At 54.1% G+C, this 56,437-nt stretch carries 55 protein-coding genes, 1 tRNA gene and 1 riboswitch (2 of these 57 only partly in view); of the genes, 34 read left to right on the top strand and 22 right to left on the bottom strand.

Annotation, left to right across the window (positions count from 1 at the left end; genetic code table 11):
- The 19 genes from ABGT88_RS12755 to ABGT88_RS12665 all read left to right on the top strand — a co-directional run.
- Positions 1–966, top strand: partial view of a tetratricopeptide repeat protein gene (locus ABGT88_RS12755; protein WP_300131258.1) — the 3' portion only. The gene continues 705 nt to the left of window position 1, outside the view; only the last 966 of its 1,671 coding nucleotides appear in the window; the start codon falls outside the window, past its left edge; it ends in the stop codon at positions 964–966.
- Between the two features lie 477 nt (positions 967–1,443).
- Positions 1,444–1,794: an NADH-quinone oxidoreductase subunit A gene (locus tag ABGT88_RS12750; RefSeq protein WP_087408875.1), complete on the top strand. Its 351-nt coding sequence runs from the start codon at positions 1,444–1,446 to the stop codon at positions 1,792–1,794.
- Complete coding sequence (locus ABGT88_RS12745) at positions 1,785–2,369, top strand: NADH-quinone oxidoreductase subunit B (RefSeq protein WP_087408874.1); 585 nt, start codon at positions 1,785–1,787, stop codon at positions 2,367–2,369. Before ABGT88_RS12750 ends, ABGT88_RS12745 begins: the two co-directional genes overlap by 10 nt.
- Positions 2,370–2,383: 14 nt before the next feature.
- Complete coding sequence (locus ABGT88_RS12740) at positions 2,384–4,006, top strand: NADH-quinone oxidoreductase subunit C (RefSeq protein ID WP_258327519.1); 1,623 nt, start codon at positions 2,384–2,386, stop codon at positions 4,004–4,006.
- A 32-nt stretch (positions 4,007–4,038) separates the two neighbouring features.
- On the top strand, positions 4,039–5,115 hold the full coding sequence (gene nuoH / locus ABGT88_RS12735; RefSeq protein WP_087408872.1) for an NADH-quinone oxidoreductase subunit NuoH: 1,077 nt from the start codon (positions 4,039–4,041) through the stop codon (positions 5,113–5,115).
- A gap of 36 nt (positions 5,116–5,151) precedes the next feature.
- On the top strand, positions 5,152–6,663 hold the full coding sequence (gene atpD, locus ABGT88_RS12730; protein WP_346702472.1) for a F0F1 ATP synthase subunit beta: 1,512 nt from the start codon (positions 5,152–5,154) through the stop codon (positions 6,661–6,663).
- A gap of 15 nt (positions 6,664–6,678) precedes the next feature.
- Positions 6,679–6,912: an ATP synthase F1 subunit epsilon gene (gene atpC, locus ABGT88_RS12725; protein ID WP_087408870.1), complete on the top strand. Its 234-nt coding sequence runs from the start codon at positions 6,679–6,681 to the stop codon at positions 6,910–6,912.
- Positions 6,913–6,930: 18 nt separating this feature from the next.
- Complete coding sequence (gene atpB, locus ABGT88_RS12720; RefSeq protein ID WP_087408869.1) at positions 6,931–8,013, top strand: F0F1 ATP synthase subunit A; 1,083 nt, start codon at positions 6,931–6,933, stop codon at positions 8,011–8,013.
- Between the two features lie 32 nt (positions 8,014–8,045).
- The gene (atpE, locus tag ABGT88_RS12715) at positions 8,046–8,300 is read left to right on the top strand and encodes an ATP synthase F0 subunit C (RefSeq protein WP_087408868.1); all 255 of its coding nucleotides are present in this window, start codon (positions 8,046–8,048) and stop codon (positions 8,298–8,300) included.
- Between the two features lie 9 nt (positions 8,301–8,309).
- Positions 8,310–8,807 (top strand): F0F1 ATP synthase subunit B, encoded by a 498-nt coding sequence (atpF, locus tag ABGT88_RS12710; protein ID WP_346702469.1) that lies wholly within the window; start codon positions 8,310–8,312, stop codon positions 8,805–8,807.
- Positions 8,808–8,813: 6 nt separating this feature from the next.
- A complete protein-coding gene (locus tag ABGT88_RS12705) occupies positions 8,814–9,356 on the top strand; it encodes a F0F1 ATP synthase subunit delta (RefSeq protein WP_087408866.1) in 543 nt (180 codons plus the stop codon).
- Position 9,357: 1 nt separating this feature from the next.
- On the top strand, positions 9,358–10,935 hold the full coding sequence (gene atpA, locus ABGT88_RS12700) for a F0F1 ATP synthase subunit alpha (RefSeq protein ID WP_087408865.1): 1,578 nt from the start codon (positions 9,358–9,360) through the stop codon (positions 10,933–10,935).
- A 3-nt stretch (positions 10,936–10,938) separates the two neighbouring features.
- The gene (atpG, locus tag ABGT88_RS12695; protein ID WP_241147836.1) at positions 10,939–11,826 is read left to right on the top strand and encodes an ATP synthase F1 subunit gamma; all 888 of its coding nucleotides are present in this window, start codon (positions 10,939–10,941) and stop codon (positions 11,824–11,826) included.
- Between the two features lie 97 nt (positions 11,827–11,923).
- On the top strand, positions 11,924–12,388 hold the full coding sequence (locus ABGT88_RS12690) for an NADH-quinone oxidoreductase subunit I (protein WP_087408863.1): 465 nt from the start codon (positions 11,924–11,926) through the stop codon (positions 12,386–12,388).
- Between the two features lie 12 nt (positions 12,389–12,400).
- The gene (locus ABGT88_RS12685) at positions 12,401–12,919 is read left to right on the top strand and encodes an NADH-quinone oxidoreductase subunit J (RefSeq protein WP_258327521.1); all 519 of its coding nucleotides are present in this window, start codon (positions 12,401–12,403) and stop codon (positions 12,917–12,919) included.
- A gap of 5 nt (positions 12,920–12,924) precedes the next feature.
- Positions 12,925–13,236 carry an NADH-quinone oxidoreductase subunit NuoK gene (gene nuoK, locus ABGT88_RS12680; protein WP_241147835.1) on the top strand — a complete coding sequence of 104 codons (312 nt, stop codon included), beginning with the start codon at positions 12,925–12,927 and terminating at the stop codon, positions 13,234–13,236.
- Between the two features lie 5 nt (positions 13,237–13,241).
- Positions 13,242–15,149 (top strand): NADH-quinone oxidoreductase subunit L, encoded by a 1,908-nt coding sequence (nuoL, locus tag ABGT88_RS12675; protein WP_087408947.1) that lies wholly within the window; start codon positions 13,242–13,244, stop codon positions 15,147–15,149.
- A 34-nt stretch (positions 15,150–15,183) separates the two neighbouring features.
- Positions 15,184–16,674: a NuoM family protein gene (locus ABGT88_RS12670; protein ID WP_087408860.1), complete on the top strand. Its 1,491-nt coding sequence runs from the start codon at positions 15,184–15,186 to the stop codon at positions 16,672–16,674.
- A gap of 11 nt (positions 16,675–16,685) precedes the next feature.
- Positions 16,686–18,119, top strand: coding sequence for an NADH-quinone oxidoreductase subunit N (locus ABGT88_RS12665; protein WP_087408859.1), 1,434 nt, complete (start codon positions 16,686–16,688; stop codon positions 18,117–18,119).
- Between the two features lie 92 nt (positions 18,120–18,211).
- On the opposite strand, the gene ccsA is transcribed toward ABGT88_RS12665, so the two are convergent.
- From ccsA to ABGT88_RS12640, 5 genes are all read right to left on the bottom strand, one after another.
- Positions 18,212–20,395, bottom strand: coding sequence for a cytochrome c biogenesis protein CcsA (gene ccsA, locus ABGT88_RS12660; protein ID WP_346702464.1), 2,184 nt, complete (start codon positions 20,393–20,395; stop codon positions 18,212–18,214).
- Positions 20,396–20,488: 93 nt separating this feature from the next.
- A complete protein-coding gene (locus tag ABGT88_RS12655) occupies positions 20,489–22,111 on the bottom strand; it encodes a di-heme oxidoredictase family protein (RefSeq protein WP_346702462.1) in 1,623 nt (540 codons plus the stop codon).
- A 22-nt stretch (positions 22,112–22,133) separates the two neighbouring features.
- Complete coding sequence (locus tag ABGT88_RS12650) at positions 22,134–23,357, bottom strand: imelysin family protein (protein ID WP_346702460.1); 1,224 nt, start codon at positions 23,355–23,357, stop codon at positions 22,134–22,136.
- 39 nt (positions 23,358–23,396) lie between these two features.
- The gene (locus tag ABGT88_RS12645) at positions 23,397–24,851 is read right to left on the bottom strand and encodes an autotransporter outer membrane beta-barrel domain-containing protein (RefSeq protein ID WP_346702458.1); all 1,455 of its coding nucleotides are present in this window, start codon (positions 24,849–24,851) and stop codon (positions 23,397–23,399) included.
- Positions 24,852–25,057: 206 nt separating this feature from the next.
- Entirely contained in the window at positions 25,058–25,984 is a 927-nt protein-coding gene (locus ABGT88_RS12640) for a helix-turn-helix domain-containing protein (protein WP_346702456.1), read from the bottom strand.
- Between the two features lie 175 nt (positions 25,985–26,159).
- Here ABGT88_RS12640 and ABGT88_RS12635 point away from each other — a divergent pair, with 175 nt between their 5' ends.
- From ABGT88_RS12635 to ABGT88_RS12625, 3 genes are read left to right on the top strand one after another with little or no spacing between them, the layout of a single operon-like run.
- On the top strand, positions 26,160–27,218 hold the full coding sequence (locus tag ABGT88_RS12635; RefSeq protein ID WP_346702454.1) for an efflux RND transporter periplasmic adaptor subunit: 1,059 nt from the start codon (positions 26,160–26,162) through the stop codon (positions 27,216–27,218).
- Positions 27,218–30,367 (top strand): efflux RND transporter permease subunit, encoded by a 3,150-nt coding sequence (locus ABGT88_RS12630; RefSeq protein WP_346702881.1) that lies wholly within the window; start codon positions 27,218–27,220, stop codon positions 30,365–30,367. Before ABGT88_RS12635 ends, ABGT88_RS12630 begins: the two co-directional genes overlap by 1 nt.
- A gap of 13 nt (positions 30,368–30,380) precedes the next feature.
- Entirely contained in the window at positions 30,381–31,697 is a 1,317-nt protein-coding gene (locus ABGT88_RS12625) for a TolC family protein (protein WP_087408853.1), read from the top strand.
- Between the two features lie 157 nt (positions 31,698–31,854).
- Here ABGT88_RS12625 and ABGT88_RS12620 read toward each other — a convergent pair whose 3' ends face one another.
- Positions 31,855–33,063 (bottom strand): acetate/propionate family kinase, encoded by a 1,209-nt coding sequence (locus ABGT88_RS12620; protein ID WP_087408852.1) that lies wholly within the window; start codon positions 33,061–33,063, stop codon positions 31,855–31,857.
- An 18-nt stretch (positions 33,064–33,081) separates the two neighbouring features.
- On the bottom strand, positions 33,082–34,089 hold the full coding sequence (gene pta / locus ABGT88_RS12615) for a phosphate acetyltransferase (RefSeq protein ID WP_087408851.1): 1,008 nt from the start codon (positions 34,087–34,089) through the stop codon (positions 33,082–33,084).
- A 231-nt stretch (positions 34,090–34,320) separates the two neighbouring features.
- Here pta and ABGT88_RS12610 point away from each other — a divergent pair, with 231 nt between their 5' ends.
- The 3 genes from ABGT88_RS12610 (at position 34,321) to ABGT88_RS12600 (ending at position 37,988) form a co-directional block, all read left to right on the top strand.
- Positions 34,321–34,704, top strand: a complete 384-nt coding sequence (locus ABGT88_RS12610; protein WP_087408850.1) for an START-like domain-containing protein — start codon at positions 34,321–34,323, stop codon at positions 34,702–34,704.
- Between the two features lie 112 nt (positions 34,705–34,816).
- Positions 34,817–36,763, top strand: coding sequence for an LptF/LptG family permease (locus ABGT88_RS12605; protein ID WP_258327526.1), 1,947 nt, complete (start codon positions 34,817–34,819; stop codon positions 36,761–36,763).
- Positions 36,764–36,767: 4 nt separating this feature from the next.
- Positions 36,768–37,988, top strand: a complete 1,221-nt coding sequence (locus ABGT88_RS12600) for a bifunctional 3,4-dihydroxy-2-butanone-4-phosphate synthase/GTP cyclohydrolase II (protein ID WP_087408848.1) — start codon at positions 36,768–36,770, stop codon at positions 37,986–37,988.
- Positions 37,989–38,148: 160 nt separating this feature from the next.
- On the opposite strand, the gene ABGT88_RS12595 is transcribed toward ABGT88_RS12600, so the two are convergent.
- The 5 genes from ABGT88_RS12595 to dacB form a co-directional block, all read right to left on the bottom strand.
- Positions 38,149–38,793 (bottom strand): hypothetical protein, encoded by a 645-nt coding sequence (locus ABGT88_RS12595; protein WP_298663143.1) that lies wholly within the window; start codon positions 38,791–38,793, stop codon positions 38,149–38,151.
- 97 nt (positions 38,794–38,890) lie between these two features.
- Complete coding sequence (locus ABGT88_RS12590; protein WP_087408846.1) at positions 38,891–39,766, bottom strand: hypothetical protein; 876 nt, start codon at positions 39,764–39,766, stop codon at positions 38,891–38,893.
- Between the two features lie 18 nt (positions 39,767–39,784).
- Entirely contained in the window at positions 39,785–40,510 is a 726-nt protein-coding gene (gene rsmI / locus ABGT88_RS12585; RefSeq protein WP_298663144.1) for a 16S rRNA (cytidine(1402)-2'-O)-methyltransferase, read from the bottom strand.
- 9 nt (positions 40,511–40,519) lie between these two features.
- Positions 40,520–41,503, bottom strand: coding sequence for a hypothetical protein (locus ABGT88_RS12580; protein WP_346702449.1), 984 nt, complete (start codon positions 41,501–41,503; stop codon positions 40,520–40,522).
- Positions 41,504–41,666: 163 nt separating this feature from the next.
- Positions 41,667–43,073, bottom strand: a complete 1,407-nt coding sequence (dacB, locus tag ABGT88_RS12575; protein ID WP_346702447.1) for a D-alanyl-D-alanine carboxypeptidase/D-alanyl-D-alanine-endopeptidase — start codon at positions 43,071–43,073, stop codon at positions 41,667–41,669.
- 175 nt (positions 43,074–43,248) lie between these two features.
- Between dacB and ABGT88_RS12570 the strand changes: the two genes are divergently transcribed.
- The 3 genes from ABGT88_RS12570 to ABGT88_RS12560 all read left to right on the top strand — a co-directional run bounded on the left by ABGT88_RS12570 (position 43,249) and on the right by ABGT88_RS12560 (position 45,226).
- Positions 43,249–43,851 carry a thymidine kinase gene (locus tag ABGT88_RS12570; protein WP_087408842.1) on the top strand — a complete coding sequence of 201 codons (603 nt, stop codon included), beginning with the start codon at positions 43,249–43,251 and terminating at the stop codon, positions 43,849–43,851.
- Between the two features lie 58 nt (positions 43,852–43,909).
- Complete coding sequence (locus ABGT88_RS12565) at positions 43,910–45,055, top strand: AI-2E family transporter (RefSeq protein WP_346702445.1); 1,146 nt, start codon at positions 43,910–43,912, stop codon at positions 45,053–45,055.
- Positions 45,056–45,153: 98 nt separating this feature from the next.
- Positions 45,154–45,226: transfer RNA gene (locus ABGT88_RS12560), tRNA-Lys, on the top strand.
- A 280-nt stretch (positions 45,227–45,506) separates the two neighbouring features.
- On the opposite strand, the gene ABGT88_RS12555 is transcribed toward ABGT88_RS12560, so the two are convergent.
- Together ABGT88_RS12555 and ABGT88_RS12550 are read right to left on the bottom strand one after the other, a co-directional pair.
- Positions 45,507–46,046, bottom strand: coding sequence for a flavodoxin family protein (locus tag ABGT88_RS12555; protein WP_087408840.1), 540 nt, complete (start codon positions 46,044–46,046; stop codon positions 45,507–45,509).
- 18 nt (positions 46,047–46,064) lie between these two features.
- Complete coding sequence (locus tag ABGT88_RS12550) at positions 46,065–46,448, bottom strand: nuclear transport factor 2 family protein (RefSeq protein WP_087408839.1); 384 nt, start codon at positions 46,446–46,448, stop codon at positions 46,065–46,067.
- A gap of 156 nt (positions 46,449–46,604) precedes the next feature.
- Between ABGT88_RS12550 and ABGT88_RS12545 the strand changes: the two genes are divergently transcribed.
- The 3 genes from ABGT88_RS12545 (at position 46,605) to ABGT88_RS12535 (ending at position 47,905) form a co-directional block, all read left to right on the top strand.
- On the top strand, positions 46,605–46,952 hold the full coding sequence (locus tag ABGT88_RS12545; RefSeq protein ID WP_346702443.1) for a helix-turn-helix domain-containing protein: 348 nt from the start codon (positions 46,605–46,607) through the stop codon (positions 46,950–46,952).
- 126 nt (positions 46,953–47,078) lie between these two features.
- Positions 47,079–47,141, top strand: a riboswitch (Fluoride riboswitch).
- A 22-nt stretch (positions 47,142–47,163) separates the two neighbouring features.
- Positions 47,164–47,541 (top strand): fluoride efflux transporter CrcB, encoded by a 378-nt coding sequence (crcB, locus tag ABGT88_RS12540; RefSeq protein WP_300131209.1) that lies wholly within the window; start codon positions 47,164–47,166, stop codon positions 47,539–47,541.
- A gap of 1 nt (position 47,542) precedes the next feature.
- Positions 47,543–47,905, top strand: coding sequence for a DUF190 domain-containing protein (locus ABGT88_RS12535; protein ID WP_087408836.1), 363 nt, complete (start codon positions 47,543–47,545; stop codon positions 47,903–47,905).
- A gap of 121 nt (positions 47,906–48,026) precedes the next feature.
- Here the strand turns inward: ABGT88_RS12535 and ABGT88_RS12530 are convergent, their stop codons facing one another.
- From ABGT88_RS12530 to ABGT88_RS12505, 6 genes are all read right to left on the bottom strand, one after another.
- On the bottom strand, positions 48,027–48,995 hold the full coding sequence (locus ABGT88_RS12530; RefSeq protein WP_300131207.1) for a permease: 969 nt from the start codon (positions 48,993–48,995) through the stop codon (positions 48,027–48,029).
- Positions 48,996–49,046: 51 nt separating this feature from the next.
- Positions 49,047–49,496 (bottom strand): arsenate reductase ArsC, encoded by a 450-nt coding sequence (locus ABGT88_RS12525; protein ID WP_346702440.1) that lies wholly within the window; start codon positions 49,494–49,496, stop codon positions 49,047–49,049.
- A complete protein-coding gene (locus ABGT88_RS12520; RefSeq protein ID WP_258327977.1) occupies positions 49,493–50,206 on the bottom strand; it encodes an aromatic aminobenezylarsenical efflux permease ArsG family transporter in 714 nt (237 codons plus the stop codon). Before ABGT88_RS12520 ends, ABGT88_RS12525 begins: the two co-directional genes overlap by 4 nt.
- Before the next feature lie 10 nt (positions 50,207–50,216).
- On the bottom strand, positions 50,217–50,621 hold the full coding sequence (locus ABGT88_RS12515; protein WP_298663151.1) for a nitrophenyl compound nitroreductase subunit ArsF family protein: 405 nt from the start codon (positions 50,619–50,621) through the stop codon (positions 50,217–50,219).
- Between the two features lie 11 nt (positions 50,622–50,632).
- Complete coding sequence (locus ABGT88_RS12510) at positions 50,633–50,863, bottom strand: thioredoxin family protein (protein ID WP_087408833.1); 231 nt, start codon at positions 50,861–50,863, stop codon at positions 50,633–50,635.
- A 78-nt stretch (positions 50,864–50,941) separates the two neighbouring features.
- On the bottom strand, positions 50,942–51,271 hold the full coding sequence (locus ABGT88_RS12505) for a helix-turn-helix transcriptional regulator (RefSeq protein ID WP_300131202.1): 330 nt from the start codon (positions 51,269–51,271) through the stop codon (positions 50,942–50,944).
- A 404-nt stretch (positions 51,272–51,675) separates the two neighbouring features.
- Between ABGT88_RS12505 and ABGT88_RS12500 the strand changes: the two genes are divergently transcribed.
- The 3 genes from ABGT88_RS12500 to ABGT88_RS12490 all read left to right on the top strand — a co-directional run bounded on the left by ABGT88_RS12500 (position 51,676) and on the right by ABGT88_RS12490 (position 53,121).
- Positions 51,676–52,188, top strand: a complete 513-nt coding sequence (locus ABGT88_RS12500) for an NAD(P)H-dependent oxidoreductase (RefSeq protein ID WP_298663153.1) — start codon at positions 51,676–51,678, stop codon at positions 52,186–52,188.
- Positions 52,176–52,814 (top strand): hypothetical protein, encoded by a 639-nt coding sequence (locus tag ABGT88_RS12495; RefSeq protein WP_087409583.1) that lies wholly within the window; start codon positions 52,176–52,178, stop codon positions 52,812–52,814. Before ABGT88_RS12500 ends, ABGT88_RS12495 begins: the two co-directional genes overlap by 13 nt.
- Positions 52,815–52,941: 127 nt before the next feature.
- Positions 52,942–53,121: a DUF4250 domain-containing protein gene (locus ABGT88_RS12490; protein ID WP_025279088.1), complete on the top strand. Its 180-nt coding sequence runs from the start codon at positions 52,942–52,944 to the stop codon at positions 53,119–53,121.
- Positions 53,122–53,232: 111 nt separating this feature from the next.
- Here the strand turns inward: ABGT88_RS12490 and ABGT88_RS12485 are convergent, their stop codons facing one another.
- Positions 53,233–55,542, bottom strand: a complete 2,310-nt coding sequence (locus ABGT88_RS12485; protein WP_346702436.1) for a TonB-dependent receptor — start codon at positions 55,540–55,542, stop codon at positions 53,233–53,235.
- Between the two features lie 121 nt (positions 55,543–55,663).
- Positions 55,664–56,437, bottom strand: partial view of a FecR domain-containing protein gene (locus tag ABGT88_RS12480; protein ID WP_346702434.1) — the 3' portion only. The gene runs 192 nt beyond the window's last position; only the last 774 of its 966 coding nucleotides appear in the window; its start codon lies beyond the right edge, outside the window; its stop codon occupies positions 55,664–55,666.

Here is a 56,437-nt window from a genome sequence, read left to right as displayed (position 1 = left end):
GCCGAAGCCTATTACAAAAACTCGCAATACACCAAGGCCGCTGCCGCTTATGAGAAGTATATGCAGAATCCCAACCACTTCCAGACCGACCGTCCCCGTCTGGCTACGCTGCTCTTCTACGGCAAGCGCTATGACGAGTCGCTGGAGCTGGCCAAAGAGATTTTGGCTCACGACCCCGAGAACTTCGTAATCCGCCGTATCGTCATGTACGACAACTACGAGTTGGGCAACATGGAGGCTGCCGAGCAGGCTGCCATCGAGTTCCTGGGCATGAACCCCGGCGACAACGTATTCACCGCTCGTGATTACCTGACCTATGGCGACATCCTCTCGAAAGAGAAAAAATATGCCGAGGCTATCGTCCAATACGAGAAAGCCTACGAACTGGACAACACCCGTACCGACATTCTCAAAGTGTTGAGCGATACCTACGAGCGCAACAAAGACTATGTAAATGCCATCAGCGTATACGAGCAATACATGGCTGCCGACACCGTAAACAACCAACGCGTGATGGACTACTATCTGCTGGGTCAGATCTGTTACAGCGCCGGACAGGCTGCCATGGACAGCATCCCCTTGCGCGACATGTATCTGATTAAAGCCGACTCAATGTTCCAGGTGGTTGTAGAGCGTTCTCCGACGGACTACCGCGGTTATCTGTGGCGTGCCCGTGCCGCCGCCGTGCGTGACCCCGAACTGAAAGAGGGCTTGGCCAAACCGCTCTATGAAGAGACGCTGGGTATCCTCGACCAGGATGCTACCAACAAAGAGAAGGCCGCTACGAAACGTGTTTACATCGAGGCTTACAAATACCTGGGTTACTACAACTATCTGCAGACAACCAATCCCGCCAAGAAGAACGAGGCCATCGCTGCTACCAAAGACTATTGGAACAAGATGCTCGAACTGGATCCGCAGAATACCGAGATTATCGAGGCCCTCAAGACTCTCGATACCTTGTAATCGAATCGACTCGCTCGATATATGCCCGAGCGGCAGCCATAAGGCTGTCGCTCGGCTTTTTTATGGGACTGTCCCAAATCCCGGATAATTCGGCTCCAAATGCAGATAAAAATAAAAAAGAACAAACCCTTGGCCTTTTGTTGAAAATAAAATTTGTATATTTGTGCGACAAAAATTTTCGAGGGATAATTTGCAGTAAAACGAAGGATTTCTGGACGGACAACGCTGCTCGGGAATATCTGAAATTGCGGCATTAACCCCTTGAATAGAAATAAAATAGAATTTATATGCAAGTCTCGGAATGGAATAAGGCGATATGGAACTGCACGAAGGGTTGTATGGCAGGGCCGTGTCGTATCTCTTTTTCGGGATTCGTGTATAACAATTATCAACCGGGCCTTGTATTGCATTCGTGACAATACGGGGCTTTGTTATTTGGAAAGGAAAATAAAAAATAAATACAAACTAAATTAACGTATGAATTCTGCACTATTTGTAGTTGTATTGATTACCGGATTGGCGCTGGTAGGAGCGGCTCTGTTGATAGCCGGCCTCATTTCGCCACGCTCGTTCAATCCGCAAAAGGGAGAGCCCTATGAGTGTGGTATCCCCTCGCGAGGAGAATCGTGGATGCAGTTCAAGGTAGGCTATTATCTGTTTGCCATTCTGTATCTGATGTTCGACGTTGAAACGGTATTCTTGTTCCCCTGGGCGGTTATATTGAAAGATTTAGGTGTAGCCGGATTATTTAATATTTTATTTTTCATGGTAGTACTTATCCTGGGATTGGTATATGCCTGGAAGAAAGGAGCACTCGAATGGAAGTGAAAATCAAATCGATGAAGTATGAAGACTTCAAAGACAATGAATATATTGAACAGCTTATCAATGAACTCAAAGCGTCCAATACCAATGTGGTGGTGGGATGCCTTGACGAGGTTATCAACTGGGGCCGCTCCAACTCGCTGTGGCCTCTTACCTTTGCGACAAGTTGCTGCGGTATCGAGTTTATGTCGCTCGGCGCAGCGCGGTACGACATGGCCCGTTTCGGGTTTGAAGTAGCTCGTGCCAGTCCGCGTCAGGCCGACTTTGTGATGGTAGCCGGTACCATCGTACACCGCATGGCGCCTGTATTGCGCCGGTTGTACGACCAGCTGGCCGAGCCCAAGTATGTGGTAGCCGTGGGTGGTTGTGCCGTATCGGGCGGGCCGTTCAGAAAATCGTATCACGTATTGAAAGGAGTTGACGAAATTCTTCCGGTCGATGTCTATATCCCGGGGTGTCCTCCGAGACCCGAAGCCATGTTCTACGGCTTGATGCAGTTGCAACGTAAGGTGAAAGTGGAGAAATTCTTCGGTGGCGTAAATCGTCAGGAAAAACGAGAGAAAGTATTAGGAAAATAATATAAGTTACCTATATGGCAAACATACAGCAAGAAATAAGCAGTTTTCTGCCGGAGGCTACCTTTGTAGAAGGAACCATTCTGGAAGTGTCGGTTCCCGATGCCAAGTGGCACGATTTGGCGCTCTATTTGCACGACAAACTGCACTTCGACTATTTGGTTTCTATCGTAGGCATGGACTGGGGCGAGACCTTGGGTTGTGTCTATTATTTCACATGCACGGCCGACAATTCTCAAGTTTCGGTAAAAGTCGAAACGGCCGACCGCGAAAACCCGTTGCTCCATTCGGTTACCGACCTTTGGAAATCGGCCTATCTGTACGAGCGTGAGGTCTACGACTTCTTCGGCATCCGCTTCATCAACCACCCCGACATGCGCCGGTTGTTCCTGCGCAACGACTGGGTGGGATACCCCCTGCGCAAAGACTACGATGCCAGCCCCGAGGTTAACCCCATTCGGCTTGAGCACGAGGCTGTCGACGATGTAACGCACGCTATTGTCGAGACTCCCGACGGTAAACTCGAGGAGCGCACCAACACGATATTCGCACCCGAAGAGTTCGTCGTGAACATCGGTCCCCAACACCCCGCTACGCACGGTGTATTGCGTCTGCGCACCTCGCTCGAGGGTGAGATTGTCAAGAAAATCGATGTCTATTGCGGTTATGTACACCGCGGAATCGAGAAGTTGTGCGAATCGCTCACCTATCCGCAGACACTCCACTTTGCCGACCGTCTCGACTATCTGTCGGCTCAGCAAAACCGTCACGCCGTGTGCCTCTGTATCGAGGATGCCCTTCAACTCGAAATCCCGGCCCGTGCACAATATGTGCGCACCATCATGGATGAGTTGATGCGTATCTCGTCGCACTTGCTCTTCTATGCAACCTTTTGCATGGACTTGGGTGCAACGACGGCTTTCTTCTACGGTTTCCGCGATCGTGAGAAAATACTCGACATCTTTGAAGAGACTTGCGGTGCCCGCATGACCTTCAACTACTATACGATTGGCGGTCTTATGGCCGACATTCATCCCGACTTCCAACGCAAGGTGAAAGAGTTTTGCGCCTACTTGCCCGGCATGCTGAAAGACTATCACACCCTCTTTACGGGCAACGTGATTGCACAGCAACGTATGAAAGGCGTAGGTCTGCTCTCTCGCGAGGATGCTATCTCGTACGGCATTGCCGGCCCGTCGGGCCGTGCTTCGGGCTGGGCCTGCGACGTGCGCAAGAACCACCCCTATGCCATGTACGACAAGGTAGAGTTCAAAGAGATTGTCCGCACCGAGGGCGATGTATTTGCCCGCTACATGGTGCGTATGGATGAAATACTGGAGTCGATCCACATCATCGAACAACTCATCGACAATATCCCCGAGGGCGATTATGCACTGAAGATGAAACCTATTATCAAACTGCCCGAAGGCCGTTACTTCCGTCAGGTCGAGGCCAGTCGTGGCCCGATAGGTATCTTTATCGAGAGTCATGGGGATAAGAATCCGTATCGGTTGAAAATCAACTCGGCCTGCTTGCCGCTGGTCGGCGGGCTCGACCCGATGTGTCGTGGTGGTAAAATTGCCGACCTCATTGCCATCGGCGGTTCGCTCGACTATGTAATCCCCGATATGGACAGATAATTAGTAATCAAAAATAAATTAAAGAATAAGTTATGTTCGACTTTTCGATAGTTACCCACTGGATAGATAATTTGTTGAGGAGTGTAATGCCCGGCTGGGGAGCTTTGCTGATTGAATTTGTACTGGTAGGCGTGGCGCTGCTGCTGTTGTATGCGGTGTTGGCCCTGTTCTACATCTATTTCGAGCGTAAGGTGTGCGCCTTCTTCCAATGCCGTCTGGGTCCCAATCGAGTAGGCCCCTACGGTATATTCCAGAGCGTGGCCGATATGTTCAAGATTCTGATCAAAGAGTTGATCTCGTTGAACCACATCGATAAGTTCCTGTTCAATCTGGCTCCTTATCTGGTTATTGTGGCCTCGATGTTGGCCTTCGGCTGCTTGCCTTTCGGTAAAGGGTTGCAGGTGATCGATTTCAACATCGGTATCTTCTTCCTGATAGCCGTATCGTCGATTGGCGTGCTGGGTATCCTGCTGGCCGGTTGGTCGAGCCACAACAAATACACCCTGATCGGTGCCATCCGAAGCGGTGCTCAAATGGTGAGCTATGAGCTCTCCATCGGGTTGTCGGTGTTGACGATGGTAGTCTTTGCCGGTACGATGTCGATTACCGGTATCGTCGAGGCACAGAACAACGGCTGGTTCATCTTCACGGGTCATATCCCCGCCATCGTGGCTTTCCTCATTTACCTGGTTGCCGGTACGGCCGAGACCAACCGTGGCCCGTTCGACTTGCCCGAGGCCGAGAGTGAGTTGACGGCAGGTTATCACACCGAGTATTCGGGTATCCACTTCGGTTTCTTCTATCTGGCCGAGTATTTGAACCTGTTCATTGTTTCGGGTGTAGCCTCGCTGCTCTTCCTGGGAGGTTGGATGCCGTTGCATATTCCCGGATGGGAGAGCTTCAACCACGTTATGGACTATATCCCGTCGGTGGTTTGGTTCTTTGGTAAAGCCATTGTGATTTCGTTTATAATCATTTGGTTCAAGTGGACTTTCCCTCGTTTGAGAATCGACCAGCTGTTGCGTCTCGAGTGGAAATACTTGTTACCGCTGAACTTGATAAATCTCTTTGTAATGGTGCTCATCGTGATTTACGGGCTGCACTTTTAATGGATAAAATATAATACTGATAATAGAGGTAAAGCTATGGCAGATAAATTTGGATATATCACGCAGGTCATCGGGCCGGTTGTCGATGTCACCTTCGAAGGCGAAGGTAACGACGTGCCGCCTATTTATGCTGCACTGAAAATCGAGCGTGAAAACGGCTCCGACCTGATTGTCGAAGTGGAGCAACATATCGGTGAAAATACGGTACGCTGCGTCGCAATGGATTCTACCGACGGTCTTGTACGCGGTATGAAAGCAATCGACTTGCAACGGCCCTTGTCAATGCCTACGGGCTCACAGTTAAAAGGGCGTTTGATGAATGTGTTGGGCGAGACGATCGACCACCTTCCTGCTCTGGATTATACCGAATTGAAATCGATACACCAGGAGGCTCCGGCTTTTGACGACCTCTCTATCAGTACCGAGATGCTTTATACGGGAATCAAGGTAATCGATTTGCTCGAACCCTATTCGAAGGGTGGTAAAATCGGTTTGTTCGGTGGTGCCGGTGTAGGTAAGACCGTGCTGATTAAGGAACTTATCAACAACATTGCCAAGGGACACAACGGATTCTCGGTATTCACCGGTGTAGGTGAGCGTACTCGTGAAGGTAATGACCTCTTGCGCGAGATGATCGAATCGGGTATCATGTCGTATGGCAAGAAGTTCGAGGAGGGTATGGCTCGTGGCGAATGGAATCTGCAGGATGTCGATATGGGTCAGGTGAACCAGTCGCAGGCCACCTTGGTGTTCGGCCAGATGAACGAACCGCCGGGAGCCCGTTTGCGTGTGGCTCTGGCCGGTTTGACGGTTGCCGAGCAATTCCGCGACTCCGATGGCGGTGGTAAAGAGATTCTGCTCTTTATCGACAACATCTTCCGTTTCACTCAGGCCGGATCCGAGGTGTCGGCGCTTTTGGGCCGTATGCCTTCGGCCGTAGGTTATCAGCCGACGCTGGCCTCCGAGATGGGTAAATTGCAAGAGCGTATCACCTCGACCAAGCAGGGATCTATCACTTCGGTTCAGGCCATTTATGTGCCGGCCGACGACTTGACCGACCCCGCACCGGCCACGACCTTCAACTTCCTGGATGCAACTACGGTGTTGAGCCGTAAAATATCGGAGCTGGGTATCTACCCGGCCGTAGACCCGCTGGAGTCGACCTCGCGTATTCTCGACCCCCATATCGTGGGCGAGGAGCACTATCAGGTGGCTCAGGCCGTGAAACAGTTGTTGCAGCACTACAACGAGTTGCAGGATATTATCGCTATCCTGGGTGTCGACGAGTTGTCTGACGAGGACAAGCTGGTGGTAAACCGGGCTCGTCGAGCACAACGGTTCCTCTCGCAACCCTTCCATGTAGCCGAACAGTTTACCGGCGTGCCCGGTGTGATGGTTCCGCTCGAGGAGACGATTCGCGGTTTCAAGATGATTCTCAGCGGCGAGATGGACGAGTATCCCGAGCAAGCCTTCTTGAACGTAGGTACGATCGACGAGGCTATTGCCAAGGGTAAGAAATTGTTGGAGCAGGCCCAAGCGGCTCACTAAAAAGAGGAATGAATTATGGTACTTGAAATTATATCTTCGGAACAAATCCTTTTCCAGGGAGAGGTCGAATCGGTCACCTTGCCGGGTGCCCAAGGTTCGTTTACCGTTCTTGAAAATCATGCATCGCTGATTTCGACGCTCGATGCCGGTACCATTGAATATGTGACGGCAGGCGAACGCCATTCGGTACCTGTCGGTGGCGGGTTTGTCGATGTGGATAACAACCGTGTGGCTGTGTGCATACGGTAATTGCTGGAGTAAAAAGAGATGAGAAAACAAATCGCATACATAGTAGCTTTTTTGTTGATGGCCTTTTCGTTCAACCTGTCGGCTCAAGAGACGAGCGGCACGGAAGAGGAGAAAGCCTTTAACCCGAAAGAGACGATTTTTAAGCACCTGCTCGATGAATATAGCTGGGAGTTGCCTTTCTCGCACGAGCACAAGATCTCGCTTCCGGTTATTGTGAGAGACTATAAGGGCGACTGGAACATCTTCTGGTCGAGCCGTCTCGAACACGGGCAGCAGTACGAGGGTTTCTATATTGCTCAAGACGGCCCCAACAAGGGCAAGGTCGAGAGTGTCGACGACCAGGGCAACCGTTACCGGCCGCTCGATTTGTCGATTACGAAAAACGTGTTGGCCCTGATTATCGCCGCTCTGTTGTGCCTCTGGTGTGTGCTCTCGGTAGCTCGCTGGTACAAGAAGAAGCACTACAAGGCACCTCGTAAGGGGGTAGGAGCCATCGAGTTCCTCATCGAGTTTATCTATACGGGAGTCATCAAGAGCACGCTGGGCGACAAGGCCCCCCGTTTTGCCCCCTACCTGCTTACGATATTCTTCTTCATCTTGTTGATGAACCTGCTGGGGCTGATAGTCATCTTCCCCGGTGGAGCCAACCTGACAGGCAATATCGCCGTCACCATGGTGTTGGCCTTGTGTACCTTTATCGTGGTGAATGTGAAAGGAACCAAGGAGTACTGGAAAGAGACCTTCTGGCCCGATGTGCCTCTGTGGTTGAAGTTCCCGCTTCCCATCATGCCGCTCATCGAGGTGTTTGGTATCTTCACCAAACCGGCGGCCCTCATGGTCCGTCTCTTTGCCAACATGATGGGTGGTCACATGATTATCCTGTCGCTCATCTCGCTCATCTTTATCTTCGGCGCTTTTGGTGCCGTGGTCGTAGGCGGCATAACCGTCATATCGGTGCTCTTCTCGCTCTTCATGCTGATGATAGACACCCTGGTATCGTTTATCCAGGCCTATGTATTTACGATGCTTTCGACGCTGTTCATTTCGTTGGCACAGGTCGAGGGGCATCATGAAGGAAAAACAGAAAAAGTAGAAAAATAAAATAAGTGTATAATCTCTAAACAACAAACATTATGTTAGGAATGATTTTATTACAAGCAGCAGCCGGCGCAAGTCTGGCTAAATTGGGAGCATGTATTGGTGCTGGTATCGCAGCTATCGGAGCCGGTGTAGGTATCGGTAAGATCGGTTCGTCGGCAATGGATGCTATTGCCCGTCAGCCCGAAGCCAGTGGCGATATTCGAAGCAACATGATTGTGATTGCAGCCCTTGTCGAAGGTGTTGCCCTGTTTGCTGTAATCGTTTGCGTGCTGTCCTTGTTCATCTAATCATAAGATATGGAACTGTTCACGCCCGAAATAGGGTTGGTATTCTGGATGTTCGTTGTCTTCGTCATCCTGTTTGTCATACTCGCCAAGTTTGGCTGGCCGTACATCTTGCGCAGCCTCGACGAACGAGCCGAGTTCATTGACAAAGGGGTCGAGTATGCCCAAGAGGCAAAATCGCACCTGGACAACGCACAGGCCGAAGCCAAAGCTCTTTTGGTCGAAGCGCAGAAACAACAAATGGAGATTCTGCACGAAGCAGCCCAGATGAAGACTCAGATTATAGAAGAAGCTCGTCAGGCTGCCTCGGTAGAAGCTAAAAAAGTGATGGACGCTGCGGCCGTGTCGATCGAGCAGGCTCGCAAAGAGTCGGAACTCCAGTTCCGTCGCGAGGTGAGCCAGTTTGCCCTGCAAATTGCCGAGAAGATGGTGCGTAAGCAACTCTCCGATGACAAGACCCAGGTCGAAATGGTCGACAAACTGTTGAATGAAATTGAGAATCATAACTAATAGAACATGAACGAGGGGTTAATACCGAATAGATATGCGAAGGCTCTTTATAAATATGCCCGGGAACATGGTGTAGCCGAGGCAATTTATGAAGAGATGAAACGCTTTGATGATGCCTTCAAGACACATCCAGAGTTTTCCAAGATATTGGGTAACCCGGCTCTATCTCCATCGGACAAGGTACGGGTGTTGTCATCGGCTTTCGGTGAAAAGCCCGACGACTACCTGCTCCGTTTTGTTCAGTTAGTTATCAAGAACCGTCGCGAAACGTTTGTAAGGTCTATCGGGTTGGCCTATCAGGATATCTACCGTCGGGCCAATCACATTGCCCGGGTGACGATAACCACGGCTACCGCTTTGCCTAAAGAGGTGCTGGGCCGTATCGGTGACCTTATGAAAAAGCAAACGGACAAGACGCTGGAATTTGTTTATGAAATAGATCCCACCCTTATCGGCGGATTTATTTTGCGCGTAGATTCGATGCAATTAGATGCTTCGGTCAATAGTGAATTAAAAAAATTGCGTTTGAAATTGCTAAACAGCAAGTGATATGATAAAACCCAGTGAAATATCGGATATATTGAAAAAACAACTCGACGAGGTCGATTCCAAAATCAATTTCGAAGAAGTAGGTACTGTTCTCGAAGTCGGTGATGGTGTGGCCCATGTGTACGGGCTCGACAATGTGCGCTCCAACGAACTGATCGAGTTTGAAAACGGCGTGCACGGCGTGGCCATGAACCTGGAGGAGAGTAATGTGGGTGTCATTTTGCTCGATAATGTCGATAAGGTTACCGAGAATATGACGGCTCGCCGTACCGGCGAAATTGCTTCTCTGCCCGTAGGCGAAGGTTTGCTTGGTCGAGTTATCAACACGTTGGGTGAACCTATCGACGGTGCAGGGCCTATCCAGGGCGATCTCATCCGATTGCCCCTCGAGCGCAAGGCTCCGGGTGTAATCTTCCGTCAGCCTGTGAACCAGCCTTTGCAGACCGGCATCAAGGCCATCGACTCGATGGTGCCCATAGGCCGCGGACAGCGTGAGTTGATTATCGGTGACCGCCAGATCGGTAAAACGGCTATCGCCATCGATACGATTATCAACCAACGAGAAAATTACAAAAACGGCGACCCCTTGTACTGTATCTATGTAGCTATCGGACAGAAAGCCTCGTCGGTAGCTGCCTTGGTCAATACGTTGCGGGAGCATGGCGCGCTCGACTATACGGTTGTGTTGGCGGCCAACGCCTCCGACTCGGCTGCGATGCGCTACTATGCACCGTTTGCCGGAGCCGCTATCGGCGAATACTTCAGAGACCGTGGCTGTCACGCTCTGGTCATCTACGACGACCTCTCGAAACAGGCTGTGGCCTATCGTGAAATTTCGCTGATTCTTCGCCGTCCGTCGGGTCGTGAAGCCTATCCGGGCGATATTTTCTATCTGCACTCCCGTCTGCTCGAGCGTGCAGCCAAGATTATCGACAACGACGAGGTTGCCGCTTCGATGAACGACCTGCCCGAGGTTTTGAAACCGATGGTAAAAGGTGGCGGTTCGCTCACGGCATTGCCTATCATCGAGACTCAAGCCGGCGACGTATCGGCCTATATTCCTACCAACGTAATTTCGATTACCGACGGTCAGATATTCCTGGAGACCGCCCTCTTCAACCAGGGTGTGCGCCCTGCCATCAACGTAGGTATATCGGTATCGCGTGTAGGTGGCGATGCTCAGGTGAAGGCCATGAAGAAGATTGCCGGTACCCTGAAGATCGACCAGGCCCAGTTCCGCGAGCTCGAGTCGTTCACCAAGTTTGGTGGCGATGTAGACCCCGTAACGGCCATGACTATCGACAAGGGTCGCAAGAACGAGCGAATCCTCATTCAGCCCCAATACTCGCCGATACCTGTCGAGGAGGAGATTGCCATCATCTATTGCGGTACGCAAGGCCTGTTGCACAATGTACCCCTCGAGAAGGTAGCCGAATTTGAGAAATTGTATTTGCAGATATTGAAATCAAAATATAGCCACGAGGTCCTGGACGAACTGCGTATAGGACATCTCGACGACAAGATTGCCGCCCTGATGACCGAAGTCGCTACCGAGGTGGCTAACCGATTTAAGGCATAAACTATGGCATCAATGCGCGACTTGAAAGGAAGAATCGGCTCGGTCGCTTCTTCCGAAAAAATAACCGGTGCGATGAAGATGATTTCGTCGGCCAAGATGCACAAAGCCGATATGGCTTTGCGCCGTGTTCGGCCGTTCCGGGATCAGATTCAGCGTACTATCAATCATCTTATTTCTGCCGATGCAGAATACAGTTCTCCGCTCACCGAGGCACGTCCCGTGAAGCGGAGGGCCGTAGTCTTGCTCAGTTCGGACGAGGGATTGTGTGGCGCATTCAACATGAATCTGTTTAAACGCACACTCGAGCTGATAAACCGGGGGCGTGAAGAGGCCGGTAATTCCGTGATGTTTGTTGTTTATCCGGTAGGAAAGAAAGCCTCTCAATTTGCCCGTAAACTGGTGGGCAAGGGTGTGGAGATTGCCGTAGTCGATTACATGACGGCCAAGAGTTCGGGCGAAGAGATTGCCCGTTTCACGAGCGAACTTACCCGCGACTTCCTGGCAGGCAAAATCGACGAAATAGAGGTCGTATATACCCATTACAAGAGTGCCAGTAAACAACTGTTGGCTACGCGCAAGCTATTGCCTATCTCGGCCGGCGATTTGGTTACCGGCGAGAAGGTCGAGCGCAATAAGCCCTACTTGTTCGAGCCCGATGTGAATACCATCTATAATGAGGTACTGCCGCTTTATGTCTTGGCAAATATGCAGGAAGCTATCAGTTCGAACCGGGTTTCGGAACAGGCGGCACGGGTGATGGCCATGCAGTCGGCAAACGATAATGCAAAAGAATTGTTGGACGATTTGCAGCTGGAATACAACAAGTTGCGTCAGCAAAGCATTACTTCCGAGTTGTTGGATATTGCAGGAGGACAAGGCGCACAAGATTGATATATCGAGATTGGGAGCTTGGTGTGCCAGGCTCTTTTTGACGAACGAAATAAACCATAGTGTTAACTAATAAAATAAGAGTTCTATAAAGAAATTTATGGGAAGTTTAAAAAATTACATGACATCTTTCTGGAAAGGATTGCTGAGCCTTCTTCAAGGAATGGGGGTTACCGGTAAATACTTCTTGAGCCGGAAAGTTACCGAACAGTATCCCGAAAACCGGGCGACCTTGAAAATCCCCGAGCGTTTCAGAGGTACGTTGACCTTGATTTACGATGAAAACGGGCAGCACAAATGTGTGGCTTGCGGTATTTGTCAGATGAATTGCCCCAACGGGACGATTAAGATCGAGGCGTCGAAGATTACCACCGAAGATGGTAAGACCAAGCGAGTGTTAGATAAATATGTGTATGACTTGGGCAGTTGCACCTTCTGTCAGATGTGTGTGACTACATGTCCTCACCATGCCATCAAGTTCACCAACGAATTTGAACACGCCGTATTCCGGCGCGAGAAACTGGTGAAGATTCTCAATCATACCGATAACCCAACCGAAAAATAATAGATTAACATTATGGAACAAATAGCAAATCAAGTTATTTTTGGCTTGCTGGCATTGGTCATCGTGGTGTGCTCGATCTTGACAGTCACCACGCGACGCATTTTGCGGGCAGCCACGTACCTCCTGTTCGTTCTGTTTGCGACAGCCGGTATTTACTTTCAGCTTGACTTCACCTTCTTGGGAGCAGTACAGTTAGCCGTCTATGCCGGTGGTATTGTAGTGCTGTTTGTCTTCTCGATCTTGTTGACGAGTCATCCCGGCGACAAGGCGCAGTTGCTTACCCCGAAGAAACGCGTGGTCGGGCTCATAGCTTCGATATTCGGTGCAATCGTGTGCGGCTATACGCTGCTCACCTATCCGTTCTTCACCAAACCGCTCACCAGTGTCATCACCGGCGAGGTAGACATGAAGGTGATAGGACATGCTCTCATGGGAATGGACAAGTTCCAGTACCTGTTGCCCTTCGAAGCGCTCAGTGTGTTGTTATTGGCTTGTATCATCGGTGGCATTATGATTGCCCGTAAAAGATAAGAACTATGGAAATACCAATGATTGCCTATTTGGTGGTAAGTACCATCATGTTTTTTGCCGGGGTTTACGGGTTCGTTACGCGTAAGAATATGCTGGCGATGCTCATTTCGCTCGAATTGATGCTCAATGCGGCCGACATCAACTTTGTGGTGTTCAACCGTTACCTTTTTCCCGAGGCATTGGAGGGATTCTTTTTCACCCTCTTTGCAATAGGTATTGCCGCTGCCGAGACAGCGCTTGCCATTGCGATCATTATCAACATCTTCCGCCACATCCGGAATGTTGACGTGCATAACCTTGATAAAATGAAATATTGATCGATATGGAATATTCAGTGATAATACTTTTACTTCCGCTTTGCATGTTCCTCTTTCTGGGACTTGTGGGGCATAAGTTGAGCGAGCGTGTAGCCGGTATTCTGGGAACCCTCGGGCTGACCGTAACGGCCGTGCTGGCCTATGTGGTAGCGTTCAACTATTTTACTATGCCGCGCAATGCCGAAGGCGTTTTTGAAACCTTGCAGCCGGTCAATTTTGAATGGTTGCGCTTTACCGAGCACCTGCATATCGATCTGGGTATCTTGCTCGATCCTATTTCGGTGATGATGCTGGTTGTGATTACGACAGTCTCGCTCATGGTTCATATCTACAGTATGGGCTACATGCACGGCGAGAAGGGCTTCCAGCGTTACTACGCTTTCCTGTCGCTCTTCAGCTTCTCGATGCTGGGTCTGGTGGTAGCTACCAACATTTTCCAGATGTATATCTTCTGGGAGCTGGTGGGTGTTTCGTCTTACCTGCTTATCGGATTCTACTATACGAAACCGGCTGCGGTATCGGCTTCGAAAAAGGCCTTTATCGTGACCCGTTTTGCCGACTTGGGCTTCCTGATCGGTATCCTTATCCTCTCGTTCTTTACCCAGACGTTCGACTTCCAGACGCTGATGTCGAATCCCACGTCGCTGGTAACCGAGACGGCCGGCATGACCTTCATGGGTTGCTCGGTAGCCGCCTGGGCCATGGCACTCATCTTCATGGGTGGTGCCGGTAAGTCGGCCATGTTCCCGTTGCACATTTGGTTGCCCGATGCCATGGAGGGTCCTACTCCCGTATCGGCCCTGATCCACGCCGCCACCATGGTGGTAGCCGGTGTTTATCTGGTAGCCCGGCTCTTCCCCATGTATTGCGCCGTGCCCGAGGTGCTCGACCTCATTACCTGGGTGGGTGCCATCACGGCTCTCTATGCGGCTGTCGTTGCCTGTGTACAAACCGACATCAAACGTGTACTTGCCTTCTCGACCATCTCGCAAATCGCCTTTATGATGGTGGCTCTGGGTGTGGCATTCGATAGTGACCTGCACGCCGGTCTCGGCTACATGGCCTCTATGTTCCACCTCTTCACGCACGCCATGTTCAAGGCTCTGCTCTTCCTCGGTGCCGGTTGTATTATCCACGCCGTTCACTCCAACGAGATGTCGGCCATGGGTAACTTGCACAAGTATATGCCGGTGACTCACATCACCTTCCTCATTGCCTGCTTGGCTATCGCCGGTATTCCTCCCTTCTCGGGCTTCTTCAGTAAGGACGAAATCCTCACGGCCGCTTTTGAAAAGAGCACCCTTTGGGGCGTTTGGATGACGGCTGTGGCCGGTCTCACCGCCTTCTACATGTTCCGGTTGTACTACCGCATCTTCTGGTGGAGCAAACCCGACTACGGTCACCACACACCGCACGAGGCTCCTGCCACCATGTATCTGCCGTTGGTATTCCTGGCTCTGGTTACCTGCGTGGCCGGTTTCATTCCCTTCGGCGAATTTGTATCGGTAAACGGCGAGGCTTATCACATTCACCTCGACTGGTCGGTAGCTACGACGAGCATCATCGTGGCCGTTGCCGCCATTGCGCTGGCTACCTGGATGTACTTCTCTGAGAACTCCAAACCCAAAGCTCTGGCCGACAAGTTCCGTGCTCTGCACACGGCCGCTTATCACCGCTTCTATATGGACGAACTCTACATGTGGGTTACCCACAAGGTAATCTTCCAGCATATCTGCCGACCCATTGCCTGGTTCGACCGTCACATCGTCGACGGTACGATGAATATGTTGGCTACCGTGACCAACGGTGTTTCCTACGGAATCCGCAAGTTGCAGTCGGGTTACATCCAGTGGTATGTATGGGTATTCATTATGGGTGCATTGCTGATTGCCGTATTGGCCATGTGCTTTTAACTGATGGTTGAACGATAAAAAATTAAAGAAACATATGAATTTTCTATCATTATTTGTGCTTATCCCTCTCTTGATGATGCTGGGTCTCTGGATCTCAAGAGATATGAAACAGATACGAACGGTAGCGGTTATTGGTTCAACCTTATTGTTGGCGTTGTCCGTATATACTCTCGTTGAGTTTCTGGCCGAACGCGCTGCTGGAAATACAGCGACGATGTTGTTCACCGACAGCCGCATGTGGTATGCGCCGCTCAATATCCACTATGCCGTGGGCGTAGACGGTGTATCGGTGGCCATGTTGCTGCTCTCGTCTATTATTGTCTTTGCCGGAGTCTTCGCTTCGTGGAAGATCAACCCGCTGCCCAAGGAGTTCTTCTTGTGGTTCATGCTGCTGTCGACCGGTGTATTCGGATTCTTTATCTCGGTCGACCTCTTCACGATGTTCATGTTCTACGAGGTGGCTCTTATCCCCATGTACCTGTTGATTGGCGTTTGGGGTAGCGGTCGCAAAAACTATTCGGCCATGAAGCTGACCCTGATGCTGATGGGTGGTTCGGCCTTGTTGATGATTGGTATTCTGGGTATCTACTACCAGTCGGGTCTCCACTCGATGAACGTGGTAGAAATCGCCGAGCACGGCAATATCCCCATGAACTGGCAATACTTCCTCTTCCCGATGACTTTCGTGGGATTCGGTGTGCTGGGCGCCATGTTCCCGTTCCACACCTGGTCGCCCGACGGTCACGCTTCGGCGCCTACGGCCGTGTCGATGTTGCACGCCGGTGTGCTGATGAAGCTGGGAGGTTACGGTTGCTTCCGCGTAGCTATCTACCTGATGCCTCAGGCTGCTAACGAACTGGCTTGGATATTCTTGATTTTGACCGGTATCAGCGTGGTTTACGGTGCCTTCAGCGCTTGCGTTCAAACCGACTTGAAATACATCAACGCCTACTCTTCGGTAAGCCACTGCGGTCTGGTACTGTTTGCCATCCTCATGCTCAACACGACGGCCATGACCGGTGCCGTGATGCAGATGCTCTCGCACGGTTTGATGACGGCCCTCTTCTTTGCCCTCATCGGTATGATTTACGGTCGTACCCACACGCGTGACATTCGCGAGATGGGCGGCTTGATGCAAATCATGCCTTTCCTCTCGGTAGGTTACGTGATTGCCGGTTTGGCTTCGCTGGGTCTGCCGGGCTTGAGCGGTTTCGTGGCCGAGATGACCATCTTCGTCGGCTCGTTCGAGCATACCGATACGTTCCATCGGGTACTGACTATCGTAGCTTGTACTTCGATTGTGATTACTGCGGTTTATATTTTGCGCGTGGTTGGAAAACTGCTCTATGGTGCCGTACAAAACGAGCATCATCGCGAGTTGAAGGATGCCGAATGGTGGGAACGCCTCTCGGTCATCACACTCATCGTGTGTGTGGTTGCCATCGGTAGCTTCCCGCACTGGATTTCCGACCTCATTCGTGAAGGTGTAGAACCTATTACTAATTTGTTGTCTCAAGCTCTTTAATCATATAGTATATGGATTATTCACAGTTTTTAGTTATGCGCTCGGAAATATCGCTGCTGATTGTATTCTTGCTGATATTTTTCGCAGACACCTTTGGCGGGAAGAAAACCCTCAAAGGATTATCGATTACAGCGTGTGTCTTGTTTGCCTTGCATACGATCTGGAACATCATACCGGTCGAGACGACCTCGGCTTTTGGCGGCATGTATCAAACTTCGCCCATGGCCTCGATGGTAAAGACCGTGCTCAATATAGGTACCTTCATCGTGTTGCTGCAGTCGGTATCGTGGAGCGAGAATCCCGATGTGAAAGTGCGTCGGGGCGAGTTCTACGAATTGTTGCTGATAACCCTCTTCGGTATGTACCTGATGGTTTCGGCCGGTCACTTCCTGCTCTTCTTTATCGGGCTCGAGACCGCTTCGCTGCCTATGGCTGCACTCATCGCCATTACCAAGAAAGACAGCGAGTCGTATGAGGCCGGTGCCAAATACCTCTTTACGGCTGTCTTTTCGTCGGCTCTCTTCCTGCTGGGCCTCTCGTTCCTCTACGGAGTTTCGGGTTCGCTCTACTTCGGCGATATTGCCGTAGCCATCTCGGCCAACCGCACGCCGCTGCTCATCGCCACGATTGTATTCGTGCTGGCCGGTATGGGATTCAAACTTTCGCTGGTTCCCTTCCACTTGTGGACGGCCGACGTTTACGAAGGTGCTCCCACGCAGGTAACCTCTTATCTGTCGGTTATCTCGAAGGGTGCGGCTGCCTTTGCCCTGTTGCTGGTTCTCTACAAGGTCTTCTTCCTCGACCCGGCTATCTGGCAGGGCATCCTGTGGGCCTTGATTGTGCTGACGATTACCATCGGTAACCTGTTTGCCATCCGTCAGAAGAACCTGAAACGATTCCTGGCCTTCTCGTCTATCTCGCAAGCCGGTTACATCATGCTGGGTATTATCTCGGGTTCGGCTCAAGGTATGACGGCTTTGGTTTACTACGTGCTGGTATACATCTTCTCCAACCTGGCTGCCTTTGGTGTTATCTCGTCGATCGAGCGTAACAGCGGCAAGCTGAGCATGGACGACTACAACGGCTTGTACAAGACCAACCCCAAACTGAGTGTAATCATGATGCTGGCCATGTTCTCGCTGGCCGGTATTCCTCCCTTTGCCGGATTCTTCAGCAAGTTCTTCATCTTTGCTTCGGCCATTCACTCGGGCTTCTATATCCTGGTGCTCATCGCCTTGTTGAATACGATCATCTCGCTCTACTACTATCTGCTGGTAGTAAAGGCCATGTTCATCAACACCGAGAACGAGTGCGTGATTCCTGCCTTCCGCAGCGACAACGCATCGCGTGTGAGCCTCGTGGTTTGTGTAGCCGGCATCGTGCTGCTGGGTATTGCCAGCTGTGTTTACGGTTACTTTGCCGACCTCAGCATGCTGGGTATCTGATCGAACGAAAATCTTATTCCATACAGACAACGGCCGAAGAGCGATTTGCTCCTCGGCCGTTGCTTTTTGTGGGGTATGAGAGGGGGGGAGTGTCAGGCGTAGCTGTGCATGCCTCCCAGTAGGAAATTAACTCCGAAATAAGTGATGAGTACGCAACAGAAGGCTGCCACACAAAAGCCGTGGAAAAAGAGGGGCTTTCTAAACAGGGGCAGCGATTCTGTGTGTAGAGCCAAAGCGTAGACGAGCCATGTGATAAGCGCCCATACCTCTTTGGGGTCCCACCCCCAATATCGCCCCCACGAGATATTGGCCCAAATGGCTCCCACAAAGATTCCGGCGGCCAAAGCGAATATAGCGGGATAGAGCAGTATGCGCCCCACGACTTGCAATTGCTCGGACTGCCGGGGGTGTCGCCGGTATAGTAGGAGGCCGGCTATGCCATTGAACATGACAAAGGCCAACAGGGTGTAGGCGGCCATGACGAGGACAACATGTATTGAGAGCAACGGCGAGGTGAGTACCGGCATGAGCGGAGTAATCTGGGGATTCGATTCGCCCATCATCGAGACCATCATGGCCAGCCCGCCGACGAGGTAGCCGGCTGGTAGGATCAGTATGAACCGACGGTAACACAGCATCGTGATACCCAAGGCGCACCATGCCATGAACTGCATGGTTTCGAATCCGTTGGAGAGAGGCCAGTGCTCGGCGATGTAGCTTCGCAGGAGCAGTATGATTGTGAGGTAGATAAAACCGAGAGCAATCCCTGCCGGCAATAGCCGTCGCACAAGAGTCGAGCCCGGGGTTCCCCGGGTGATACGACGGCATATGTAGACAAAGGCTGCCGTCCCGGTGATGATGAGGAGTATGGCCAGAGCCAGCGAATAGTTCATGCGGTTATAGAGTCGCTCGGCTTGCAGCCGGGTCGCCGAAGGGAAATCTTCGCCACAGCACTTTTGCTGGTACCGGCTTATTTTGGTGAAGACCTGCGATAGTGCGGTGTAGTCGCGTTTGGCGACCAGTTCGTTTACATAGTTCATCGATTGTCTGATAAATACGCCTTGCTCGTAAGGCAATTCACGGGGGAGTATATCGACCTGAGAAGCCCAGTGTAGGGTGTCGTTCAACCGATAGGGGAAAATTTGCAACATGGAGCCGGTACAAAGCATCGCCACGAGGTTGAATTTTTCGTTGGCTTCGTTCACACCCCGGTTGTCGCTATTTCCGGTGTAGTCTCTCAGTGCCCGGTTGAAGTCGGTGAGTCGGGCATATCGGCCTTCTATTCCCAACAGTCGCCGAGCTTCGTGACTTTTTATCTTGATCATGGGCTCTTGTTTCCATTCGTCGTAATAGAACAGCCAGCCCGCCAGAACTTGCTCAGGTGTGAGTCCACGGTAACGGCTTTTTCCATAGAGCTTTGTGGTGAAGTCGCGAGCCAGTGTGGAGAGTGGGCAAATGCGTTGGTTGTAATATACACAGAGCTCTCCCAGTTGTGATGATTGTTCCCGGGGAAGGGTGGGGGGAGCCGTTTCGGTGGCTTGTGCCGGGAATAAGGAGGCAAGCAGGATTACGGTACCGAGGCCGATTCCCCGCAGGGCGCAATTATGTAGCAGTCGGCGGAAAGTTCCCATTCGATCGATGAGATGAGCGGCCATTGCCAAAAACAGCAATAGATAGCCTGTGTAGGTGATGGCGATACCCCACGGGTCGTGAGCCACCGACAAGCGTGTGCCGGCTCCGTCGGAGTCGTAGGACGATTGGTAGAAGCGGTAGCCCCGATACCGGGCGATGCGGTTCATGGCGACCGTCTCGCTCCTTGTCTGGTCACCGTCGATGAGGGTTACGCAACTCACGAAGTCGAGGGGCGCCCGGGTACCCGGATAGTATTCAATATGAAATTCTTCAAGGGCGACAGCAAATGGCAACTGTTCTTCCCGCCCCTCGTTGTCGAGATATACCGAGGTGGGTTTGTCGCCTAATCGCAGGTGCAGGGAGCCTTGCCGGCCGGTCAGGTAGGTGACGAAAGCTCCGCATAGAATGATGAGGAGGGCGATGTGCAGCAGACATGAGGCGGGTCGCAATGCCCGACGGCGGCGGAGGAGGTAGATCGCCGCAGAGAGGGCAAAGGTTAACCAGAGGGCTACGAATGTGGGAGATTGGTAGATATGGCGCGAGACAAATGGTGAGCCAAACTCTTTTTCGATGATCGTCGCCGCGGTGAGTACACACAGTATGGCGGCCAGCAGGACGAATGTAATACGTTTGAGAAGTTTCATCGTTCTTGGGATAGGGTTTCTTTATACCTCGAAATGCCGACGTGCGGTACGCCGGCATTTCGTAGGTTTTGTGATGTTATAGCACACAGACGGTTAAATCGCGTCGATGAATTTGACCACGGCATCACGATCTTCTTTGCTCAATGTCCGGAATTTCTCGACCGATTGGCGGGCGTCGCTTTCGGGCGCTCCGTGCCACATGATCGCTTCGATCACATTGCGCGCGCGGCAATCGTGCAGCCTGTCGCTCTCGAACGAACCGGTACATTTCTGGTGCAGGCCTCTACCCCACAGGGGCGTGGTGCGGCACCAGCCGGTGCGTATGTCGTTCTGCATGTGGAGCCGGTGTTGTACCAAGTCGGAGTAAGGCCATATTTTCTGATGAGGATAGCGGGGCAACTCGTTGCCGTAGTTGAAAAATCCGCTGGGGTCGGTGTAATGGTCGTCGCCGGTCGTCCAAGTGGGACGGTGACAATAGCTGCACCCCATTTCGGTGAAGAGTTGTTTGCCCCGTTGTATGGTAGGATCGTCGAGGTTGCGGGCAGCCGGCACGGCCAATCCACGGTGCCATATCATCAAGTCGGTGTAATACTCGTCGCTCATCTCTACCGGGAGGTCGGTCGCCATCAGGTAGTTGTAGATGTCCTGTTCGACGCCGGCGTCGGTTTTCCGGTCGGGAAAATAGTCATAGAACCGGGCTTGTACCTCGGGATCTTTCGAAGCCTTTTCGGCGTATGCCGTTGTCATGTAGTGATAGCGACGGTTCGAGCGGGTCACGTTGGTGATGTTCCAAATAGCGTTAGCACCGGCTGCGTCTTGCAAGGGACCCCGGCTAAGGGCGTAGGTGAAGCGGAAGGGGTGTTTCTCGCCCGTACCGCCATCGCTGGGTTTGGTGTTGCTGTATTGGCTCACCCATTCGCCGTTTTGGAAAATCTTGGGATTCAGGGCAAAGTGGTTGTCTTTCTCCTGCTTGGCATATTCGGCCTTCAGCTCGTCGTCGTCAATGGCATCGAGCAGTCCCGTGCCGTAGATGCCGATGGTCGACTCGAGCCGGATATTCACCTGGTCGGGCGACAGCGTGCGGCCGTCGGTGGTGACGAGGTCTACATAGTAGGCGTCGGCCGGGATGGTCACCTCGGGATAGATGAGTTCGTAGGTGGTACCGTCGGGGAAGGTGTTGTTCCAGCTGTCGGTGTACGATTTCCAGGTAATCTTGATTTTATCCGGATTTATCGGCGCCTTGAAAGGCTCTACGGCAAATAGCTGCGGCATGCCCGTGAGCGAAGCGATATAGTTGTCGTTATCGTCGTAGATGACCAGCAGATAGCCGTTGCCTATCTCGGTAGCGTTGAAAGAGCCTTCTTGCCGTTTACCGTGGCCATAGCCCGGGTGACAGTGCATGCAGGAAGTGCGGATATAGAGGGGGCCTAACCCGCCTCGAACCGACCCGTCGTCGGCCGGGGTGAAAATCTTTTCAAACAGGGCTTCGCCGTTTTTGAACGAGGTGCTCATGCCGGCGTTCTCGACGGCTGCCGATGGTTGCTCGAAGGCCGACGAGGTGGTGTTGAAGGCGGTACCCAGCTGGCCGCCCGTGTAATACTCTTCCGACAACTGCGGTGTAACGGGACGGGGTGTGTCGTCGGGGTTGTCATCTGTGCAACCGGCGACGCACAGCGCCGCCGTTGCAAAAGCCAGTAAAAAGGGATAAGATTTCATAGCTTTTGAAATTATGTGTTGTTTATTGTCCTATGGCCGATTGTGCTTCGTCGAGAGCCTTTTTCAAGTCGTTGCAAGCCGTCGTGGCCTTTTTCCACAGCTCGTTGTGCGAGCCGGCGTAGTTGACAAAGGGGGCTGGAGCTGCATCGATGGCGTTCAATGCCGCCTCGATGGCATTGCGTACGGCTGTGTCGGCCGTGGGGTTGATGCTGGCCAGGTAGTTGCTCACCGACGGGTCGCCCACGTTCATGCCCAGATAGGCGTTCTTGATGCTGACGATATTGTCGTAGAAATCGACTTTGGAGTTTTTGGCATAGGGCGATTCGATGTAGCTGAGGTCTTCCGAAGCTCCGGCGGCTGCTTCGTTGGGGCGTCCTATTTTTTGGTTACCCACCTCGTCGGCGATGTCCGAGCAGCCTTGAATAATTTCTTGGGCGGCTTCGAGATAGCTCTTGTATTTACTGCCTCCTTTACCGGCGTTTTTCATGCTCTCGCCATAGTCGAAGGAGGGTTCGAGTTCGGCCTCGGTAAGCATTGTCTGTTTCTCGGCCGACACGTTGTCAAAGCCTTTCCACGAGGCTTCCAAACGCACGCACTGGTTGGCTAAGTCGCCGGCCACGGCGGTGAGGTAGACCAACTCTTCTTTGCGGTTGAAAGCTCCGGAGCGTGCCTTGCCTGTGGTCGAAGAGGCATCGATCTGGTGGTCGAACAGCATGTACTCGATCGCATGGAATCCCAGCAGGCCGTAGCCCAATCCGGCGGCATACTCGGCGTCCATCATGCCCATGCGCACGGGGTCGTCGAGCAGGGCTTGCAGGTCGGTAGCGTTGAGCGGCCACGAGTCGATATGGGGGTCGATGTTGTAGTCGCCGGCGGCCCCGTAGAGGAAGGCTTCGCTCAACTCCCACTGTTTGCGGGCTTCATACCATTTGGCACAAGCCTGTTCGACTATCGTTTTTGTCGCGGTGCTTAATGAGCCCGAGGCAGCGATGTCGGTCGAGGCATTGGCTTGGGCCGAGGTTTCGATTTGGGCGCAGAGGTCGGCCAGTTCGAGGCAGGCATCGGCCAGCGAAGTGTAGGTAGGTATGACCGTTTTTTCGACGAATGCGGTTGCTGCCGATTGCAATGCCGTTTCGCGCTGTTCTTCCCAAGAGAAATCTTTCTCTTCTTCCGTGCAGGACACACCGCCGAGCAGCAGGGCCGACAAAGCAAATAGTTGTAACGAATTTCTGAAAACTCTTTTCATTGTAATAAATGGTTTTATGATTGAAACAATACGGTTTGATTATCGCGTGAATACCCCCGAGTAGGCGATGCCTATCGACACGGCGGGCTCGTTGTTGTAGTGGCCGATGCAGGTGGCACCGCTGGAGTCGGTATAGGTGTAGGAGTTGGCATTGAGCAGCCCGATGCTGTACTCGGCCTTGATGACAATCGACTTCAGGGGGCAGTAGTTGATGCCGGCGGCCAGCCGTTGGCGTCCGCACCATTTGTAGTGCTGCACGCGGGCCGGGGTCTTGAACATCGAGTCGTAGTATTCGTAGCGGCCGAAGAGGTAGAACTTCTGTCCCCGGGCCTGCAGGGTGGGCGAGAGCGAGAAAAAGTTGTAGCCCGCCTCGATGCCGGTGGCTATGGCGTCGGAGGCGACGGCCTGTTTGGCCGATACCGACGAGGCCGGCATGCTGCCGTTGAAGGCGGTAATCATATCGGCGTCGGAGAGGTGGCCGTAGTCGAAGTTACCCCGCACAATCCAGTGGTGGGCGTCATAGGCAAAGTCGAAGGCCCCGACGAGTACCGTCCCCTTCACCCCCTTGTAGCGGCTGTTGGTCTGCGGGTAGAGGGTGTTGTTGAAACTGTTTCCGCCGTATCCGCTCACGCTCAGGCGCAGCCCCGGCACCGAATAGTTGTCCAGGCGGAAGGCTCCGGCGTAGCTGTTGCCTATCTTGAACTCGTAGGGGCTGCCGGCCCCGTCGTGAATCCACCCCTTGCTGTTGAAGCGGTCGGAGTCGAGGCCCGGCAGGAACATCACCTCGTAGCGCCACTGCCGCCCCAGCATGCCCCACAGGCTGATGCCCGTCTCGTGCCAGGTGCAAGGTAGGATCGTGTTTTCACCCTCGGGTCGGTAGACTCCGAAGAACTCGGTGGGCATGTGGTGCATGTTGGTCGCGCCTACCGGTACGATGATGTGCCCCATGCGCAGGTTGAGAGCGGGCGAGAAACTTTTTTGAATCCAGAACTGTTCGAGGGCGACTTCTCCGCCTCGTTCGATTTCCGATTCATATTCTCCGGCTTCCTCCTCTTCGATTTCGACGGCACTTTCGGTGCCGCCGTGTTCAAACTCGATTTCGGTACCCATGCTCCAACCGCGGCCAAAGTCATAGCCGAGGAAGATGACCACATGGGGCAGGTCGAAACGGCCGTGGCTCTCGCCCTTATGCAGATGGGCATCCTGGTATTTTTTATAATCGTCGCTGAAAAAATTGCGAGAGGCAACGGCTTCGCCATATCCGCCGATGGTGAGGCGGGGTTTGCGCGGTTCGGCCACCGCAGCTTCGACGGGAGGCTCCTGGCGGAGTTCTTCCAGAATCTCGGCTTTCAGTTCTGCTTTTAACTGTTCTCTTTTCGTGGCCGGGAGCGAGGTGGCCCCCGATACGGCATCGACTGTTGTTTCATCGCCTTGCGCTGCTGCCGGCAGGGCAAGTGACAGGCCCAGCGCAAGCCATAGGAATTTTCGTTGCATAGGTTCTCTTTTTTGGATTTCCGATGCAAAGGTATAGGGGGGCTTTCGGGGGGCCAATACCTATAATTTAGTAAAAAAAGGTTAGGTTTGGTATATTTTAGGTAAAACGATAGCGTTGCGGTTGAGTGGGACAGACCGTTTTAAGAAGAATGGAATAGAATGAATATATACTGATAACCAGACGACTATAATGATTCAGCGATTTGTTACGAATTTTGATAGGCCGACGGGGAGCAGCCTACCGCCTTTTTGAAGTAGCTGCCGAAGAACGACTGGTTGGCAAAGTTGAGCAGGTCGCTCACCTGTTGTACATTGTATTTGCCGCATTTCAACAACGCCTTGGCCTCGAGTATGACGTAGTCGCGGATCCACTCGCTGGCATGGTGGCCGCTGATGTCGTGGATGACCTGTGAGAGGTATTTGGGGGTAATGCACAGTTTGTCGGCATAGAAGCCGATGCTCCGCTCCTGGGTATAGTGCTGTTTGAGCAGGAGAGTAAACTGGTCGAAAATCTGTTTCTTGCGCGATACATGTCGGGTATCTTGCTGCTCGATATAGGGGCTCATCAGTTGACATAAGCTGTAATAGAATATTTGTATGTAACTGTTGATAATCTCGTGAGTAAAGAGTCTTTCGGGTTGAACAAGCTGTTGGCGTATTTGGTGATAGAACCCTATCATCTCGCCCATCTCTCGGTCGGAGAGTTGCAACATGGCGTTGTCGATGAGGAACTTGCGCATGATAAGGGCGCTTTGCGGGTTACCTTCGGGCAAATTGTTGACGGTGGCAAATGCAATGATGGCTATGCGGCAGTCGGGCGAAATCTCGAGACACTGCCCGATAGAGCCTGGTGTGACAATAAGCAGGCAATTACGCTGCAACGTATGCTCTTTCAGGTTCTGACTGATTCTTATGTAACCGTCGAGGCAAAGGTGCATCATGGCAAACTGTACTTTAAACGGGTAGGGTGAGGTGATGAAGGCGAGAATCTCGGGATTGTTCAGCAGGTCGGGTAGGTGATTGGGGGCGTCGAAGTTGTCGGCCAGAAACAGTTCGTTATGGTAGGCGCAGGTCTGCTCGTTGAAGGGCAGCATGTTTAAGTTCAGCGTGTTGAGAGTCGAATCTTGTGGCATAGTCTCTTGTCGTTTTTCGAGGGCGAATATACCTATTTGAATAATAAATAGGGCGATATACTTGTTAAATAGGGTTACTTATCGACTTTTTGAACAATATGCTCGTAGAGTGCAACAAATTGCTGTCGCTGAAAAAAGGGAAATTTGCAACTGTGAAATCAACTAAAACCAGTATATGATGAAAACGAATGTGTGTATGGTGGCGGCCGCCCTGTTGTTGTGTGCCTGTTCCGGCGGAGACCGGGAGGCTGCCCGTGAACGAAGTGTCTGTCTGACCCGTCCCGAAGTGTTGAGCGGGGAGACCGTGAAGTTCTATTCGGGAATCGTGAAAGAGGCGCACGAGATAAGCCTCGGGTTCAAGACTCCGGGACAGATAGCCCGCATCCATGTTGCAGAGGGTGACCGGGTGCGCCGCGGCCAGCTGCTGGCCGAGCTCGACGATGCCGATTACCGGCTGGGGGTCGAGGCGTTGCAGGTGCAGTACGACCAGGTGCGTGACGAGGTGAAGCGCACCGAGCGGCTGCTGGAGCAGAAGAGCATATCGCCCAACGACTACGAAAAGGCTTCGGCCGGACTGAAGCAGCTGGAGGTGCAGTTGCAGGCCAACAAGAACAAACTCAACTATACGAAACTCTATGCCCCGACCGACGGGTATATACAGGCCGTAAACTTTTCGCCGGCCGAGATGGTCGATGCAGGTACCGCGGTCTTTACCCTCATGGATGTGTCGCAGATGGAGGTCACGCTCGACATTCCGGGTAGCCTCTATCGGCAACGGGGAGAGTTCGTGCGTTTCTTTTGCCGGGCGTCGGGTGTCGATGAGGCTATGCCCCTCACGCTCTCGAGCCTTACTCCCAGGGCCGACGGCAACCAGCTGTATCGGTTGCAACTGGCTTTCGAGCGGCGTCCCGACCGCAAGTTGACGGCCGGGCAGAATGTCGAGGTGGGTATTGTCGTGGGCGATACGGTTTCGGTTCGGGCATTTGCCGTACCGTTGCCGTGCCTTTTCCAGGCAGGTGACTCGTCGTGTGTGTGGGTTCTCGGTCCCGACTCTACGGTGACCCGCCGGCAGGTCGAGCTGGGCGATGTCGACCCCGAGGGTCGTGCTGTCGTTCTCGGCGGTCTCACCGGCGACGAGCAGCTTGTGCGGGCCGGTGTGCATGTGTTGCAGGAGGGGGAGAAGGTACGCGTGATCGATGCCCCCAGTAGTACCAATGTAGGAGGATTGCTGTGATGAAGATAACCGAGTTTTTCATGCGGCGACCCGTTCTCTTCTGGTCGCTGATGGTAGCGATTCTCATTGCCGGTGTCTTGTCGTTTGTGCAGATGCCCAAGCTCGAAGACCCGGCCGTATCGGTCAAGCAGGCCATGGTCGTGGTATCGTGGCCGGGAGCCAGTGCCCACGAGATGGAGCTGGAGGTGGCCCAACTCATGGAGGACGAGTTGCGGGCGCTTCCCAATGTCAAGAAGGTGAGGAGCGAGTGCCAGAACAGTATGGCCCTGTTTACCGTTGAGTTCCAGATGACGGTACTGAACCGTGACCTCGAGCAGCACTTCGACCTGTTGCGGCGCAAGGTCAACGACGCGGCGTCGCGACTGCCGCAAGGGTGTTACGAACCTATCGTCATCGACGACATGATGGATGTCTACGGTATCTTCTATGCCCTCACGGCCGACGGGTACGACTACCCCGAAATGTATCGCTATGCCCGCTATCTGCAACGCGAGTTGCTCGACGTGAAGGGGGTGAAGCGCATCAATATCGTGGGGAACCGCGACGAGGTAATCAACATCATTCTCTCGAAAGAGCAGATAGCCCGCAACGGCATTATCCCTACCCAGATCATGTCGGCGCTGCAAAGTGCCGGCAAGACGGTCAAAGCCGGTCATTACGGGAGCGACGGCGATCGCATTGCCCTCTATGTCGACTCGTCGGTCAAAGACGAAGAGGATATTCGCAACCTGCAGATACAGACGCTCGACGGCAAGATCCTGCGCATCGGCGATGTGGCCCGGGTAGAGCGAGGTTACGCCTCGCCGCAGCGCAACGGCTTCTTTGTCGACGGGAAACCGGCTCTGGCCATCTGCATAGCTATGGAGTCGTCGGCCATCGTGCCCGATGTGGGCCGGGCGGTCGATGCCCGGCTGGCCGAGGCCATGAAGAATTTGCCGGCCGGCTTTGCTACCGACAAGATATTCTTCCAGCCCGACAAGGTCGACGAGGCCATCTCGTCGTTCATGTGGAATCTGGTCGAGTCGGTCGTTATCGTCATTCTGGTGCTCATCTTCACGATGGGGTGGCGCAGCGGGCTCATCATCGGCTTCGGCCTGGTGCTTACGGTGTGCATCTCGTTCCCCATCCTGCTCATGTGCGGTACCACGTTGCAGCGCATTTCGCTTGGGGCTTTCATTGTGGCGATGGGTATGCTGGTCGACAATGCCGTGGTGATTATGGACGGTATCCTGATAGACCGGAAGCGGGGTCTCCCGCCCGAGACCTACCTCTACCGCATCGGGCGCAACACGGCCATGCCGTTGCTCGGCGCTACGATTATTGCAGCCTCGGCCTTCCTCTGTGTCTACCTCTCGCCCGATTCGGTCGGCGAATATGCCGGTGACCTCTTTCTGGTACTGTGTGTAAGCTTGTTGGCCAGTTGGGTACTGGCTCTTATCCAGGTACCCGTTTGTGCCCACTCGTGGCTGCCGCGTCGCGAGAAGAGCCGGGGCGGCGATACCTCCGGGGCGGTGATGAACTCGCCGGTACACCGGTTCGTGCGCAAGACCATTTCTCTCCTGATCGGATACAAGCGGGTCACGATTACCGTAGCCGTGGTGCTGCTGGTCGTTTGTCTGCTGGGGATGAGGCAGGTGAAGAATCTCTTCTTCCCCGATTTCGACTACAAACAGTTTGTAGTCGAGTGTTTCTTCCCTGCGGAAGCCAATGCCGATACGGTGTGTGCCCGCCTGTTGGAGATGAGCGACCGGGTGTCGCAGAATCCGAAAATCGAGCGGGTGGCCGTCAGCCAGGGCAGTGCTCCGGCTCACTACTGTCTGGTGCGCCCCATGACTTCGGGCGGCGACTGCTACGGCGAGCTGATTGTCGATTGCAAGGATTACCGCACGGTGGTCGAGCAGATACCCGTGGTGCGGGAGCAGTTGCGTCGCGAGTATCCCGATGCCTATATCCGCATCCGCAAATACAACTTCTCGATTTCTACCTCACATACGGTCGAGGTGGAGTTTTCGGGTCCCGATCCGGCCGTATTGCGCCGGTTGAGTGCCCAGGCCGAGGCGATTATGCGCCGTTCGCCCTATGTCGATGCCTATTCGGTGCAGAACAACTGGAAGCCGCGGGGAAAGGCGCTGGTGGCCGAGTATGACCAGCAGGACGCCTTGCGTTCGGGTGTCGGGCGCGGCGATGTGGCCAATGCCCTGCTGGCTGCTACCGACGGCATGCCGGTGGGTGTGCTCAACGACCAGGACCGTATGGTGATGCTCAACCTCCAGGTGCGCAACGACGACGGCACGACCATCCGCAATCTTGCGGATATACCGGTGTGGAGCATGCTCAACTTCCACCTCTCGAACGAGGCGTTGCAGAGTGCCTTGTCGGGCGGGCAGAGCATGAGCGACCTGCAGGACCAACTTTTCAAGGCCACTCCGTTGAGCAATGTGGCCCACCATATCCGGCTCGACTGGGACGAGGATGTGGTGCTGCGCCAGAACGGCCGTCGGGTTATCGAGGCCGAGTGCGACCCCAACCCCTATTGCGACGAGGCGACGCCAGCCAAGGTGGTGGAGTCGATCAAGGACGAAATCGAGGCTATCGACCTGCCCGAAGGGTATCGCATGCGCTGGGTAGGCGAGGGTGAGTTGCAGGGTGAGGCCATAGGCAATCTGATGAAGTTCGTACCGCTTACGATATTTATCATTCTGGCCATCCTGCTGCTCCTCTTCAACAGTTGGCGCAAGGTGATACTGATTCTCCTCTGCATCCCCTTTATCTTCTGCGGCATTACACCGGTGCTGTTGGTGAGCGGTCAGCCCTTCACCTTCATGGCCATCATCGGCATGATGGGCCTGATAGGCATGATGGTGAAGAATGCCATCGTGCTGGTCGACGAAATCAACCGGTTGCAGACCGAGGAGAAACAGTCGCCCTATACGGCGGTAGTCGAGGCCACGGTGTCGCGTGTGCGTCCGGTGCTGATGGCATCGCTCACGACCATTGTGGGTATGATTCCGCTCGTGACCGACCCCATGTACAGTTCGATGGCCATTACCATCATGGGCGGCCTCACCGTGGGGACCATCATCACGCTCGTGTTGTTGCCGCTCTTCTATGCGGCGATGTTCCATATCAAGAAACCAGTTAACGCATAAAACCAAAAAGACGATGAATCTGAAAACGATATATACGATAGTTTGCGCCGTGGGGCTGGCCGGTACCGGTAGCGCAATGGCCCAGCCGCTGCTGCTTTCGCACAGCCAGTGCCGCGAGATGGCGCTGGCTCACAGCGAGGAGCTCGAGCAGGCCGATATCCGGTTGCGTCAGGCCGAACTCGACAACCGAATAGCCACGACGGCCTATCTGCCCAAACTCGAGGGGTCGGCCACGGGGGCCTATGTATTCCCCGACATCGACATGATGGGCATGGACCTGCGCATGCGGGGCATGTATATGGCCGGCATTACGCTGACCCAACCCATCTATACCGGCGGGAAAATCACGGCCGGCAAACGTATGGCCCGCATTGGCGAGGCGGCGGCCGGCGAGCAGTTGCGCATGGCCCGCATGGATATTCTGGTCGATGCCGATAATGCCTATTGGACCTATCTGGCGGTCGGGCGAAAGGTGTATATGCTCGAGAGCTATTGCGAGCAGATGGACACGTTGTTCAGCCAGATGAGCGGTTCGCTCTCGGCGGGCATGATTATCGAGAACGACCTGCTGCGCATCCAGGCCAAGCAGAGCGAGATCCACTACCAGTTGCAAAAGGCCCGCAACGGGGCCGACCTGTGCCGGTTGTCGCTGTGCCGGCTGATTGGGGTCGACGACACCACGGCCATCGTGCCTACCGATACGGCGTGGGTTGCTACCGAACCCGGTCTGCTCACGGCCGAAATCGACAACCGTCCCGAACTCTCCCTGCTCAAGCAGCAGGTCGAGATAGGCAAGTTGCAAATCAAGAATGCCCGGGCCGAGATGCTCCCCACCGTGGGGTTGTCGGCCGGGTATACCTACTATGGCAACATCAAGCTCAACAGCCTGGTCGATGTGGGTAACGGCACGATGATGCCCTATTCGGAGGAGTTCCGCGACGGTATAGGCATGGTGATGCTGGCCGTAAAGGTGCCCCTGTTCCATTGGGGCGAGGTGCACAAAAAGGTGCGTAAGGCCCGCTACGAGTTGCGCAGTGCCGAGTTGGACCTGCAGAAAAACAGACGGTTGCTCAATCTCGAGGTGCAGCAGGCCATGCGCAATGTGCAGGATGGTTATCGCCTGATAGGCACGGCGCAGATTGGGTTGCAGCAGGCCGTCGAGAATTTGCGGGTGATGCGCAACCGCTATGCCGCGTCGATGGCCACGCTCACCGATTTGCTCGATGCCCAGTCGCAGTGGCAACAGGCCGAGAGCAACCTAATTGAGGCTCAGACCCAATACAAGATTTACGAGACAGCCTATCTGCGGGCTACGGGAAGGCTCGAGTAGAGAGACTCTTTTATTCTTCTTTCATAGGAAAGCGCCCTGTCGCAACCCGTTGAGGGCAGGCGACAGGGCGCTTGTTGTAAACTGCCGGTTGCGCCCTGCACGGTGGGGGCCCGCTTTTACGGGGTGTGCAGGGGTGTCGGCCAGCTGTATGGGTCTGTTATTTCTTCAGACTGTCGAGTACGGCTTTCGTGTCGGAGGCAATCATATACTCCTCGTCGGTGGGGATAACGACTACCTTCACCTTCGAAGCCGGGGTGCTGATGAGGCATTCGGTGCCCCGAATCGTTTTGTTCAGTTCGGCATCGATTTCCACACCCATGAAGGCGAGCGGTTTGCACACGGCTTCGCGGGTCTGGGTCTGGTTTTCGCCTACACCGCCGGTGAATACGATGATGTCGACGCCACCCAGAGCGGCAGCATAGGCACCGATGTATTTGGTGATGCGGTATTCATACATCTGCAGGGCCAGGATGGCGTGCTCGTTACCGGCGGCTACACCGGCTTCGATGTCGCGCATGTCGGACGAGATACCCGAGATACCGGCCACACCGCTCTTCTTGTTCACGAGGTTGGCGATACCGGCCGAGTCGAGGTGCTCTTTATCCATAAGGTAGGTGAGTACACCGGCGTCGACATCGCCCGAGCGAGTACCCATCATCAGTCCCTCGACGGGGGTCATACCCATGGAGGTATCGACCGACTTGCCGTCCTTGATAGCCGTGATGGAAGCTCCGTTACCGATGTGGCAGGTGATGATGCGTTGTTGTTCGTAGGGCACGCCCAGAAATTCGCAAGCCCGACGCGACACGTAGCGGTGGCTGGTGCCGTGGAATCCGTAGCGGCGCACACCGTACTTGGTGTAAAGGTCGTAAGGCAGGGCATACATGTAGGCGTGAGCCGGCATGGTCTGGTGGAAAGCCGTGTCGAATACGCCTACCTGGGGAACCGAAGGCATCAGTTGCGAGATGGCCTCGATGCCGGCCATGTTTACCGGGTTGTGCAGGGGGGCTATGTCGTAGCACTCCTTTATCTTCTCAATCACTTCGTCGGTGATGAGGACGCTGGCGTTGAATTTTTCGCCGCCGTGAACCACGCGGTGACCTACGGCATCGATTTCGTCGAACGATTTGATGCAGCCGTACTCTTTGCTGGTAAGTACGTTGAGTATGTTTTGTATGGCCGAGTGGTGCTCGGGCATGGGGCTCTTGAGAATCACCTTCTCGCCGCTGGGCAAGGTGAGTTTCAGGAACGAGTCTTCCAGGCCGATTTTCTCGGCACCGCCTTGAGCCAATACGGTTTTGGTATCGATGTCGAACAGTTTGTATTTAACCGACGAACTGCCGCAATTTAATACTAAGATTTTCATAAGGTATGTGTATTAAGGTTATTTTTTCAAGCTGATGGCCTGGTTGCAGGTGATGGTAATCATCTTGTACACGTCGTCGACCGAGCAGCCGCGCGAGAGGTCGTTGACCGGAGCGGCGATGCCTTGGAGGATAGGACCCACGGCTTCGGCGTGAGCCAGCCGTTGAACCAGTTTGTAGGCGATGTTCCCTACCTCGAGCGAGGGGAATACCAGCACATTGGCATGGCCGGCTATATCGCTTCCGGGAGCTTTGCTGGCTCCTACGGCGGGAACGATGGCGGCATCGGTTTGCAGTTCGCCGTCGATCTTCAGCGTAGGTTCCATTTCGCGGGCCAGGCGGGTAGCCTCGACTACCTTGTCGACCATCTCGTGGCTGGCGCTGCCTTTGGTCGAGAAGCTGAGCATGGCGATGCGGGGGTCGATACCGGCGATGTCGCGGGCCGTTTTGGCGGTCGATACGGCAATCTGAGCCAGCTCTTCGGCCGTGGGGTTGGGTACTACGGCACAATCGGCAAATACCATCAGTCCCTCTTCGCCGTACGAGGTGTCGGGGATGAACATCAGGAAGGCACCCGATACCACTTTCACGCCGGGTACGGTCTTGATAATCTGGAAAGCCGAACGCAGCACGTTGCCGGTGGTATTGCGGGCTCCGGCCACTTCGCCGTCGGCATCGCCGTTCTTAATCATGAGGCAACCCAGGTACAAGGGGTCTTCGACCAGTTTCTGAGCCTTCTCCATAGTCATTCCCTTGGCTTTTCTCAATTCGTAAAGCAGTTGGGTATAGGTCTCTTTCTTGTCGTGGCATGCGGGGTTTACCAGCGTAGCCTTGTCGATATGGGTCAAGTGATATTGATTGGCAAGAGCCTTGATCTCGTCGGGGTTGCCAATAAGAATCACATCGGCGATGTTGTCGGCCAGAATGCGGTCGGCAGCCTGTAAGGTACGATCTTCAGTTCCTTCCGGTAAAACAATACGTTGTTTGTTTGCTCGGGCTTGTTCTACCATTCGTTCCATCAAATTCATAGTCGGATTGGTTTTTATGTTGTTTTTTATACCTGCAAATGTAGCAATAAAATGTAATATCCAGTTTGCAATTCTGGGTAAATATTATATAAAATAGCTCGAATTTTTGTTTTCACTCCATTTTTTCAGGTTTTACTGCTAAAGATAAGAATAATATCTCTATATTCGCCGTCGGAAAGAGAAAAATTTTCCTTTGTCTGAAGAGGGAAATGCTATAATATAGAGAGGTTTATGAATAAGGAAAAGTTTGTGATTGAATATGAGTTGAAAAGCGTTTCACCTGCTTTACTGTGGCCGTATATAGGGACCAAAAACGGGTTGGCCGACTGGTTTGCCGACGATGTGCAGAGCGACGGCAAACAGTTTACTTTTTTCTGGAACAAGACATCGCAGGAGGCCCACCAGATAGCTGTGCGCACGGGGCTCTATATCCGCTTTCACTGGGTGGACGACGAGGAGAGCCGGAGCTACTTCGAGCTTCGCATTACCACCTCGGAGCTGACGGGTGCCACCATGCTGGTCGTTACCGATTTTGCCTATCCCGACGAGATGGCCGACAGCCGCGACCTGTGGGATCACCAGATCGAGACCTTGCGCCGCAAGCTGGGTGTGTGACGCGGAGGGTAGAGAGAGGTCTCTTTTCGACGATTCTTCCCAATAAAGGTTATAGCCTTTTCGGAAATTCATTTTTTTGCTTTACTTTTGCATTCTGATAATCGGCAAAAGAATGTTCTATATCAAACGACTATACAGGTTTATCCTGAAGAGCTTCTTACCCCTGTTTCTGATGACATTCTTCATCTGCCTCTTCATCGTACTCATGCAGTTTTTGTGGCGGTACGTCGATGAGATGGTAGGGAAGGGTCTCGAAATGTCGGTTCTGGCCGAACTGTTTTTCTATGCTGCCGTGACCATGGTGCCCATGGCCCTGCCGCTGGCCATCCTGCTGGCTTCGCTGATGACCTTCGGCAATCTGGGCGAGCGGCTGGAGCTGCTGGCCATCAAGGCGGCCGGTATCTCGCTGCTGCAAATCATGCGGCCGTTGGTTATCTTCCTTATCTTTGTGGCCATCGGTGCCTTCTTTTTCCAGAACAACGTACTGCCCAAGTCGCAGGTGAAGATGTGGACCCTGCTCTACTCGATGCGGCAGAAGTCGCCCGAGCTCGATATTCCCGAGGGGGTATTCTACGACCAGATAAGCGGCTACAACCTCTATGTAAAAAAGAAAGATCACAAGACCGGCATGCTCTACGACGTGATGATTTACGACATGTCGGCCGGTTTTGACAACGCCATGATTATTCTGGCCGACTCGGGCAAGCTGAAGATGACCGACGACAAGCAGCACCTATTCCTCACCCTCTACAACGGCGAGTCGTTTGAGAACCTGCGCGACCAGCGCACCAGTGCCACCAATATTCCCTATCGTCGGGAGACCTTTTCGCTGAAAGAGATCATGATTGCCTTCGATGCCAACTTCAACCGCATGGACGACGGCATCATGCAGAACCAGTATATCGGTAAGGACCTGAATGCCCTGCAACTGTCGATAGACTCGATGACGACCCGGGTCGACAGCATCGGCGACAACTATGCCCGCAGCCTGCGGTCGTCGGGCTACTTCTCGCTCTACGACCGGCCGGGGGCCAAGATACCCGCCAACGATTCGGTGCGGGAGCAGGAGGCATTGGCCGAGGCGGCTACGCTCGACCTCGACAGCGTGTTCAACGGCGGCAGTCTGCAGCGCAAGCAGCTCTACCTCGACCGGGCCTTGGCCCGGGCCGAACGCTATCGGTCGGATTACGAGTTCCGCAGCTACACGATGAAGGAGGAGAACAAGGTAATCAGACGTCACCAAATCGAGATGTACAAGAAGTTTACCCTCTCGTTTGCCTGCATCATCTTCTTCTTCATAGGGGCTCCGCTGGGGGCTATCATCCGCAAGGGTGGACTGGGTATGCCGGTGGTGGTGTCGGTGTTCATGTTTATCTTCTACTACATCATCGACAACACCGGCTACAAGCTGGCCCGTGATGGCCGCTGGGAGGTTTGGGAAGGCATGTGGCTCAGCTCGGCGGTGCTTTTGCCATTGGGTATCTTCCTCACCTACAAGGCGGTGAAGGATTCGGCCGTATTCAACCCCGACGTCTATGTCAACTTCTTCCGGAAACTGATTGGGCGGCAAGAGCTGCGCAAGGTGGTTTTGAAGGAGGTGATTATCGAAGATATGTTTCCCCGGGTGGCCATTGAGAAGGCCGAACAGTTGTCGGTAGCCTGTAACCGGTATCTCGACAAGGTGGGGCGCAAGCGACAGTCGTATTGGAGGTATTGTCTGTATGGATATGCCAAGGAGGATATTACGGCCCTGGGAGCCCAGATCGACGATTTGGTCAACTACACGTCGAATAGTCACAGTCAGCTGGTTATCAGTAAGCTGATGGATTATCCCGTGTTGCGTAACCTCTGGGTGTATCGTCCGGCTCCTTCGCCCAAATGGGGCTATGTGCTGGCCATCTTTTTCCCCCTGGGATTGTTGCTTTACGGGGTAGGGGCGCACCAGCAGCGTCTGTTGCGCAACGAGGTAGAAGGGGTGATTCGCACCAATGGCGAGTTGCAGGCTCTGCTCGAGAAGGATGAGGCCGATCGAATGAACGAAGAAGATAAAACTATATAAGGATATGAACAAAGAGACCATTTTAAGTACAATAGACGAGGCTGTCGAAGATTTCAGACAGGGCAAGTTTTTGATTGTCGTCGACGATGAGGACCGCGAAAACGAGGGCGATTTCATCATCGCCGCCGAGGCCATCACTCCCGAGAAGGTGAACTTCATGCTCACCAACGGCCGGGGTGTCTTGTGTGCTCCCATCACGCAGAAGCGTTGCGAAGAGCTTCAACTCTACCGCCAGGTGAGCCACAATACCTCGATGTTGGGGACTCCCTTCACCGTGACCATCGACAAGCTGGAGGGGTGCACCACCGGTGTATCGAGCCACGACCGTGCCGCTACGATACGGGCTTTGGCCGACCCCGCTTCGACTCCCGAGACCTTCGGACGTCCCGGTCACATCAATCCCCTCTATGCGCAAGACAAGGGTGTGTTGAAACGGGCCGGTCATACCGAGGCTGCCGTCGACTTGGCTCGCCTGGCCGGGCTCTATCCGGCTGCCGCCCTTATCGAGATTCTCAACGAAGACGGTACCATGGCCCGCTTGCCGCAGTTGACGCAGGTGGCCCAGAAGTTCGGCATCAAGATTATCGCCATTCGCGACCTGATTGCCTATCGGTTGAAACAGGAGTCGCTGATCGAGAGAGGTGTCGAGGTAGACATGCCTACCGAGTACGGACACTTCCGCTTGATTCCCTTCCGCCAAAAGAGCAACGGGCTCGAACACATTGCCTTGATTAAAGGCTCGTTCGAGAAGGACGAACCCGTTTTGGTGCGGGTACACTCCTCTTGTGCCACGGGCGACATATTCGGGTCGATGCGTTGCGACTGTGGCGAGCAGCTTCACAAGGCCATGCAGCAGATCGAAAAGGAGGGTAAAGGCGCCATTATCTATCTGAACCAGGAGGGCCGTGGAATAGGTCTGATGGAGAAGATGAAGGCTTACAAGCTCCAGGAAGAGGGTATGGATACGGTCGATGCCAATCTGTGCCTGGGCCATCAGGCCGATGAGCGTGACTATGGCGTGGGGGCCAGCATCCTGCGCGACATAGGTGTGCACAAGTTACGGCTGATGACCAACAATCCCGTGAAGCGTATCGGCCTCGAGGCTTACGGTCTGGAGATTGTCGAGAACGTGCCTATCGAGGTGACTCCCAACGAATACAACCGCCGCTACCTGCTCACCAAAGAGAAACGCATGGGCCACACGCTGCATGTCGAAGAAAAGTAGTGGTTGACTCTGGTGCGTTTGTCCCTCGGGAAGACCGGGATGTCTGTCCCATGAGATGATATACAAACAATCCCCGCAAGGCTCTGTAAAGGGCTTTTGCGGGGATTCTTGTTTATGGCGTGTCTCTATCCCTCGGGTTGCGGCTATGCCGGCCGACGGGTTACAGCGGGTGCGACTCGGTGCGTGTCGTGAAGTCGTCGTTGACGATACTGCCCTCCCACATGCCCTCGATGGTGATGGGGGTGTTGCTTGTCAATTCGGTGAGCCAGGCGGTGTAGGCTATGTTGTAGTAGTTGATGCTGTACCGGCCGTAGACGTAGGTCTCGGTGTGAGGCGGGATACATATCTCGTCGATGGTCCGGTCTATTTCGGCCAAGGTCACCTCAGCCGTGAAGGACTGAAAGCTGTACAGCGAATCTCCCAGCACGATGTGGTTGTCGTCATCGACATAACAGGGGGTTCTCACCCGCAGGGTGTCGGTGTAGATTTGGGCCAGCACGGGGTCTTCGCTGGAGAAGTAGGAGTAGTTGTAGAGCGGGTCTTGTGGGGGCGAGGGTGTATCGTACCATTCCTGGTCGAGCGAGTTTGAGATGATGACGATACAGGTCTCGTCGGCCAGTTGGGTGGTCTTGCTGCTCCAATAGTCGAAGTAGTATCGGATACTGTCGACGACAAAGCGGCGGTCGCGCGCCGGAGGCAGCACGGGTCGCTCGGGATTATGGGGCAGGGGCGATTCCTTTTCGAAGAAGCTGTCGCACGAGGCAAGCAGCAGGAGCGGGAGTAGGATGGACAGATAACGAAACATGCGGGGCATCGGTGGTTCAGGCGAGGAGCAAAAATGAGGAGGCGAGGCCGGAGGTGTTGCCCTCCAGTCTCGTCTCGAATGGGGTTGACTATCGCAATCAGTTGAGCTCGACAACCAGGTAGCGGCTCAAGCTCCAGAAGCTCTCGGGATTGGTGATGACCAGCGTGATGTAGCCCTCGTTGTCCTTCTGCATTTCGTAGGTACCTTCGGGGTGCTTGGTCAGCAGCTTGGCCTTCTTGCTGTCGAAGGGGATGTCGCGCAGTTTGCGCATGTCGGCCGTGGTGAAATAATCTTTGTTGTATTCACCTTCCATCACCTTCTTCGACGAGAAGAGACCGCCTCCCTCGACAATCTTCTGCTCCTTCAGTTCCTTGTTGGTCCCCAGGGCATAGTATACGGTATTGAGGGCCTCGTCTTGAGTCATCAGCACCTCTTTCTGTTGCTGGTTTTCGGTGGTGAGGTTCTCTACCTGGCCGGTGAGGTTGTTGACAGCTTCGTCGAGTTCGGCAATACGCACGTCGCGTTTGGCAAGCGACTCCTGCAGCGAGGTAATCATTTCGGTCTTTTCGGCAATTTCGCCTTGCAGGCGGGTAATGGTCTTTTGCAGGGCAGCCGACTGGTTCTTGCTCTGGTTGAGCTGTTTTTGCAGTTTGTCGAGCCGCTCCTTGTTCTTCTGCAAGGTCTCGGCCACCAGGGTCATATCGTTTTTAATCTGTTCGCGGGTCGTAAGCGAGACTTCGCCGTTGGCGTCCTTCTGGGTAACCAGATAGTTTTCGGCCTCTTTGATTTGGCGGAATCCCTCTTCTACGTCGTTCATCAGTTGAATCATTTCGTTGAAGTCGGCCGTCGTCTGTGCGTTGACTTGGAGTAACGAATCGTTTTCGGCCTGCAGTCTTTTCACTTCGGTCGATTGGTTGGTACAACCGATCATCAATACAGATGCTGCGATGGCAGCGGTAATAGCCTTTTTCATAATGGTTTTAAATTAAAATTATAGTTGTGTATCGCTTTTGGGATATTTGTCTCTCTTTTTCTCCTTGGGCTTTTCGGGGGCACCGGCCACGACGATGACGATTTCGCCCTTGGGCTCGTGTTCGGTAAAGTGGGCGATGAGTTCGTCGAGGGTGCCTCGCACCGTCTCTTCGTGAATCTTGGAGATTTCGCGGCTCACCGAGGCTTCGCGTTCGCCGCCAAAGGTATCCTTGAACTGCACCAGGGTCTTGAGCAGGCGGAAGGGCGATTCGTAGAAGATAATCGTACGGGGCTCGTCGGCCAGTTGGGCCAGCCGGGTGGCCCGCCCCTTCTTCTGGGGGAGGAAGCCCTCGAAGCAGAACTTCTCGTTGGGCAGACCCGAGGCTACCAGGGCCGGCACGAAGGCGGTGGCACCGGGCAGACACTCGACGGGGATACCCCGCCGGCGGCACTCGCGCACCAGCAGGAAGCCGGGGTCGGAGATGGCCGGTGTACCGGCGTCGGAGATAAGGGCAATGGTCTCGCCCCCTTCGATGCGCGTCACGATGCCTTCGACGGTCTGGTGTTCGTTGAACTTGTGGTGCGACTGCATGCGGGTGTGTATGTCGTAGTGCTTGAGCAGGATGCCGCTGGTGCGGGTATCCTCGGCCAGAATGCAGTCGACCTCCCGCAGCACGGCGATGGCCCGGAATGTCATGTCTTCGAGATTGCCTACCGGTGTAGGTACTACATAGAGCTTAGCCATGGTGCAGGATTATAGAAAGTGTTTCTGTACGATTTTCATAAACTCGGCCACTTCGGGATTGTCGAGGTCCCAGTTCAGGTCGTTGAGTATGTAGTCCTCGGCCTCGTCGTAGGAGTGCATGGCGTCGATGAGGGCCAGGGTTTCGTTCATGCGGATGTCGCTGTTGCCGAAGAGCTCGCGGCGGAAGCGGAAGCGGTCGTTCAGACTCAGCGCCTTGCGCAGCTCCTTGGCGTGCTGGCGTTGCAGCACCTCTTCGAGGGTGACCGGGGCGGAGGGCTCGTCGGCAGGAAGGTCGGCCGCGGGGGTATCCTCGTAGTCGGTCTCGTCGTAGTCGTCGGTCTCTTCGTCGTCATAGTCGACGAGTTTGTCGTCCTGTGCAGCCGACCGCTCCTCGTCGCTCAACTGCTCCCAGGGGTAGAGCGGCTCTTCGGGTTGCGGTTCCGGCTCGGCCGGGGTTTCTGGCTCGGGTTGGGGTTGATGCGATTCGTGCGGTTCGTCGGCCGGTTCGAGGAAGACGTCCGTATCGGGTTCGTTCTTGTCCTCTTCGGCTGTTTCGGCCTCGTGAAGGGGGGTGGGTTCGATGGGCGTTTCGTGCTTTCCTTCAGCCCACGTATCAGCCGGTTCTTCTGCTTCGGAGGTTGGGGCAGACGGAGTTACCGGTATGTTCCACGGCTCCTCCTGATCGTCGAAAGCCTCGTTGGTCGCCGAGGCTTCCGCTTCGTGAGCGGGACGCTCCACGCCGCTCTCCGGAGTACAGGGGGGTGCCTCGTCGGCCGGGGCAGTATCGGCAAAAGGTTCGTGGTTCTGCAATTCGGTCCAGAATTGGGGCGACCTCAGTTCGCGGGTCGAACGGTCTATCGACTCGGCTTTCTCCCGGGCCAGCTTCAGCAGGATACCGGGAGCGGCATTGCCTGCCTGCTCGATGACGAGCAGGAGCTCCCGCAGTTCGCCCAGTTGGCCGATGATATATGCGATGCGACTGTCTCGTGACATAAATTCGGTATTTGGGTTATTCAAGGATAGCGGGGGACAAGTGCAGCGGCAAACGGGAAACACGGTTTTCGACACTTGCCTGTGCCTGACGGCCTCCTATCTCCCACAAAGATATACAAAAATAACAGATGTACGCCGAGAGCCGAAAAAATTTAGAGGTCGGTTACTCTTTTTTAGAGAGTGTTGCGGTGAGCCATGCGGCAATTTTCTCCTTCAACTGGGTGCGGGTGCAGGTATAGTTGTTGAACATCAGCACGATTGTATACCGTTTGCCCGAGGGGGCGGTGTAGTAGCCGGCATAGGCGTGGACATCGCTCATGGTGCCGCTCTTCAGCCGCAGTTCGCCGGGCAGGGGACTGTTGCGCATGAACGAGGCTACCGAGCCTTCGCTCCCGGCCAGGGGCAGTGACTGCACGAAGGTTTCGCCTACCTGCGGGTCGCGGGCCGTGGCGGCGAGTACCTGGGTCAGATAGCGGGCCGACGCCCGGTTGTTGCGGGCCAGTCCCGAGCCGTCGTAGAGGAAGAGCTCGGTCGAGTCGGCCCCGAGGGGTTGCCAGTAGCGGCGTATCGTTTCGAGACCTTTCTCGGCACTGCCCCGGGGAGCCGAGGCGAGAGCGATGTGCCGCAGCAGGCTCTCGGCATAGAGGTTGAGGCTGTGCACGTTGAGGCTGCGGGCCAGCTGGGCGAGCGACTCCGAGGGGTAGTCGAGCAGTTGGGTTTCGGGGCCTCCCTCGGTCGTTTGGCCTGCTTCGGTACAGGCAATGCCGGCCTGTTTCAACTGTTTGTGCAATTCGCGCAGGAACAGGCTGTCGGGATGGTCGACGGCCAGGTCGAGCCGATAGCGCGCCCACTGACGGGGAATGGTGCCGGTGAGGGTGTAGCGGTTGCCGATGTGGGTGACCGATACCTCTTCCCGGTCGCCGGGCAGGAGCCGGCTGTCGAGGTCGATGCTGTGCGGCGGCGTGATGCGGGCGGTCTTGTAGTTGTGTCCGTTGTATCGCACCTCGACGCGTACCTGGTTGTCGCGGTATGAAAAGGCGTGGCACCCGGTGGCGTAGTACCAGATGAGATCCTCGAGCATCCACTTGGGCGAGACGGCCGGTCCGTCGAAAAGCGAATTGTCGACCACGATGGTCCCCTCGATGGCCCGGATGCGATGCGTTTGCAGGGCGTCGATTACCCGGTCGACAAACTCTTCGGCCGGGCGGCTGCCGTAGGCCGAACCCAGCGAGGGGTCGCCTCCGCCCCGTATCACCAGCGTGCCGTGCAGGGTCCCCGCAGAGTCGATTTGTCCGGTGTATCCCACGGTAGTCGAGGTGCGGTAGTCGCTCCCCAGCAGCCGCAGGGCGGTAGCCGAGGTGATGACCTTGACGGTCGAGGCGGGAATGATGGCTTGCCGGTCGTTGTGCGACACGAGAGTTTCACCCGTAGCCACATCGGTGATGCAGATGCCTATCGAGGCGGGCGTAAAGGCCGGGTCGGCCAGAAACGATTCGAGGCTTTGGGCCCGTGTGGGCGTATGCAGGAGCATGAATAGCGTGAGCAGTCCTGACAGGAAGATTCGTTGCATAATGTCTTGGTAATGTATGAGTATTGTCTTTGCAAAGATAGGCGATGAGAATTTCAGAGGCAAATTTTGTCGGCTGCTTTTGAGATAAATAGCCGGAGTAAAGGTTGGCAAAGTCGAACTATCTTTTTACTTTTGTTGCATCATTTAAACAGAAAGAAAAAAGAGAACGACAACTATGGTTTTGACCGAAAATAACTACGAGACCAGCCGCCGCGGAAGCATCGAAGTGATATGCGGCTCGATGTTCTCGGGGAAGACCGAAGAGCTGATACGACGCTTGAAACGGGCGAAGATTGCCCGTCAGAAAGTCGAGATATTCAAACCCGCCATCGATGTGCGCTACTCCGAAGAGAATATCGTTTCGCACGACAGCACCTCGATACTCTCGACCCCGGTAGACAATTCGCACAGCATTCTGCTCATGGCTTCGGGGGTCGATGTGGTGGGCATCGACGAGGCCCAGTTTTTCGACGACGGTATCGTCGAGGTCTGCTCCGAACTGGCCAACAACGGTACACGGGTGATTGTGGCCGGTCTCGACATGGATTTCCGCCGGGTACCTTTCGGCCCCATGCCGGCCCTGCTGGCCATCGCCGACGATGTGTACAAGGTGCACGCCATCTGTGTGAAGTGTGGCCATCTGGCCAACTACTCCTATCGGTTGGTCGATAACGACAAGCGGGTGCTCCTGGGCGAGAAGAACGAGTACCAGCCCTTGTGCCGCCGTTGCTACCTGCAAGAGATACAGGAGCGTAAAGAGAAACATCACGAAGGGTAAACCGCAACCGCTCCGAGATTGTTAGATAAAAATATTGATACACAAAAATAGAGTAGCCATGACCGAACGCCAGCCATACACCTTCGACCGGGTCGTCCGTATTTTGTTCGGAGCCGTTTTTGTCGTGGGGTTGTTCTACCTCATCTATATCCTCCGCGGGGCGTTGCTCCCTTTTCTCGTGGCCTGGATTGTGGCCTATATGCTCAACCCGCTGGTCGAGTATAACAAACGGGTCTTCAAGCTGAAGGGGCGCGTGCTGGCCATTACACTCACCTTTGTCGAGGTGATTATTACCTTTGCGCTGCTGTGTGTGCTGGTGCTGCCGTCGGTTATCGACGAGATAGGCGTCATGCGCAAGCTGTTGAGCGACTACGTCTACAACTCGTCGAGCATCCCCTTCGTGCCGCAGGAGGTGCACGACTTCATCCAGCAAAATATCGACTTCAGCCAGTTGTCGAGCCTGCTCAGCCGGGAGCAGTGGCTCTCGATTATCGAGGATAGTTTCTCGGGGGCCTGGGGATTCATCACCGGTTCGGTGGGCGAGATTATCAACATCGTCAGCTGGCTCATCGTGCTGCTCTACATTGTCTTTATTCTGCTCGACTACGACAAGATATTGGTCGGGTTCCAACGGATGATTCCGCAGAAGTACCGCCCTACGGTGGTCTCGATTGTCAACGACATCGAGGTGAGCATGAACCGCTACTTCCGCGGTCAGGCCGTCGTGGCCGGGCTGGTGGGTATCCTCTTCTGCATCGGCTTCCTCATTGTGGGGTTGCCCATGGCTATCGTGCTGGGGCTCTTCATCGGGTTGCTCAACATGGTCCCTTATCTGCAGCTTGTCGGCTTCATCCCCACCATCCTGTTGTGTCTGGTTTCGGCATCGGAGACCGGCACCAACTTCTGGTTGCTCTTCGGGGCCTGTATTCTGGTCTTTATCGTGGTGCAATTGATCGAGGACATATTCATCGTGCCCCGGGTGATGGGTAAGGTTACGGGGCTGAACCCCGCCATCATCTTGCTCTCACTCTCGATTTGGGGCACGCTGCTCGGCTTTGTGGGCATGATTATCGCCCTGCCGCTCACCACGTTGTTCCTGTCGTATTACGAGCGCTATGTGATAGGTGACGAGCCGGAAACACCGCCCGAGGTGTCGGCTGGTTCGTCGGCCCCGGATGAAGAGGTGAAGCCTGAGAAAGAGTAAAAAAACTGTTCTTTAACATAAATTTGCGGAGGTATCGTTTTGTAGAATCAAAAATTAGCCTTACCTTTGCATCGCTTTTACAAAAAGCACCAAGGTTAGATTCGCTAGCTCAGCTGGTAGAGCACAACACTTTTAATGTTGGGGTCCTGGGTTCGAGCCCCAGGCGGATCACCGAAAGACGAGCGATTGACTTTCAAGTCGGTCGCTCATTCTTTTTTAAAGCTCCGGCAAAAGGTGGGGCGGAGGAGCCCCAGGGGACGGAATGAATCGACGTCAAAAGCGGATGGGGCCCTATGAAATCAAGTATACATGTTGACGCCCCAGAATCGGGAGAAAGGCTCTTTTTTGTTGTGGCATGAGCGATATTCCGGCACGAGGTGCGGCACAAAAAAAATCCCCGGGCCCTGCGGTGATGCAAGGGCCGGGGAGTGCGTGTAAATGAAGAGGGTAATCAGAATTTGTCGGCTAGGGCAGCAGCTTGCTGGCAGCCGTCGGTGTGGTCGATGTCGCCCACGTTGAGCACGCCGGGGATGAGGACTTCGCCTACCATCTCCCACTGCAGCAGGGCTGCGGTGCGTTCCATGGGGATGCGTACGCCGTCGAGTACGGTGGTGTCGTCCTCTTCGCAGCAGGCAATCAAGCCCCATTTCTTGCCGGCTACCTCTTTGCCGCCCACCACGAGCGAGAAGAGGCGGTCGATGGCTCCTTTGATCTGGGCCGGAATCGAATACCAATAGACCGGCATGGTGAATACCACGGCATCGGCCTCGAGTATGGCGGGGGCGATGTCGTTGAAATCGTCGTCGAATGAGCAGGCTTTGCCCGTTTTGTAACAGGTCATGCAGGCGTGGCAACCGCCTATCTTCAGGAAGGCGGCATCGAACCGGCGTACCGAGTGGCCCCGTTGCTCGGCTTCGTGGATAAAGGCTTCGGTCATGGCAAAGCTGTTGCCGTTTTTGCGGGGGCTGCCGGTGATGACTACTATTTTCATGGTCGTTTTTCTCCTTTCTTATTGTTGAATCGTATCGGAATTTTGGTTATAGGCTTTGGCTACACATTTCCACTCGCCATTGATTTTCAACAGCAGCAGGTAGTCGGTAAAGTCGATGCGTCCGCCCCACTTCTCTTCGAGCACGCGCACGACGGCTACCGTCTCTTCGAGGGCGACGATGTCGATGCGGGCATCGAAGTTCTCGCCGGCGCCCACGGTATCGACGTTGTGGTAGAACTGCTCGATGGAGCCATGTTCCAGTTTACCGTCCAGAAAGCCGAAGAGCACGGCCTCGTCGACAAACAACTCTTTGGCATAGCGGCTGTTGCCCTCTGCCACACTCTTGACAAACTTCATGGCAGCCGCTTCGACTGCCTTGTACTCTGCTATACTTGCTCTCATATTCAGTTGGGTTTTATGTTTGTTGCAAAGCTATGGGGTAATCCTTGTTTCTACAAGTACCGTAAAATTATTCGGGTACTGAAAATTTTTTCGGTATATCGCCATTTTGGGCAGTATGTTGTACATTTGTCTTTGTAATCAGAAAGGAGTGCGATTATGTATGAGCGTAAGATACCTGTCGATTTGGATTGTCCCTTGCGGCTGACCATGAGTCTGATCGACTCGAAGTGGAAATCGTGTATTCTGGACGAACTCCGGCATCGGGCGATGCGCCCCAGTGAACTGCACAAGGCGTTGCCCGAGGCGACTCCGCGGGTGCTCGACCTGCAGTTGAAGGAGCTGGTCGAGGATGGCCTGGTCGAAAAGACCATCTATGCCGAGTTGCCGCCGCGTTCGCAATACTCCATCACGCCGCTGGGCATGACCCTGATTCCCATCATCGACGCCATGCTCGAGTGGGGTACGAAAAACAAAGAGCTGTTTGAGCGGAAGTACGGCAAGTGAGGCCGGTGGATTTTCTGTTTGAGACGGTATGAGGCCGCGCCTTTATCCTCTTTTTACAGAAGATAGGATGCGGTTCGGCCAAGCAAATAATGCAAGCATCTTTGCTTGTCGCTCACCTTTCACTATCTTTGCACCGGCTATGGGATTAGCCTTTAACCGCCTTTATGTGCTGATGATCCCTACTTGTGATACAATAATAAAATGACATTTTATGCTGAAGACATTGCTGATTGTAGGGGCCGGCAGTTTTACCGGGGGTGCGCTGCGCTATCTTCTTTCCAAAGCGATACAAAGCTGGGGCTTTCACTCGTTCCCGGTCGGGACCTTCTGGGTAAACATTCTGGGCTGTCTGGCCATAGGTCTTTTTTACGGACTGTTTGAACGGAACAACCTGATGAGTGCGAATCTACGCCTGTTTCTTACCGTAGGACTGTGCGGCGGCTTTACCACCTTTTCGACATTTATCAATGAGAGTTTCCAGATGATCAGGGATGCCAACTTCTTTTACCTGTTTCTCTATGTGGGGTTGAGTTTGTTGGGCGGCCTTTTCATGTTGTATGTAGGGTATTCCCTTGTAAAATGGTTGTGATATGGAATTGGGAAAAAAGTATAAGGCATTGCGGGTCTATTTGAGCAATACCGATAAGGTAGATCACGCATCGGCTTATGAGACGATTGCCTACAAGGCCCGGCAATCTGGCTTGGCAGGAGCTACCGTATATAAAGGTCTCATGGGTTACGGAACCAGTAGCGAACTGACTCCGGTCAAGTTTTGGGAGTTTACCGAGAAGGTGCCGGTAGTGGTCGAGATGATCGATGAAGAGAGCAAGATCGATGCCTTTGTCGAGCAAATGGCTCCGTGGTTCGAATCGTTGCCTAAAGGCTGTTTGGTTACCTGCCAGGATGTCGAGGTTCTCTTCCTGAAAAAGGGGGACAGACCGGCCGTTCGGTAGATACACGATGCAGTTCCCGTAGCGGTCGGTGGCGCTATCTTCGCCGTGCCGGTAAAAAGGAGAAACGGGGAGGGGAGTCGAGATGAAGGAATCCCGGCTCACTCTCCCCGATTGCTGTCGGTTACAGGATGGCGTTAAACAGGTATCCCGACAAGATAATAAAAAGGGTGATGATGCCGAAGAAGATACCAATAAGTCGCCAGGTCATCACCTTTTTCAGCAGGGTGGCTTCGGGGAGCGAGAGCCCCACGACGGCCATCATGAAAGCCAGAGCGGTACCGATGGGTATGCCCTTGGCTACAAATACCTCGATGATGGGCACGATGCCGGCGGCATTGGCATACATGGGTACGGCCAGCACAACCGAGAGGGGTACGGCCCACACGTTGTCGCGCGACATGTAGTGCTCGAAAAATCCTTCGGGCACATACCCGTGCATGGCGGCCCCGATGCCTATGCCTATGACGATGTAGAGGAGTACCCCTTTCACGATGCCCCACGCTTCGCGCAGGATGGAGGGCAACCGTTTCACGAAGGGGGTCTGTTCGCGCTCCCAGGTGTTGAAGTCGGCCGAGGCGTTTTGTTGTATCTGCTTTACCCAGTCGCTCAGGTAGGGCTCCAGCTTCAACCGGCCCAGCACGAAGCCGCCAATCATGCCCAGCAGGATGCCGCTCACCACATAGACGAGGGTGATGCGCAACCCGAAGGTGCCGAGAAACATGGCCACGGCCACCTCGTTGACCAGCGGCGAGGTGATGAGGAAGGCAAAGGTGACCCCCAGAGGAATGCCTCCCTTGACAAACCCGATGAAGAGCGGTATCGACGAGCAGGAGCAGAAGGGGGTGATGGCTCCGAAAAGCGAGGCGAACAGATATTGCAACCCGTAGAGGCGGCGCGAGGTGAGGTAGTCGCGCAGCCGTTCGATGGGAAAGTAGGCGTTGACGATACCCATAATCGCACTGATGAAGAAAAGCAGGATAATAATCTTTATCGAATCGTAGAAAAAGAAGTTGAGGGAGCTGCCGAGCGGGGTGGCGGCACTCAACCCGAACAGGTCGTATACCAGCCAGTCGGCAAATTGTTGTATCATAACAGGCTAAGTTTTTTTGTTTGTAATATTACGAACATTGCGTTTAAAAATTTATCGTTCACAGGCACATCGGGGCAGTTCTTTCCCCAGAATCTCGGTCAGATAGAATCGGGAGAACCTCTCTTTTATCAGGTCGCGAGCCTGGATAAAGGCTTGCCTTATCGTCTCGGGCGACCCGGTGACTTCCGAGGGGTCCTCGATGCCGATGTGCAGCCGGTGGCGCACCTCTCCCGAGAAGGCGGGGCAACTCTCGCGGGCGTGGTCGCACACGGTGATGACATAGTCCCACGTTTCATTCAGGCAGGTTGCGACATCGGTCGGGCAGTGATGGCTTATGTCGATGCCGGTTTCGGCCATCACCTCGACGGCCTGCGGGTTGACCTGCTCGGCCGGATGGGTTCCTGCCGAGAAAACTTGCAGATTGGCATCGAACGATTGTAAAAAGCCGTGAGCCATCTGGCTGCGGCAACTGTTGCCGGTGCAGAGAATCAAGATTTTCATATCCAATTGAGTTGAGTGAGTGCATAATAGATGCCGATGGCGATGAAAATGATTGCCACCAGGCGGTTGAACCATCTTTGAAAGAGTTGCATGCGGTTGTAGAATTTGCCTATACCCGCCACGCTGTATGCCAGTATCCAGGCCGCCACGACAACCGGCAGTCCGGTAGCCAGGGCAAAGACCACGGGGAGCAGATAGCCTTCGGGCTCGATGACCGACATGGGGATGAGCATACCGAAATACAGCACCCCGCTGGTGGGACAGAAGGCCAAGGCAAAGAGCAGACCGAGCAGCAGGCTGCCCCATGCGCCTCTCAACCGTTCGCTCTTGGCCGATGGCGAGAAGCCCCACCGGGCGAGTGGGAGTTTGTCGCCTATCAGCATGAACAGACCGATGAAGATAAGCAGTGGTGCAATCAGTTGTTCGCCCCACCGACTTATCTCCTTTTCGATGAGGAAGGTATCGGCTCCGCTTCGCAGGATGGCAATGAGTATGGCCCCCAGCACCGAGTAGGCGACTATGCGCCCGACGGTGTACAGAATGCCGCTGGCAAACATGCGGTTGCGGTTGGCCATGTCTTTGCCTATAAAGCCGATAGCCGTGATGTTGGTAGCCAGCGGACAGGGGCTTACCGCCGTGAGCAGTCCCAGCAGAAAGGCGGTGATGACGGGCATCTCGCTCTGTTCGAGCAGGGTTTGCAGATATTCCATGGGGATGGGGTTATTTCAGGAGTTGGACAATCGTCTCTTTTACCTCCTGCTTGAATAGCTCCGTGTGACTGCGTGCATTCCGGAATGCAAAGAGGGTGAGGTCGTTGCGGCTTTCCTTGCCGTTGTTCCACCCGTTGATGAAGAGCGACGAGCGGCTTACCCGATAGCGGTCGGCCAGTTTTTCACCGTCGGGGGTCGAAATGTCGATGGCCCGGAATCGTACTTTTCCCTCTTTGACTTGAGCGTTAAACTGTTCGTCTATAACTTCGCGGGTGCAGCTCTCGATGGCTTTGCAGGTGACACAGCGCTGTTTGCCGTGAAAGTAGAGCACCTCGACATAGGTATCGGGTGTGGTTTGTGCCAGGCTCGCCGTCAGGTAGAGCAGGAACGAAAGGGTGAGGAGTATCGGTTTCATGGCTGCTGCGTTTATCGGGTGAGAATGCTTTTTATCTCGTCGGTCGATATTTTGCCTTTGGCTACCACCTTTCCGTCGACGACAAGAGCCGGAAGGGTCATCACGTTGTAGGCCATGATTTTTATCAAGTCCTCCTCTTTGGTGAGGGTGGCCGTCATACCCAGCTCGGCGAGGGCTTGTTCTACTCGTTCATACAATGCTTTGCACCCGGCACAGCCGGTTCCTAAAACTTTAATTTCCATAGTTGTTGTAATTATATTAGTTAAACGTAATTCGTAGAATAACGAACAATAGGTTCGAAAAAAAAACGGGGGGGGCTGTTACGGGCAGCACTTCCCCGACGAGCAGACGCACTGCTCGAAGAACTCGCCGAACAGTCGGCGGGCCTTCTCCCAGTTTTGCCGGTTGATGCAATACCGCACCTTGGGTGTCTCGACCTCGCCCTGGATGAGGCCGGCCTCCTTCAGCTCCTTCAGGTGTTGCGATACGGTGGCTTTGGCGATGGGCAGCTCTTCGTGGATGTCGCCGAAGTAGCAGGTCTCCTGCTGGGCCAGAAAGTGCAGGATGGCCACCCGGGCCGGATGCCCCAGGGCTTTGGCATACCGGGCCAACTGTTCCTGAGTGAGGGTATAGTCTCGTTTTTCGTCCATAGTCAGAATTGTTGTTCGCAAATATACGAACAATATGTTTGCCGGACAACAGGTCGCGCTCATTTTTTTCCCGATTGTATTACAAGACAAGGGCCGAGGCGTGCAGCCTGAACACGAGCCTGCGGTCGGTTGTTGTATCGTAGAGTGAATGTCCGGAGATGGTATAAAACTGTATTGTATTGAAAACAAAAAGATTGTGGAGCGCTTTGACGAAGAAAATGCACTCCTCGGCAAACTTGAAAAGAAACAATAAAAAGTTCTAAAAATAGATAGACCGGCAACTGCCGTTTTGGAGAGAGTGGTGAAATGGCCTATTTTTGCCACCCAATTCGGGGATTATTTAGAACCAATATAAATTTGGCCGGTAGATTGCTGTGGCGTATTGACCCTTAAAACGATTGATTATGAAACTGATTATGAGTGACCGACCTATTCGATTGAACATTCGAGACCATTCGGAAATAAAGTATATCGACCTCTTGTCGCTGAAGATAGCCAACTGTACAGGCTGCTTCGGATGCTGGACCCGTACGCCGGGCAAGTGTGTGATGCGCGACGATGCGACCCGGGTCTATCCCTATATTGCCGCCAGCGACCGGGTGCTCTATGTGAGCCGGGTGATTTACGGCGGATACGATACGGTGATGAAGCGCATGCTCGAGCGGGCTATCCCGGTGCAGCAGGCCTTTATCCGCATCGTCAAGGGCGAGACGCACCATGTGCAGCGGGCTGTGGTGCCCAAGCGGGCTACGATTGTGGCCTATGGCGACATCGATGCCGAGGAGCAGGCTCTCTTCCGTCGGCTGGTAGCCCGCAATGCGAGCAATATGAGCTTCGAGAGTCACGAGGTGATATTCACCTCCGAAGCCGAGTTGGAAAACTGTGTAAAAAACATTGTGGAACTATGGGACGAGTAATGATTATCAACGGCAGCCCCCGGGCTCCGAAGTCGAATTCGAAGCGATATGCCGAACTTTTTATGAAATACTGCTCGGCCGAGACGGTCTATTTCAACCTGACCAGACGCAATCATCGCGAGTTGTGCGAGCAGATGGCGGGGTATACCGATGTGCTCTTTGTCTTCCCCCTCTATGCCGATGCCCTGCCGGTGGGGTTCCTCGAGTTTCTGAAGGTGCTGGAGAGCTGTCCACCCGCACGTAAGCCGGTGGTCTCCATCCTGATTAACTGTGGTTTTCTGGAGTATACCCAGAACGAGATTGCCATAGAGATGATGCGCCTCTACTGCCGGAAGAACGGCTATCGGCTGGGGTCTATTCTGGAGTTGGGCAGCGGCGAGGCCATTCTGGGTACACCCTTCAAGTATGTAGCCGTACGGGCCATCAAGCGGCTGGCACGGTCGGTAGCCCGGGGGGAATACCGCACGATACAGGCCACCATGCCGCTGAGCAAGCGGTTGTTTATATGGGCCTCGACGTACTATTGGACCGCGTTCGGCCGCAAGTTCGGCGTGTCGAAGAGCCAGATGCAGACGATGCAAATCGAGGACGGGCGGTTGCCCCACACGCCTCCGACGGGAGAGTGAGGCGCTGGCCCGGCTGCCGGCCCGGCCGATATGCAAGGGGCGGGGTGGTGATTTTTATTCCCGCTCTCTTGTATCACCTGTGGGGGAAATTGCTATCTTTGCACCCCGAAACAGAAAGGAATAGATTATGAATACTTTACCCGAAGATCCGATGATCTTGTTTTCGTTTATCAACACCAAGTTGCGCGACAACTATGCCTCGCTCGATGCGCTGTGCGACGACATGCACATCAGCAAGGCCGACCTGGTGGCCAAGTTGGGCAGTGCGGGTTTTGAATACAACCCCAGCCAGAACAAGTTTTGGTAACCGGTCGCACCGGCTCTTGCCCTCCCCGCAGGGAGAGTTTTGTGCCGTGGCCGGTTTGTGACTCTCTTTTGATTTCAGCCCGAGACCCGGAGCTGAATTTTTTTTGCCTGTTCAGAACTTGAAGCTGATGCTCCCGTAAGGCATGCAGTTGTAGGGCCAGTGCACGGAGTAGAAGTCGAGCAACTCCTCTTCGGGCGGGTTGCCCACGATGTTGTAGAGTCCTACGCGAAGCAGCAGCAATTTGTCGTCCCCGAAATTTTTCTTGAACGAATAGCCGGCGTCTACCCGGTAGTTGAGCGGAGCCCGCCGGGTGTGGAACTGCTCGATGGGGAAGGGGTCGAAAGTTGTCTCGTCGATTTCGAGTATCTTGCCCGACCTCAACAGTCCGCCCAACGAGAAGGAGGAGCTGCTGTTGAGGTTGTAGGTGACGGCTCCGCTCAATTGGTGGGGGATGTCGTAGAGCGAGGGTATTTTCCCGTTGGCCTTCAGTTCGTCGAACCACTCGCGGCTGCGGGCATAGGTGTAGGAGAGTTGCAGCAACCAGTGCCGCCAGTAGTTGTAGAAATAACATTTGATGCCGTAGCTGTCGCCGTTGCCGGTCATGATGTAGTTGCCCCACTCGGTATCTTCGACAAAGGTCTCGGGGCGCAGGGCCACGATGTTGCGGCGGGTCTTGTAGTAGGCCGACAGCTCAAGGGCGCCGTTGCGCAGGTTGTGTTTCCACCCCGCCTCGTAGTGTTCCGACGAGCGTGGTTTGTACGACTCGATGCTGGGCATCCGGAAGTCGGTGGGCATGTAGAAGGTGTTGAACCGCAGGTAGTGGTAAAACTGCTCCATGCGCGAGAAGTTGAGATAGAACAGGTCGTTGGTCCACGGCGAGTATTTGAGCGAGAAGCGGGGCTGGATGCTGTAATAGTCGCGGTGCTTCTCGGGCCGATAGCCAATGAAATGGACTCCCACCTGGGTGAATAGTTGCGAAGTGATGCGGATGAGGTTGTCGTAGAAAATCGAGAATTGGTCGATGGGCTCGTGGCGCACACGTACCGTGTCGCCCAGGATGGCCAGGTCGTAGACCTCGTGGGCATATTTGGCTCCCCAGCGGGTGGTGTAGATGTTGTCGTAGCTGTATGTGAACTCGGTCGATACGTTCATCGACTTGATGCCGCTGTGAATGTAGCTGCGTGTCGCAGTTTCGAAACCCAGTATTCCGGCATGCGCCACATTTTCGTGTGAGGTGTAGAAGAGCGAGGTGGTGTTGCTCAATTTCCCTTTCGAAAAGTTGTAGGCGAGCTGGTAGATTTGGTTGTTCCAGCGCATGGCCGTAATCTTCTCTTTGGGGCCGACGGGCATGCGGTAGATGTCTTGCGCATGGTAAGCCAGAGCCTTGAGCGAGCTCGACGGCGAGATGTCGTACGACAACTTGGCGTTGAAGTCGAGCGTCGAGTGGTTGAGGCGGTCCTCTTCGGAGAAAAACTCGTCGAGCAGGTCGAGCCAACTGCGCCGGGCACTCACCAGGTAGGAGAGTTTGTTTTTGAGTATGGGGCCCTCGAGCATGATCGAGGCGGCCGGCATGTCGAGCGAGAGGGTGCGCATGTGCTCCTGCTTGTTGCCGTCCTTGAGGTTTATTTCGGTAATCGACGAGAGCTTCCCCTCGAGTTTGGTGGGGAAGAACCCTTTGTGAAAGACGATATTCTTCACGGCGTCGCCGTTGAATACGGGCAGCATCAGGTTGAGGTGCCCCGGGTGGTATACGGGCACGCCGTCGAGCAGGAGCTGGTTCTCGTCGTATCCGCCTCCGTCGACCAGAAAGTTGTTGCCGGTGGGTATGCCGGTCACGCCCGGCAGAATCCAGATTTGCGAAAAGAGGTCGTTGCTGTTGAACGAGAGCATGCTCGAAGGAGCCAGTTCGTCGAGCGAGTTGCTCAGTTTGCGCGAATTCACAGTGACCTCTTCGATTTCGAAGAGCTGGGCATTGAGTTGGGGTTGCAAGGTCAGGTCGCGGTCGACGACAATCGTCTGTTCATAAGGCTCGTATCCCATGCAGGTGATGCAGAGTCGGTAACTCCCTTCGGGCAACGGCAGTCTGAATCGGCCGTTTTCGTCGGAGAGGGTGTACTGTTTCCGTTCGTTTTCGTCGTAAAGCGAGACGATGGCTCCGTAGAGCTTTTCGCTGCTTCCCTCTTCGCTGATGGTACCCGAGAGGGTGAAGAACTTCTCTTCGCCTATTTGTATGAACAGTTTGCGGGGTGAAATCTCGATGGTCTTGAAGCGGTAGTCCCGCAGGAGCTCTTTCAGCAGTTTCCCCACGGTGGTGACACCTGCCGTTTTGAAGGTGCACACCCGGTCGAGGTCGATCGACGAGGGGTTGTACGAGAGGGTGATGTCGCACTGCTGCTCGATTTGCTCGAACCATTGTAACACAGAAGCAGAAGAGGCGGAGACTGATATCCGCTCTTCTGCTATCGCAACGGGTCTTTTTGTAATTTCACCTAACGATGAATGAACCCAAAGTAGTGCTATTATAGAGAATAAGAATTGTAACTTACTCATAATAAAGTTTGTAGTGTCGCCCCTTTTCCAGGGTGTCGCATTGGCAGCCGCACACGAAAGCCAGTTCGGCCGCTATGCTCTCACGCTCGCTCACGTTGATTTTGGTGGTGACCGTGTTTCGGTCGAGCCCTTTACCGAGCTCTATTTTTACACCGGTCTGTTTTTCCACCTCCTGGACCACCGTGGCGATGGGACTGTTTTTGAAAACCAGTACCGAGTCGCCCCTCCCGAAGAAGGAGGCGGGGTCTTCGATTGTACCCAGCGTCATCTGGTCGTCGGCGATTTCGACCTTTTCGTTGGCTTCCAGAATGACGTTGTTGTATGAGGTAGAGACCTTCACCCGTCCGCTCTCGACAAACACGCCCGACTTGTTGTCGTGAGCGGCATCGACGAGAAACGAAGTCCCCAGGACTTCGACCGTCATCTGTCCGGTAGAGATTTTGAAGGGGGCGTTGTCACGGTTTTTTACATGAAAGAACGCTTTCCCGGTGAGTTCTACCTGACGGGCGGTCCCGTCGTCGGCATATCGGAATGCCAGAGTTGCATGGGGATAGAGGATAACCTCCGACCCATCGGGCAAAAGAACGTTTTCGGTTTGGGTTATATCGGCGTAGCGTACGGTTTGGGTGTCGGTCTCGTGAGAGAGTATCATCCAGGTAGTTATCAGTATGAGGGCAATGGCTGCGGCAGCGGAGTAGAACCAGGCTTTGTGCGAGAAGCGACCGATTTTCAGGGAGTGCTCCTTGAGTTGGGGTTCGACTTTGGC

The organism is Barnesiella sp. An22 (genome assembly GCF_963931395.1).
Lineage (GTDB): Bacteria > Bacteroidota > Bacteroidia > Bacteroidales > Barnesiellaceae > Barnesiella > Barnesiella merdigallinarum.
This window is presented reverse-complemented; position numbering and strand designations above follow the sequence as displayed.

Excerpts from the sequence above, each read along its gene's own strand:
- atpG (WP_241147836.1), top strand. The coding sequence starts at position 10,939 with ATGGCATCAATGCGCGACTTGAAAGGAAGAATCGGCTCGGTCGCTTCT.
- ABGT88_RS12515 (WP_298663151.1), bottom strand. The coding sequence starts at position 50,621 with ATGAAACCGATACTCCTCACCCTTTCGTTCCTGCTCTACCTGACGGCG.
- ABGT88_RS12625 (WP_087408853.1), top strand. The coding sequence starts at position 30,381 with ATGAATCTGAAAACGATATATACGATAGTTTGCGCCGTGGGGCTGGCC.
- ABGT88_RS12650 (WP_346702460.1), bottom strand. The coding sequence starts at position 23,357 with ATGAAAAGAGTTTTCAGAAATTCGTTACAACTATTTGCTTTGTCGGCC.
- ABGT88_RS12640 (WP_346702456.1), bottom strand. The coding sequence starts at position 25,984 with ATGCCACAAGATTCGACTCTCAACACGCTGAACTTAAACATGCTGCCC.
- nuoK (WP_241147835.1), top strand. The coding sequence starts at position 12,925 with ATGGAAATACCAATGATTGCCTATTTGGTGGTAAGTACCATCATGTTT.
- ABGT88_RS12495 (WP_087409583.1), top strand. The coding sequence starts at position 52,176 with ATGGGACGAGTAATGATTATCAACGGCAGCCCCCGGGCTCCGAAGTCG.
- ABGT88_RS12665 (WP_087408859.1), top strand. The coding sequence starts at position 16,686 with ATGGATTATTCACAGTTTTTAGTTATGCGCTCGGAAATATCGCTGCTG.
- ABGT88_RS12550 (WP_087408839.1), bottom strand. The coding sequence starts at position 46,448 with ATGAGAGCAAGTATAGCAGAGTACAAGGCAGTCGAAGCGGCTGCCATG.
- ABGT88_RS12605 (WP_258327526.1), top strand. The coding sequence starts at position 34,817 with ATGTTCTATATCAAACGACTATACAGGTTTATCCTGAAGAGCTTCTTA.
- atpC (WP_087408870.1), top strand. The coding sequence starts at position 6,679 with ATGGTACTTGAAATTATATCTTCGGAACAAATCCTTTTCCAGGGAGAG.
- crcB (WP_300131209.1), top strand. The coding sequence starts at position 47,164 with ATGCTGAAGACATTGCTGATTGTAGGGGCCGGCAGTTTTACCGGGGGT.
- pta (WP_087408851.1), bottom strand. The coding sequence starts at position 34,089 with ATGAATTTGATGGAACGAATGGTAGAACAAGCCCGAGCAAACAAACAA.
- ABGT88_RS12590 (WP_087408846.1), bottom strand. The coding sequence starts at position 39,766 with ATGAAAAAGGCTATTACCGCTGCCATCGCAGCATCTGTATTGATGATC.
- ABGT88_RS12705 (WP_087408866.1), top strand. The coding sequence starts at position 8,814 with ATGAACGAGGGGTTAATACCGAATAGATATGCGAAGGCTCTTTATAAA.
- ABGT88_RS12620 (WP_087408852.1), bottom strand. The coding sequence starts at position 33,063 with ATGAAAATCTTAGTATTAAATTGCGGCAGTTCGTCGGTTAAATACAAA.
- ccsA (WP_346702464.1), bottom strand. The coding sequence starts at position 20,395 with ATGAAACTTCTCAAACGTATTACATTCGTCCTGCTGGCCGCCATACTG.
- ABGT88_RS12600 (WP_087408848.1), top strand. The coding sequence starts at position 36,768 with ATGAACAAAGAGACCATTTTAAGTACAATAGACGAGGCTGTCGAAGAT.
- atpE (WP_087408868.1), top strand. The coding sequence starts at position 8,046 with ATGTTAGGAATGATTTTATTACAAGCAGCAGCCGGCGCAAGTCTGGCT.
- nuoL (WP_087408947.1), top strand. The coding sequence starts at position 13,242 with ATGGAATATTCAGTGATAATACTTTTACTTCCGCTTTGCATGTTCCTC.
- ABGT88_RS12645 (WP_346702458.1), bottom strand. The coding sequence starts at position 24,851 with ATGCAACGAAAATTCCTATGGCTTGCGCTGGGCCTGTCACTTGCCCTG.
- ABGT88_RS12740 (WP_258327519.1), top strand. The coding sequence starts at position 2,384 with ATGGCAAACATACAGCAAGAAATAAGCAGTTTTCTGCCGGAGGCTACC.
- ABGT88_RS12750 (WP_087408875.1), top strand. The coding sequence starts at position 1,444 with ATGAATTCTGCACTATTTGTAGTTGTATTGATTACCGGATTGGCGCTG.
- atpA (WP_087408865.1), top strand. The coding sequence starts at position 9,358 with ATGATAAAACCCAGTGAAATATCGGATATATTGAAAAAACAACTCGAC.
- ABGT88_RS12500 (WP_298663153.1), top strand. The coding sequence starts at position 51,676 with ATGAAACTGATTATGAGTGACCGACCTATTCGATTGAACATTCGAGAC.
- ABGT88_RS12565 (WP_346702445.1), top strand. The coding sequence starts at position 43,910 with ATGACCGAACGCCAGCCATACACCTTCGACCGGGTCGTCCGTATTTTG.
- atpD (WP_346702472.1), top strand. The coding sequence starts at position 5,152 with ATGGCAGATAAATTTGGATATATCACGCAGGTCATCGGGCCGGTTGTC.
- atpB (WP_087408869.1), top strand. The coding sequence starts at position 6,931 with ATGAGAAAACAAATCGCATACATAGTAGCTTTTTTGTTGATGGCCTTT.
- nuoH (WP_087408872.1), top strand. The coding sequence starts at position 4,039 with ATGTTCGACTTTTCGATAGTTACCCACTGGATAGATAATTTGTTGAGG.
- ABGT88_RS12490 (WP_025279088.1), top strand. The coding sequence starts at position 52,942 with ATGAATACTTTACCCGAAGATCCGATGATCTTGTTTTCGTTTATCAAC.
- ABGT88_RS12630 (WP_346702881.1), top strand. The coding sequence starts at position 27,218 with ATGAAGATAACCGAGTTTTTCATGCGGCGACCCGTTCTCTTCTGGTCG.
- ABGT88_RS12595 (WP_298663143.1), bottom strand. The coding sequence starts at position 38,793 with ATGTTTCGTTATCTGTCCATCCTACTCCCGCTCCTGCTGCTTGCCTCG.
- ABGT88_RS12555 (WP_087408840.1), bottom strand. The coding sequence starts at position 46,046 with ATGAAAATAGTAGTCATCACCGGCAGCCCCCGCAAAAACGGCAACAGC.
- ABGT88_RS12505 (WP_300131202.1), bottom strand. The coding sequence starts at position 51,271 with ATGGACGAAAAACGAGACTATACCCTCACTCAGGAACAGTTGGCCCGG.
- ABGT88_RS12580 (WP_346702449.1), bottom strand. The coding sequence starts at position 41,503 with ATGTCACGAGACAGTCGCATCGCATATATCATCGGCCAACTGGGCGAA.
- ABGT88_RS12545 (WP_346702443.1), top strand. The coding sequence starts at position 46,605 with ATGTATGAGCGTAAGATACCTGTCGATTTGGATTGTCCCTTGCGGCTG.
- ABGT88_RS12690 (WP_087408863.1), top strand. The coding sequence starts at position 11,924 with ATGGGAAGTTTAAAAAATTACATGACATCTTTCTGGAAAGGATTGCTG.
- rsmI (WP_298663144.1), bottom strand. The coding sequence starts at position 40,510 with ATGGCTAAGCTCTATGTAGTACCTACACCGGTAGGCAATCTCGAAGAC.
- dacB (WP_346702447.1), bottom strand. The coding sequence starts at position 43,073 with ATGCAACGAATCTTCCTGTCAGGACTGCTCACGCTATTCATGCTCCTG.
- ABGT88_RS12610 (WP_087408850.1), top strand. The coding sequence starts at position 34,321 with ATGAATAAGGAAAAGTTTGTGATTGAATATGAGTTGAAAAGCGTTTCA.
- ABGT88_RS12510 (WP_087408833.1), bottom strand. The coding sequence starts at position 50,863 with ATGGAAATTAAAGTTTTAGGAACCGGCTGTGCCGGGTGCAAAGCATTG.
- atpF (WP_346702469.1), top strand. The coding sequence starts at position 8,310 with ATGGAACTGTTCACGCCCGAAATAGGGTTGGTATTCTGGATGTTCGTT.
- ABGT88_RS12685 (WP_258327521.1), top strand. The coding sequence starts at position 12,401 with ATGGAACAAATAGCAAATCAAGTTATTTTTGGCTTGCTGGCATTGGTC.
- ABGT88_RS12655 (WP_346702462.1), bottom strand. The coding sequence starts at position 22,111 with ATGAAATCTTATCCCTTTTTACTGGCTTTTGCAACGGCGGCGCTGTGC.
- ABGT88_RS12670 (WP_087408860.1), top strand. The coding sequence starts at position 15,184 with ATGAATTTTCTATCATTATTTGTGCTTATCCCTCTCTTGATGATGCTG.
- ABGT88_RS12745 (WP_087408874.1), top strand. The coding sequence starts at position 1,785 with ATGGAAGTGAAAATCAAATCGATGAAGTATGAAGACTTCAAAGACAAT.
- ABGT88_RS12535 (WP_087408836.1), top strand. The coding sequence starts at position 47,543 with ATGGAATTGGGAAAAAAGTATAAGGCATTGCGGGTCTATTTGAGCAAT.
- ABGT88_RS12570 (WP_087408842.1), top strand. The coding sequence starts at position 43,249 with ATGGTTTTGACCGAAAATAACTACGAGACCAGCCGCCGCGGAAGCATC.
- ABGT88_RS12530 (WP_300131207.1), bottom strand. The coding sequence starts at position 48,995 with ATGATACAACAATTTGCCGACTGGCTGGTATACGACCTGTTCGGGTTG.
- ABGT88_RS12525 (WP_346702440.1), bottom strand. The coding sequence starts at position 49,496 with ATGAAAATCTTGATTCTCTGCACCGGCAACAGTTGCCGCAGCCAGATG.
- ABGT88_RS12635 (WP_346702454.1), top strand. The coding sequence starts at position 26,160 with ATGATGAAAACGAATGTGTGTATGGTGGCGGCCGCCCTGTTGTTGTGT.
- ABGT88_RS12520 (WP_258327977.1), bottom strand. The coding sequence starts at position 50,206 with ATGGAATATCTGCAAACCCTGCTCGAACAGAGCGAGATGCCCGTCATC.